This is a genomic window from Maritimibacter alkaliphilus HTCC2654 (genome assembly GCF_000152805.1).
Classification (GTDB): Bacteria; Pseudomonadota; Alphaproteobacteria; order Rhodobacterales; family Rhodobacteraceae; genus Maritimibacter; species Maritimibacter alkaliphilus.
Window position 1 is genome coordinate 1949834 of the sequence record NZ_CH902578.1, and the last position, 53520, is coordinate 2003353.

Below are 53520 nucleotides of genomic sequence, written 5' to 3' on the forward strand. Positions count from 1 at the left end.
GTTTTCCAATGAGATCAGAGGCCGATCATGGGCGGCCACCGCGACGGGCGAAGCCCGGCGCAACCTCTTATTCGCCGTAGGGCACCCAGACGGTCTTGACCTCCGTCGCTTGAGCGAGGAATTCACGCCCCTCACCCTCAGCCCCCATCCAGTCACGGTCGATGGCGTGGTTCACCCAAGTTCGCTTCAGGTTCCCGGCGCTCTCGTATTCGATGAGGCTCGACATGTCGGCGCCGGAGGCGCTCCAGACCGCATCGACGCCGAGGTGACCGGCGAGCGGTTTGGCGAGTTCGGCGTGCGATCCGGTGAGGATGTTGACCACGCCGCCCGGCAGATCCGAAGTCTCGAGCACCTGGTAGAAATCCGCTGCGGCAAGCGGGAAGGGTTCGGAGGCGACCGCCACGACCCGGTTGCCCATCGCGATGGCCGGGGCGATGAGGCTGACGAGGCCCAGGAGCGGGTGGTCGTCGGGGCAGAACTGGCCGATCACCCCGACCGGCTCGTTCATGGCGAGCGCGACGCCGCGCAGCGGCACGGGTTTGGCCGCGCCGTCGTACTTGTCGGCCCAGGCGGCATAGGTGAAAAGCCGATCGATGGACCGCTCGACCTCGGCCCTGCCGCTACGACCACCGGTCAGGGCATTGATCCGGCTGGCGAATTCATCGGCCCGGGCCGAGAGGTTTTCGCCGATGTAATAAAGGATCTGCGCGCGCGCGTGGCCCGTCGTCCTGGCCCAGCCCGCAGCACCCGTGGCCGCTTCGACCGCGTTTCGCACATCCTTGCGGTTGGCGAGGCTCACGTGGCCCAGCAGCGCGCCGGACTTGGACCAGACCGGTTTGGAATAGCCGCCATCGGGCCGCGCCTGTTTGCCACCGATATAGAGTTTCGCCGTGCGGTCGAGTTCGTCGACCTTGGCGCCCTTGGGGGCAGCCACGGCCGGGATCGGTTTCAGGGTCGCGGGTTTGCGCTTGGGCTTGGTATAGGCCAGTAGCCCTTCCCATCCGCCTTCGCGCCCGAAACCGCTTTCACGCACGCCGCCGAAGCCCGCCGCCGCGTCGAACATGTTGGTGCCGTTCACCCAGACCACGCCTGCGGCCAATTTGGGCGCGATGTCCAGCGCGAGGTTCACGTTCTCGGACCAGAGCGTCGCGGCGAGGCCGTAACGGGTGTTGTTCGCGATGGCGACCGCCTCTTCCGGGATGCGGAAGGTGGTGGCGACCAGAACGGGGCCGAAGATTTCCTCCTGCATCAGCGAGGCTGCGGGCGACATGCCGGTGATGAGGGTGGGCGGGTAATAGCAGCCCGTCGCGGGCATCTCGGCCGGGGCCTGGAAAACGTCGCCTTCTGCCGCGCCCGCTTCGACCAGTTTGGACACGCGGTCGTGCTGGACGGGATCGACCAGCGCGCCCACGTCGATGGATTTGTCGAGCGGATCGCCCACGCGCAGTTTCGCCATGCGCGCCTTGAGTTTGGTATAGAACCGCTCGGCCACGGGTTCGTGGACCAGGAGACGCGAGCCCGCGCAGCAGACTTGCCCCTGATTGAACCAGATCGCATCCACCAGACCCTCGACCGCGCTGTCGAGATCGGCGTCGTCGAAGACGATGTAGGGCGACTTGCCGCCGAGTTCGAGCGTGAGCGATTTGCCCGTTCCTGCCGTCGCCTTGCGGATGATCCGGCCCACGTCGGTCGAGCCGGTGAAGGCGATCTTGTCGATGCCTTCGTGGGCCGTGATCGCCTCGCCCACCGCGCCGTCGCCGGTGACGATGTTCACGACGCCCTTGGGCAAGCCCGCCTCGTCGCAGATCTGCGCGAAAAAGAGCGCGGTGAGGGAGGTGTATTCGGCGGGCTTCAGCACCACGGTATTGCCCATCGCGATGGCGGGCGCGATCTTCCACGCGAGCATCAGGAGCGGGAAGTTCCACGGGATGATCTGACCGGCGACGCCCAGCGCCTCGCGGTCGGGGAGTTCCGCGTCCTGCAGCTGTGCCATCCCTGCGTGGTAGTAGAAGTGGCGGGCGACGAGCGGGATGTCGATGTCGCGGCTTTCGCGGATCGGCTTGCCGTTGTCGAGGGTTTCGAGAACCGCGAAGAGGCGGGCGTGTTTCTGGACGAGGCGGGCCAGCGCGTAGAGTTTGCGCGCGCGTTGGTGGCCCGAGAGTTTCGCCCAGCCCGGCTGCGCCTTGCGCGCGGCGCGCACGGCGGCGTCGACGTCATCGGCCCCGGCCTGGGTGATCTTGGCCAGCACCTCGCCCGTGGCCGGGTTCTTGGTCTCGAACGTGTCGCCCGGCTTGGTCCATGCGCCGTCGATGAACAGGCCGAACGTCGCGCCGTGGTCGTGGATCCAGGCCATCGCCTCAGACGCGCTTTCGGGGGCGGTGCCGTAATCCATGCTGTCGAAGATTTCTTTGATGGTCACTTTCTGATCCTCTTTCCGGGGCTGTGCCCGTTGGATGCCGACTTCGCTCCGCCCGGAGCGATGTCAGGGCACCTCACCCCATCGCATGGCGGTAGCCCGCCGAATAATGCCCGGTCACGTGGTGTTCGAGCTGCCGTTCGATGTCGCCCAAGAGCGACGAAGCGCCGAAGCGGAACAGGTGGGGGTCGAGCCAGTCGTCGCCCAGTTCCTCTTTCACCAGCGCCAGGTAGGTGAGCGAATCCTTGGCTTTCGAGATGCCGCCCGCCGGTTTGTAGCCGACCTTGATGCCGGTCCGGTCGTAGTAGTCGCGGATCGCGCGCATCATCACGAGGCTGACGGGCAGGGTCGCGTTGACGCCCTCCTTGCCGGTGGAGGACTTGATGAAGTCGGCGCCCGCCATCATGCAGACGAGCGAGGCGCGCGCGACGTTGCGCAGGGTGCCGAGTTCGCCTGTCGCGAGGATCGCTTTGACATGGGCGTCGCCGCAGGCCTCACGGAATGTGCGCATCTCGTCGTAGAGACCCTGCCAGTCGCCGGTCAGAACCTTGCGGCGGGAGATGACGATGTCGATCTCCTGCGCGCCGGCCTTGACGCTCTCGCCGATCTCGGCGACGCGCAGGTGGAAGGGCGAGAGGCCCGCCGGAAAGCCGGTGGAGACGGCTGCGACCGGGATATTGGTGCCGTGGAGCGCGTCGACGGCGGCCTCGATCATGTCGTGGTAGACGCAGACCGCGCCGGTGGTGAGGCCGTCGACACCCAGCGCGTCGAGCAGGTCCTGACGCACCGGCTGGCGAGCTTTGGCGCAGAGGCGGCGGACGCGGTTTTCGGTGTCATCCCCGGCGAGCGTGGTCAGGTCGATGAGGGTGATCGCCTTGAGGAGCCACGCGGCTTGGTAGTCCTTCTTGACCGACCGGCGCGCGCCGATGGTGCCCGCGCGGCGCTCGACGGCGGAGGTGTTGACCTGCACTGCCCGCACCCAATCCATGTCGAGCGGGAGGCCCGGATTGCGTTGATCCACAACGTCGGGAAGCTGCGCCGCCCCGAGTTGGGCCTTCGCTGTGTGTGTTTCGGTCTGCACGTTGACCTCCGATGTGTTGCTGCGAGCCTCGCACCTGTCCGCGCACATGGCAATATTTTTCCTTTTGGTCAAATTAAGAGGTGGGGAGGGTGGACGTCGGGCGGCGTTTCGCTGGTTTGCGGGGGGGCGGTTTTGGGCGGGCCGGGAGGATAGAATACTAGGATCCTAGTATTCTGGTATTGGCAAGCCACTGGAATTGAACAGCTTTCTTGGTGAAAATTAAGACTTTCGTTAACGGGCCTTCAACACTCTCTCGTCATTCTGTGGGGACCGAACCCCTCCACCGAAGGAACCGCCCCATGACCGCTGACGACAAAATCGCCCTGATGTTCAACGCCCTCGCCCATCCCAGACGCGCGAAGATCTTTCGCCTGCTCGTGGACGACTCGCGCAATGGGCAGACCTATGCCGCGCTACGTGACGCAACGGGGTTGAGCAACGCCGTGCTCATCCACCATGTCCGGGTGATGGAGGCTTCGGGCCTCGTCCGGCGCAAGCGGCGCGGGCCCGAGGTCAGCTATCTGCTCGAAAGCACGGAATTCTGCCGCACGATCGCCCTCGCTCACACGATGGCGGTGGATGCGCGGATGCACCCGAAGGCGGCTTAGTGCGCCTCGGCCCAGTTCGCGCCCTGCCCGGCATCGACCACCAGCGGGATGTCGAGCTTCACGGCCGGATCGGCCGCGCCTTCCATCACGTCGCGGATGACCGACACGGCCTTGTCCACGCCGCCCTCTTCGACCTCGAAGATCAGTTCGTCGTGCACCTGTAGCAGCATCTTCACAGGCAGGCCGGAGATCGCGTCCGGCATGCGGATCATGGCGCGGCGGATGATGTCCGCCGCCGAGCCCTGGATCGGCGCGTTGATCGCGGCGCGGCGGGCGAAACCGGCGTGCGGGCCCTTGGCGTTGATCTCGGGCGTGTGGATCTTGCGGCCGAACAGGGTCGCGACATGGCCGTGTTCCTTGGCGAAGGCCACGGTGTCGTCCATGTATTCCTTGATGCCGGGATATTTCTCGAAATAGCGGTCGATGAACCCCTGCGCCTCGCCCCGCGCGATCCGCAGGTTGCGGGCCAGGCCAAAGCCGGAAATGCCGTAGATCACGCCGAAATTGATCGCCTTGGCCTGCCGTCGCACGTCCGGCGTCATCTCGTCCAGCGGCACGTCGAACATTTCCGATGCCGTCGCGGCGTGAATGTCTTCACCATCCCGGAACGCCTGTTTCATCGACTCGATCCCGGCGACATGCGCGAGAATGCGCAATTCGATCTGGCTGTAGTCGAGCGAGACCAGAACCTTTCCCTCCGGCGCGACGAAAGCTTCGCGGATGCGCCGCCCTTCTTCCGTGCGGATCGGTATGTTCTGAAGGTTCGGGTCGGTTGAGGCCAGCCGGCCCGTCGACGCGCCCGTTTGCAGGTAGGACGTATGCACCCGGCCCGTGTCCGGGTCGATGTGGGTCTGGAGCGCATCCGTGTAGGTCGATTTGAGCTTGGACAGCTGCCGCCAGTCGAGCACGCGGGCAGGCAGGTCGTGCTGGGCCGCGAGATCCTCGAGAACGTCGGCGCCGGTGGCATAGGCCCCGGTCTTGCCCTTCTTCCCGCCTTCCAGTCCCAGCTTGTCGAACAGGATTTCACCAAGCTGCTTGGGCGAGCCGACATTGAACGACTGGCCCGCAAGCTCGTGAATCTCGGCCTCAAGCCCCGCCATTTTCTGCGCGAAGGCGTTGGACATGCGCGACAGGGTATCGCGGTCGACCTGAACGCCGTGCATTTCCATCTGGGCGAGCACGGGCACCAGCGGGCGTTCGAGCGTCTCATACACCGTCGTCACCTTTTCGCGGTGCAGGCGCGGCTTGAACAATTGCCACAATCTGAGGGTCACATCGGCGTCTTCGGCTGCGTATTTCACCGCATCTTCGATCTTCACCTTGTCGAAGGTGATCGCGCTCTTGCCTGTCCCGAGCAGGGTCTTGATCGAGATCGGGGTGTGGCCGAGGTAGTGTTCGGACAGCGTGTCCATGCCGTGATTGTGGAGACCCGAGAACATCGCGTAGGACATCAGCATCGTGTCGTCGATGGGCGCGACGTTCAGCCCGTGGCGGCTGAAAATCTTGGTGTCGTATTTGGCGTTCTGGAAAATCTTGAGGATCGCGGGATCTTCCAGCACCGGCTTCAGTGCGGCGAGGACGTCGTCGAGGGACAACTGCCCCTCCGCCAGCTTGTCGTCGGCAAAGAGCCCCTCGCCATCGCCCACTTTATGACCCACCGGGATATAGCAGGCCTCCCCCGGCACGACGGCAAGGCAGATGCCCGCGAACTCCGCCTGCATTTCGTTCAGCGACGTGGTCTCGGTATCGACCGCCACATAGCCATGATCGCGGATCAGCGCAATCCAACGGTCGAGCGCCTCCATGTCCTTGACCCACTCGTATTTCTCCGGGTCGATTTCGGGCGCGTCCGGCGCATCGCCTTCGGGCGCGTCTTTCGCCTCCGGCTCGGGGATCGCCAGCGGCTCCACCCCCAGCTTGTCCGCGATCCGGCGGGTGAGCGTGCGGAATTCCATCTTGGCGAGGAACGGCATCAGCTTGTCGGGATCGGGGTCCTGCACCTCGAGGTCGTCGAGGGTGAAGTCGATGGGCGTTTCGCAGTCGAGTTGGACGAGCCGCTTCGACAGTTCGATCTGTTCGCGTTTCTGGGTCAGAGTCTCGCGCCGCTTCGGCTGCTTGATCTCTTCCGCCCGGTCGAGCAGCGTTTCCAGATCGCCGTATTCGTTGATAAGAAGCGCGGCGGTCTTGATCCCGATGCCCGGCGCCCCCGGCACGTTGTCGACGCTGTCACCTGCGAGCGCCTGCACGTCCACGACGCGCTCCGGGCCGACGCCGAATTTCTCGATCACGCCTTCGCGGTCGATGCGTTTGTTCTTCATTGGGTCGAGCATTTCGACACCGTCACCGACAAGCTGCATCAGGTCTTTGTCCGAGGACAGGATAGTGACTTGCCCCCCGGCCTCGCGCCCCATGCAGGCCAGCGTCGCGATGATATCGTCGGCCTCGTAGCCTTCCATCTCCTTGCAGGCGATGTTGAAAGCGATGGTCGCTTCGCGCGTGAGCGGGATCTGCGGGCGCAGATCTTCGGGCATCTCGTCCCGGTTCGCCTTGTACTGGTCGTACATATCGTTGCGGAACGTGTGGCTGCCCTTGTCGAACACAACCGCCACATGGGTCGGCGCGTCGGGGCCGGTGTTGTCCTCGACATACCGTTGGAGCATGTTGCAGAACCCGCTGACCGCCCCGATGGGCAGCCCGTCGGACTTGCGCGTCAGCGGCGGCAGCGCGTGGTAGGCGCGGAAGATATAGGCCGAGCCGTCGATGAGGTGCAGATGGCACCCTTTGCCGAATGTCATGCTCGTCTCCCGCTAGGTCGTCACTCGTAGACCGACACTTCGATCAGATTTTCGTCCGGGTCGCGCAGATAGACCGAGGTGATCGGCCCGGCCGCTCCGGTGCGCGCAACAGGACCCTCGACGATTGGCACATCCGAGGCCCGCATATGATCCACCACATCTGCCATGCTGCCCGCCGCAATGAAACACAGATCGGCGCTGCCGGGGGTGGGACGGTGCGCTTTCGGCTCGAATTCATGGCCCGCTTCGTGAAGGTTGATCTTCTGCCGGCCGAACTGCAATGCCCGGCGCCCCGATCCGAAGGTCACGACCGTCATGCCAAGAACGCGGGTGTAGAAGTCACAGGTCGCGTCGAGCGAGGTCACAGTCAGGACGAGGTGATCCAGCCGGTCGATTTTCATGCCGCCACCGCAGGATCACGCCTTGTCGGCGAAATCCTTGTAGACGTATTTCGCGTCGCAATACCCGCATTCCACATAGCCCGTGTCGTCGGGGATGGTCAGCCAGACACGCGGGTGGCCCGTGGCCGGCCCGCCGCCGTCACAGGCGACCTTTTTCTTGTCCACCACCTTGGTTTCCGGTGCGTCCATCGTCATTTCGCGCCTCGTTTGTCGCTTTGTCTCAGAATACCAGCCACGCGGCCGGTCACAAGTCAGCCCGGCAGCATCCGGCCAAGCACTTTGCCGGACAGAATGTGGGTGTGCAGATGCGGCACTTCCTGAATGCCCGCCTTGCCGCCGTTCACGATCAGGCGATAGCCCTCGCCGCCCGCGCCGGGCGCGATGGCGAGCTTGTCGATCACCGCCTGAATGGCGCGGGAATAATCCGCCAGTTCCGCATCCGAAGCCTCTGCCGCGAAATGGTCCCATGTCAGATAGGCGCCTTTCGGGATCACCAGCACGTGCACAGGGGCCTGCGGCTGGATGTCGTTGAAGGCGAGGCTGTGCTCGGTCTCCAGCACCGTGTCGTTCGGAATCTCACCGCGTAGGATTTTCGCAAAGATGTTCTGGGTATCGTAGTCGTAGGCCATATGTCCCGTCTCAGTCGCTGAAGAAGCCGTCGGTTTGCGCTAGTTCCAGGGCCCTTTCTTCCGGGATCGTCAGGAACTTGGCAAGGGCCTCGGCATTTTCCTCGGAGGTGCCGTTTTCGCGAAGGATGTGCATGTCGAGGAAACCCTCGTCGCGGATACGGTCGGATTCATAGAAGAAATCCTGCCGGATCGTGGGGATCAGGCGGTCGAGCGCCTCTTGCGGGGTGCGTTCGCCCGCCAGCCCGACGCGCATGGCGTGGCCGAGAATCCACTCGTCGGAATAGTCCGTTTCGATCTCCAACAGCCGGGTTTTCGAGCGATCCGTGTAGAAATCTTTCATCAATTCGATATCGCCCGGGTCCATCCCGATGGCGAGCCTGTCGGTCTTGTAGTAATCGAACAGCATCCGCATCAGGGCGCGGCGGTGGCGCGTGCGCTTTTCGATGGTCGCCTGAATGCCGCCAAGATCGGGCAGCACCGTCTCTTCCTCGTCGAAGAGATAGTCGATGGCCGGGATGTTGGTCTTGTCGCGCAGAAGCTGAAGCATCCGTTTGCCGATGTGCCACTTCTTCGAGACGATGATGAGCAATTCGCGGTCGCGCCCCAGCGTCGTCTCGCTTTCCCAGAACCGTTCCCCGAAGCGTTGCCCGATCCGGCCCCGGCCCGTGAGGAATTTGAACAGGCTGCGCCCCTCGTTCGAAATTTTGAAGTCGGTGGTGTCCGAGGCGTAAAGCGCACCCAGCCGGCGCTTCAATTCATGCGCGTCCGGGCTGATCTTGCGGGCGAATAGATAGTCCTGCGACAGGAGCATGTCGTAGTGATCGTTGTAGAAGGTCACCGGCATCCCGTAGTCGGTGAACATGAGGAAGGTCAGCGTGCGCGTCTCGATCTCTTCATGCGGGACGAGGTGGCGCACGAGGGTCTGAAAGAACGTCTCGTCCGGAATCCACGTTGTCGAAAAGAACCGCATCACGTCGCGGCGTTTGCGGGTGAAGTCCAGTATCCATTCGATCGTGCGGCGCCGGAGGCACCACCACTGCGACCCGATCATGATCTGGATGTCGGCCGGCACATCGCGTTTGAGGCCCAGCCGCTTTTGCAGGTTCATCGCGGCGTAGAACAGCCCCTTCTGGGTGCGTTCGTTGAAGTAGTGCCGCCAGATCAGACGGTCTTCCTTGATCCCCGTCTTGATCCAGTCGCTTTCGAAGAAATCGAAGCTTTCGATATAGTCCTTGTCGTCGTCATCGAGGAATTCGTGGGCATATTCCGCCGATTTGATCGCCATGCAGTCGCCGGAGACCATGTAGAAATGCGTGGCGCGCGGAAACGCCTCGACCGCCGCCTCGACCGCGTGCAGCGTGCCTTGGACCAGCGACCATTCCCCCCAGCCGCATTTCACCCGTTTTCTGGCGAAGGTCACCGAGCCGTTTTCGGCCAATGCGGCCTGTATCATCTCGTAATCCGAGCGCGGGCTGCGGGCGTCGAAATGGATCGAGATATAGTCGCCCGCCGCCGTCAGGCGCTGCGCCTGATCGATGATGGCCTTGGGGTCTTTGTGGCACAGAAGGATGAAGGCAATCTTGGCCATTCAGGCTCCAAGAGGGGCGGTTCGGGGCGGATTGTTGACAGGCTTAACGTAACGAAGCATTGAAATGACAGTGTTTGTTTGCTTTTTTCTGTCAAAACAATCCGACCTCGGGCGAGCGGGTCACAATAAGGCGGGCAGCAAGCATGGGTTTCCCCGGAACCTGGATGACCGAAACGGAAAGCATGGTGTATCGGGTCGTTCCGAAATGCGCCTGCTCGACCATCGGTCAGATCATGTATTACTCCGATCACGGCGCATTCTTCGACGGCGACATTCACGATGCGCAGGACGGCATCATCAAATGGGCGCAGGAAGAGAACCAGAAAAAGATCGAACGCAACGTGAAGACGCACAAGAGTTTCGCCTTCACCTGCGTTCGCAATCCCTACACCCGAATTCTGTCGTCGTTCTTCGACAAGATCTGCGGCATCCAACGCAACGGCAAACGTTATCGCGGCAACCTTGTCCCGCTTCTGATCCAGAAATACGGGATCGAAGTGGGCAGCCCCGAGGACAATTTCGACTTCGACCAGATCAAGTCGTTCCGACGGTTCCTGCTGTTCACCCGCGACACCATCAAGTTCCGCCGCCCGATGGACCCCGACATTCACTGGTCGGCCATGTCCGGCCATGTCTCGACCTTCATCCACAACGGCGGCACCTACGACCACATTTTCTGGACCGAGAACTTCAACGTCGGGATGAAGAAGGTGCTCGACAACGTGAAGACGCCGCAGAAGGTGAACCTCAAGACCATTCCCCGCTTCAACGAAAGCGCGGGCCACGGCCCCGAACGCGCGCACCCGGTCGAGGATTATTTCGACGACCTGTCGATGCATCTGATGTGGGAGATCTACCGCAAGGATTTCGAGTTGTTCAAATACGACTTCGACAATCCGGGGAACAAGCTGCCCATCGGGGACATCGACCTGCACGAAGTGCACAAGAAGCTGGGCAGCTAGGCCAGCTTGACCTCCGCCAGACCCACGACCTCGACATCCTTCAGCTTGGCGAGGTTCGCGTTCACCGTCGCGATCACGTCGCGAAAGTCGCGCTTGTGGAAATCGTGGGTCGTGTGCGCATCGCCGACCAGTGTCACGGCAAAACCGTAGTTCGGGGCGGCGTGGACGGTTTCGTCGATGCAGGCGTCCGATTGCATCCCGCAGACCACGATCCGGTCGACCCCGCGCCCGCCCAACTCGCCCGCGAGCGTCGTGCCGACAAAAGCGTTGCACACGTCCTTGCGCACCACCGCCTCTCCGGGTTTGGGCTTGAATACGGGGTGCAGCGACGGGTCCGGCGTGACGCCGGTGTCGAGCACCCAGACCACGGGCACGCCATCGCCCCGTGCCCGCTCGACCAGACGAAACACCGCCGACATGATTTCATCGGTGTTCGGCGTTTCGTCCTCGATCAGGCTGACCTGCATATCGATGACCACCAGTGCTGCGGTCATACCCCACCCCTAGATACGCCGTGAAACGGCTCTGACAGTTGAGCGTAACACTCCCATATTCCGGGGGCGCCAGACACTACGGGATACGTGACCCTTGCAGGTCGCGGGGCGATCCCCATGAACCCGATCATTTTCCGGGCGGGGCGCGCAATTCGAAGGCAGGACTGAAACGGGCGGGTTCGGCTCAGAACGCGTTGAACGTCATGATCGTGTGGGATCGCTCGATCCCCGGCACGTCGAGCAGTTGCTCGTTCACGTATCGGCCCACGTCCTGCCCGTCAGGCACGTAGAGCTTGAGCAGAAGGTCATAGTCTCCGCTGGTCGAGTAAAGCTCGGAGTGCAGTTCGCGCAGCACGATTTCCTCGGCCACGCGATAGGTCGACCCCGGCTTGCAGCGGATCTGGATGAAGATGGCGCTCATTCTCGTATCCTTCGGTCAGGCGGCCTTGCGGGCACCTTGGGTCAAAGCCGCCCGGTTGGCAACTCAGACGCCCAGGCACCAGCGCATGATCGCTTTCTGGGCGTGCAAGCGGTTCTCCGCCTCGTCGAACACCACCGACTGCGGGCCGTCCATGACGGCGTCGGTGACCTCTTCGTTCCGGTGGGCGGGCAGGCAGTGCATGAACAGCGCGTCGGGGTTGGCGCCCGCCATGAGCCGGTCGTCAACCTGATAGGCCCGCAGGAGGTTATGGCGGCGTTCGCGGGTCGAGGGCGCGTCGTGCATCGAAACCCATGTGTCGGTGACAACGAGGTCAGCCCCCTTGACGGCGGCGTGCGGGTCGCGCTCGATCTCGATCTTCACGCCCTTGGCGCGCGCTTCCTCGACGAATTCGCGGTCGGGGCCGAGCCGCTCGGGGCCGGTGTAGGTCAAATCGAAGCCAAGCTGCCCGGCGGCGTGGATGAAGGACGCGCAGACGTTGTTGCCGTCGCCGGTCCAGACCACCTTTTTCCCGGCGATCGGGCCGCGATGTTCCTCATACGTCAGGATGTCGGCCATGATCTGACAGGGGTGGGTGCGGTTCGTCAGGCCATTGATGACCGGGACGGTCGCGAATTCGGCCAGCTCTTGCAGCGCGGATTCCTCGAACGTGCGGATCATGATGAGGTCGACGTAACGCGACAGAACGCGGGCGGTGTCGGGGATCGACTCGCCGTGACCAAGCTGCATTTCCGACCCCGACAGGACCAGCGTTTCGCCGCCCATCTGGCGCACGCCCACGTCGAAGGACACGCGCGTCCGGGTCGAGGGCTTCTCAAAGATCAGCGCGACGACCTTTCCGGCCAGCGCCTGTTCGTCGTCCGGCACGCCCTTGGCCGCATCGCCGCGCCCGGCTTTGATCCGGTGGGCTTCGTCGAGCATGGTGCGCAGGTCCGCCGGGTCGGTGGCGTTGATGTCGAGAAAATGTCTCATGCCTTGGCCTCCAGCGCCATTGCAGCGGCGTCGAGCCGCGCCACGCCCTCGGCGATGTCTTCGTCGGTGATGTTGAGCGGCGGCAGGAGGCGCACCACGTTGTCGGCGGCGGGCACGGTGATGACATGGGCGTCATAGCCAGCGGCCACCAGATCGGCAGGCGCGACCTTGCACTTGAGGCCGAGCATCAGGCCCACGCCGCGCACGCTGTCGAAGATGTCGGGATGCGCGTCGGTCAGCCCTTCGAGCTTTTGACGCAGGAGCCCGGCCTTGCGGTTCACGTCATCCAAAAACCCGTTGCCGGTGACCACGTCGACCATCTTGATCCCCACGGCCATGGCCAGCGGGTTGCCGCCATAGGTGGAGCCATGCGTGCCGACCACCATGCCCGAGGCCGCGTCTTCCGTCGCCAGCACCGCGCCCAGCGGGAAGCCCCCGCCGATGCCCTTGGCGGACATGCAGATGTCGGGCGTGACGCCGGCCCATTCGTGGGCAAAGAACTTGCCGGTCCGACCGACGCCGCACTGCACCTCGTCAAAGATCAGAAGCGTCCCGGTCTCATCGCACAGGTCGCGCAGACCCTTGAGGCACTGATCGGGCACCGGGCGGATGCCGCCTTCGCCCTGCACCGGCTCGATCAGGATCGCGGCGGTCTTCTCGGTCACGGCGGCGCGCAGGGCATCGTGGTCACCAAAATCGAGATGGACGAAGCCGGGCATCAGCGGCCCGAAACCCTTGACCATCTTCTCGGCCCCCGAGGCCGCGATGGCGCCGGTGGAGCGGCCGTGGAAGCAGCCGGAGAAGGTAATGATCTCGACCCGGTCGGTGTCGCCGCGGTCATAATGATACTTGCGCGACATTTTGATGGCGAGTTCGGCGGCTTCGGTGCCGGAGTTGGTGAAGAACACCGTGTCCGCGAAAGAGGCCTCGACCAGCTTGTCGGCCAGCACCTTCTGCCCCGGAATCTCGTAAAGGTTCGAGACGTGCCAGAGCTTGTGGGCCTGCGCGGTCAACGCACCGATCAGGTCGGGGTTCGCGTGGCCCAGCGCGTTCACCGCGATGCCCGCGCCCAGATCGAGGTATCGGTCCCCCCCTTCCTCGATCAGCCAGCTGCCTTCGCCTTTGACGAAGTTCAGTTTCGCGCGCGCATAGGTCGGCAGAACGGACGGGATCATGGCGTCATCCTTCAAAAAGAGGCCTTTGGGTGCCGCAAGGGCGGGCCGGTGTCAACGATTTAAGAGGGTTTTGGGGGCGAACGGAAGCGGACGTCAGGCGCGGGTGCGGCGGCGTCGGCAATCAGCGGTATGGGTCCGTGCGTTCATGGGTGCGGCGATACTTCGGTCCGGGGCGAAAGTCCATCTCTTTCCTCGGCCACGAACCGGGCGTATGGGGCGATGACCCTTTACGATTTCGATGTGGCCCCGCATGACCCCGACCCCGCAACAACCGCTCGCCGCCGTGGGCTTCATGCTGCTCGCCGCCGCTCTGGTGGCGAGCACGACGCTTTTGGCCAAGGTCGCGGGCGAGGCCGGGCTGCATCCGCTTCAGGTCAGCCACGGGCGCTTCCTGTTCGCCTTTCTGGGGATCGCGGCGGCCAATCTGATCCTGCGCCCCGCCTACACGCGGCCCAAATGGGCGGTTCATGCCGGGCGCTCGTTCTCGGGCTGGGCCGGAATTTCGCTGACCTTCGCGGCGGTGCAGTTCATCCCGCTGGGCGACGCGACGGCGATCTCGTTCCTCAATCCGGTCTTCGCGATGTTCCTCGCCATCCCGATCCTTGGTGAGCGGATCGGGCCGTGGCGCTGGACGGCGGCGGCGATCACCCTCACCGGCGGCGCAATCCTCTTGCGCCCCGGCACCGGCACGATCGAGCCCGGTGCGCTGCTGGCGCTGGCGGCGGCGGGGTTCATGGCGTTCGAGATCACGCTCATCAAGTTTCTCAGCGACCGCGAGCGACCGCTTCAGATCCTGCTCATCAACAACGGCATGGGTCTGACCATCGCGACCATCGCCGCCTCGGCCCTGTGGGTGTGGCAGATGCCCGATGCGCGGGTCTGGGCGGTGCTAGCCGGGATCGGGTTCGTCATGGCGCTGGCCCAGACCTGTTTCATTCAGGCGATGCGCCGAGCCGATGCCAGCTTCGCCTCGCCGTTCTTCTACGCCACGCTCGTATTCGCCGCGCTTTACGACGGGATCGTTTTCGGCACATGGCCCGCCGCGACCAGCGCGCTTGGCGCGGGCGTCATCGTGGCGGGCGGCGCACTGCTGGCGTGGCGCGAGGGACGGTTGAAACGTGCGCCCGGTTGATCCATATAGCGGCCTTCACCTTGTAACCCCGGCCCCGGTGGCTAGAATACGCGCCTGACGCTAGATACGGCCCGATCAGGCCCACGAGGAAACGCGATGTCCTGGACAGACGAACGAGTCGAAACCCTGAAAAAGATGTGGTCCGAGGGCCAGTCGGCGAGCCAGATCGCCAAGGAACTGGGCGGCGTGACCCGCAATGCCGTGATCGGCAAGGTGCATCGGCTTGGTCTGTCCAACCGCGCGGGCGGCAGCCCGGCGACGACCGCCAAGGCCCCGGCCAAGGAAAAACCGGCAGCCAAGCCCGCCGCGAAAAAGCCCGCGACCGCGAAAGCGGCGGAGCCGAAGGCCGAGCCTGCCGCCGCCGAGGCCGCGCCTGCCGCCAAGCCGGTGACGCCTGCGCGCAAGCAGATCATCCCCGCCGGTCAGCCGCTGCCGCCGCAGCCCAGCGCGAACGAGATCAGCCCGGAGGCGCTGAAAAAGGTGTCCGAGATCGAGAAGTCGGCCAAGAAGCTGTCGCTTCTGGAACTGACCGAGCGGACCTGCAAATGGCCCGTTGGCGACCCCGCGACCGAGGATTTCTGGTTCTGCGGCCTGCCGGTCCAGCAGGGCAAGCCCTATTGCGAGGCGCATGTGGGCGTGGCGTTCCAGCCCATGTCCTCGCGTCGTGACCGGAAACGCTGATATGAAGGCGGGCGCGGCGGTTCCGATCCTGCGCTCGTTCTCCGAGGCCGAGGCGCGGGATTTCTACCTGCGTTACCTGGGTTTCGAGGTGGTGTTCGAGCACCGCTTCGCCCCCGATCTGCCGCTTTACATGAGCGTCAAGCGCGGCGACTGCGAGTTGCACCTGTCCGAACACCACGGCGACGCCGCACCCGGCAGCGCGGTTCGGATCGAGGTCGCCGACATCGAAGCGTTCCATGCCGAGATCACGGAACGCGGCCACAAGCGTCTGCGCCCCGGAATCCAGCACCAAAGCTGGGGGGCCAGCGAAGTCATGCTGAACGATCCGTTCGGAAATCGCATCATCTTCTGGCAGTCCAAGGACTAGGCCTGCGCCGATTGTTTCCAAATCCGGCGTTGCTTCGAATCCGATCCCGACCGTATCCTTTCATTAACCATCCATTTCAGGGAGCAGGTTCATGAAAGTCATTCTGGCATTACCCGTCGCCTTCGTATTGGGCGGCTGCGCACTGTTCGCGCCCAAGGATCACGCCATCACCTTGCACGAGACCGGCGGCAATCAGATCGCCGTGGCGAGCACCAAGGGCGGCATGATGGTCGTCGGTGGCGCCACCACATTCGACGGTAGCGATTACGAAACCTATACCGAACATCAGGTCGACACCGACACCGGCACCGTGATCGACACGCGCCATTACGTGATGATCGAGGGCGAGATGATGGATTGCCCGCAATCCGATTGTCAGGGCACCGTCGCGCGCCACTACGGCGTGCCGGGTCTGCCGTCGTCCGAGGATACCTACATCGTTCGCTAGGTCGAACAGACCGATCAATTGCGCGACATTTGCCGGGCGACGCGCCCGGCTGATGGCATTTGTTTCCACATCGGAAACAATCAAGCGCCGTCGTTTACCACGTCACACGATCCTCCGTTTACGAATTCGTAACCATCTGCCTTGCTCGACCACATGCGTCGTCTGGCCCTCATCCCCTGCTTCTTCCTGATCGGCTGCGACACCCCTCGCGCGATCATTCCGACGGGTCATGTCGTGGTGCAGGGCGGCTCCGCCTATCCGGTCGCCATCGCACAGGACGCCCGCACTGCGGGGGCGCAGGCAGCGGAGATCGTCGTGCGCGTCGACGGCGGGTATGTGGCCTGCGCCCCGTCATGCGGTGCGGCCATTCTGCGCTATGCGGCAAAGCCGGACCCCGACCTGCTCATCCGGTTCGCCGGTCCCTATACGCGCCAACCCTAGGCGGCCCCGACCCGGCCCCAAGTTTGCGCCGAATCTCTTCGCCGTTTAAGGTTCACCTGCACCGGGGGAGGATCGCGCATGATACGACTGGCCGCGCTCGCCGCATTCGCCGTGACACTGGTCGGCTGCACGGACAGCTGGACCTACGAAAAGACCGGCCGCGCCGTTATCCACGATGGTGTCCCCTACGACATCTACGCGTTGAAGGCCGAAGTGACCAACACCCATGGCGGCTTGCCCAAGGTCACCACGGCCGAGGTCGTCCGGGTCGGCGACAAGTTCCTGCAATGCGAACCGGACTGCGGAAAAGCGGTCTTTCGCGAATTGGTGAAGTGATCGGTTTCTTCGGCCCACGTTCGGGCACTGTTCATTTCAGGAGGCGATATTGAAGCCAATTTCCATTCTTGCCCTCGGCGCACTCATGACCCTCGCGGCCTGCGACCTCGGCGAAACGCGGACCTATCGGACCGGCAACACCGTCACCGTGAACGGCCAGAAATTCGACATCTGGGAAGTGCAGAGAGTGGAGCTTGTCCGGGTGTCCGGCAATGTCGTGGAAAGCTGGGTGCCGGCCGGTCAGGAAGTGAAGATCGGCAGCGAGTTCGTGCCGTGCGAAGGCGGGTGCGCCCAGACGGTGCAACGGTATCTGGCCAATGCCACGGCACGTGCCGGGCAGGTGGTCGAAAGTGCGGCGGCGACCTCGCCCCGGCTCGAGGACGTTTCGGAATAGGCGCCTTGCCAGCGGCCCGGCGCCGAGGCCGACGCGGCGCGGGATCGTGCCCCTTTCCACAAGCCACGGCAGCGCGTATATCCCGCTGATGTCCACGAACCCGCCCGATCTTCGCCCCGACCTCGCCCGTGCCGTGCTGCGCGAAGACTCGCGCCCCGGCCAGCCCAAAATCGGCATGGTCAGCCTTGGCTGCCCCAAGGCGCTGGTGGACAGCGAACGCATCCTGACCCGCCTGCGGGCCGAGGGCTATGCGATCAGCCCGGATTACGCGGGCGCGGATGCGGTCATCGTGAACACCTGCGGATTTCTCGACAGCGCCAAGGCCGAAAGCCTTGAGGCGATTGGCGAGGCGCTGAACCGGAACGGGCGGGTGCTGGTCACCGGCTGTCTCGGCGCCGACCCTGAGTATATCACCGGCGCGCACCCGAGCGTTCTGGCGGTCACCGGCCCGCACCAGTACGAGCAGGTTCTGGATGCGGTGCACAAGGCCGTCCCGCCTCAGCCCGACCCGTTCGTCGATCTGCTGCCCGCGACCGGGGTGACGCTGACCCCGCGCCACTACAGCTATCTGAAGATTTCCGAGGGCTGTAACCACGCCTGCAAGTTCTGCATCATCCCGGACATGCGCGGCAAACTCCAATCGCGCCCGGCCCATGCGATCGTGCGCGAGGCCGAGAAACTGGTCGAGGCGGGGGTCAAGGAACTCCTCGTCATATCGCAGGATACATCCGCCTACGGGCTCGACCTGAAATACGCCGAAGAGCGGGGACACCGCGCCCATATCACCGACCTCGCCCGCGATCTGGGGTCGCTCGGGGCTTGGGTGCGGCTTCACTATGTCTACCCCTACCCGCATGTGCGCGAGCTGATCCCGCTGATGGCCGAGGGGCTGATCCTGCCCTATCTCGACATTCCGTTCCAACATGCCGACACGGGCGTCCTGAAACGCATGGCACGGCCAGCGGCGGCGGCGCGCACGCTGGACGAGATCGCGGCGTGGCGCGAGATCTGCCCCGACATTTCGCTCCGCTCCACGTTCATCGTGGGCTATCCCGGCGAAACCGAGGACGAGTTTCAGGTGCTGCTCGACTGGATGGACGAGGCGCAACTCGACCGTGTCGGGTGTTTCCAGTACGAAAACGTCGATGGCGCGCGGTCGAACGCCCTGCCGGACCATGTGCCGGACGAGGTGAAGGAAGAGCGCTGGCATCGGTTCATGGAGAAAGCACAGGCGATTTCCGAGGCGAAGCTCGCCGCCAAGGTGGGCAAGACCATCGAGGTCATCGTGGACGAGGTCGAGGAAGACGCCGCCACCTGCCGCACCAAGGCCGACGCGCCGGAGATCGACGGCTGCCTGTTCATCGACGAAGGCCACGAAGACCTGAAACCGGGCCAGATCGTTTCGGTCGTCGTGGACGAGGCGGGCGAATACGATCTGTGGGGGCGGCTGGCCTGAGCCAGCTCCGCGCCCTGAAACAATACCCCGATTTCTGTCCGATTTAGTCCAGAACGCGCCTTAATCCCCGCTTAACCGTGTTTGCGAAGGGAAAGACGAGGATCATCCGATGGTGGATTTCGAGGAGTTCGAGCTGGCCTATGCGCCGGTGCCGAAAGCGGGCAGCACGGTGGTCAAGACCGCTCTGGCGACGCTTGGCAAGACCCTGCCCGAGGCCGACGATCCGGCCTGGGTCCACAATCACATGCCGACCCGCCGCTTCAATTCCGAGACCTTCGCCCGCTCGGCCGACTTCTGGCGGTTCACCGTCATCCGCGACCCGATCGAGCGCCTGCTTGCCGTCTATACGGACCTGATCCTCGGGCGTGACGTGCTCGCCTATGCCGCCGATGTGCGGCGGGGCCGGATCGACATGCCGACGCGGCCCGACCCGGACTTTTTCTTCCAGAACCTCGACCGCTATCGCGCGGCCTCCTTCGCGATCAAACATCACGCGATGAAACAGATGGTGTTCACCGGACCCGACCTTGGCGCCTATGACCACATCTACGATGCAGGCCGGCTTGGCGACGTGGTGTCCGATCTGTCCTGCATGACCGGGCGGCGCATCACGCTCCCGCCGCCCGCGCAGGTCGTGTCACACGAGCCGCTCAAGATGCGCGATCTCAAGCCCGAAACCCGTGCCATCATCCGGGCCGAGGCGGCGGCGGATTACGAGGCGTTCTCGGGGTTTCTCGTCGCCGCGTAGTCAGCGCGGGATGAGCTTGTCGAGCGCGGTGCCGTCCGCCCATGTCCCGTGCAACTCGCCGTCCGGCATGATGACGTAGACCAGCGGGGCCGAACTGCCCCAATCGATCGTCACGACATCGCCGCTCAACGGCCCCTGCCCGGTGTAGGTCTGCCCCCCGATGGTCCAGCGGATCGAAACGAACCCATCCTCCTGCACCAGTTCGGCCGCACCGGAATAGGCGCTGCCATCCGGGTTGCGCCCTTGGGCGGTGTAGCTGCCCGTGACGTCGGCGGCAGCGAGGCTGGCGATCAGCGCAAAGGGCGCGGCGAGAACAAGTCGAGGGATCATGGCATGGCTCCTTGGAAATACGCGTCCAAGGGTAGCAGTGCGCCGGGGTCTGGCAAGCCTCAGCACTCCGGCAGGTTGACCGCGATACCGCCCTGCGAGGTTTCCTTGTAGCGCACGTCCATGTCGCGGCCCGTCTCCATCATCACGCGGATGCAATTGTCGAGCGGCAGGATGTGTTCGCCGTCCGAGCGCAGGGCGAGGGAAGCCGCGGACACCGCTTTGATCGCGCCCATCGCATTGCGTTCGATGCACGGCACCTGAACAAGGCCCTTGGCCGGGTCGCAGGTCATGCCGAGGTGATGTTCCAGCGCGATTTCGGCTGCGTTTTCAATCTGTTCGTTCGTGCCCCCAAGGGCCGCACACAGACCGGCGGCGGCCATGGCAGAGGCCGATCCGACCTCGCCCTGACAGCCGACCTCGGCCCCTGAAATCGAAGCGTTGGCCTTGATAAGCCCCCCGATGGCGGCGGCGGTCAGCAGGAAGTCCCGCCGCTTTTCATCCGTCACCTCGTCCGCCATGTGATCGCGCCAGTAGCGCAGCACGGCCGGGAGCGTGCCGGCGGCACCGTTCGTGGGCGAGGTCACGACCCGGCCCCCGGCGGCGTTTTCCTCGTTCACCGCCATGGCGTAGGCCGAAATCCAGTCGTTCACCACATGCGGGGCGTTGCGGTTGGAGAATTTCGTCGCGGTCAGTTCGTCGTGCAGCTTCTTCGCCCGGCGCTTCACGTTCAGACCGCCCGGCAGAATGCCCTCGTTCGCGAAGCCCCGGTCGATGCAGTCCATCATAGCGTCCGCCAGCGCGTCGAGGCCCGCGTCGAGATCGGCGATCCCGTTCGCCTCTTCGTTGGCGCGCTTCATCTGGGCGATCGTCAGCCCCGCGCGCTTGCCCATGGTGAGCATCTGGGCGGCGGAGCCGAAGGGATAGGGATAGCCCAGCGCGCGTTTCCGGTCGGACAGCGAGGTGGAGTGTTCGGCGGTGAGTTCGGCCTCGGTCATGACGAAACCGCCGCCGACCGAGAAATAGGCGGTGGTCATGTAAGGGTTTCCCGCCCCGTCGAAGACCCGGAAGATCATGCCGTTGGCGTGGTGTTCGAGCGGCGGGCCGAAGTCGAATTCGACGTCGGATTCAGGGTCAAACCTGAGCGGCGGCAGGCCCTCGGGGGTGAGGCTTCGCGACTTGGCGAGTTGCGCAATCAGCGCGTCGCCCCGGTCCGGGTTCATCGTCTCGGGCCGCTCGCCGAGCAGGCCCAGGATCACCGCACGATCCGTATGGTGCCCCTTGCCCGTCCAGGCGAGCGAGCCGTGCAGGCTGACGCGAAGACCGGCCATGTCGCCCGCGCCCGGGATGCGTTCGTCGCTCCGCAGGGCGTCGAGAAAGCGGACAGCGGCCACCATCGGGCCCATCGTGTGAGAAGACGAGGGGCCGATGCCGCGTTTGAAGATGTCGAATACCGAGATGAACATGGGGCAAGCATAACGGGACGGGCGCGGCGTGACAGGAGGGGCGCGACATCCGCTCAGGATAAACCGACATTTTGGGTGTGCGGCGTGGGGGGCGCGGTGGAAAGGCGTGGGGTGCGGGCGGTCTGGTTCAGGATACTAGAATACTAGGATTCTAGTATCCTAGTGCGAATGAAAACTTTTACTTTCAATGATTTGAGTCACTCTCCGACCGCGAATTCGTTAACGCCGCGCATTCAGGCACGAAAAAAGGGCAGCCCGTTCAAGGCCGCCCCTTTTGCGTTTTCCCGACTTGATCGGCGTCAAGCGCTTTGCAGCGCCTCCACCTCCAACTCGCCCTCGAGCCGCGATTGCATCGCGCGGGCCGCCGCGTGGCTTGCCGCCGCCGTGGTGAAGTAGGGGATCTTGTCGTAAAGCGCGACCGAACGCATGGTGCGGCTGTCCTCGACCGCCTGCGCGCCCTCGGTGGTGTTCATCACAAGCTGGACGAGGCCATCCTTCATGATGTCGACGATGGTGCGCCCGCCTTCGTATTGCTTGCGCACGACCTCGGTTTCGATGCCCGCGTCGTTCAGGAACTTGGCGGTGCCGGAGGTGGCCATGATGGTGAAGCCCATGTCGCGCAGGATTTGGGCGGTCTCGACCATTTCTTCGGTCTTGTCGGCGTCTTTGATCGAAAAGAACACGGTGCCCTCGGTGGGCAGCATCGTGCCCGCGCCAAGCTGCGCCTTGAGGAAAGCGCGGGCAAAGCTCTTGTCCGACCCCATCACCTCGCCGGTCGAGCGCATTTCGGGGCCAAGCAGCGTGTCGACGCCGGGGAAGCGGGCGAAGGGCAGGACCGCTTCTTTCACCGCATATTTGTCGATCAGCGGGTCGATCAGGTCGAATTTGTCCAGTGTCTCGCCCGCCATCACGCGCGCCGCGATCGAGGCGATGGGCGAGTTCACGGCTTTCGCCACGAAAGGCACGGTCCGCGAGGCTCGGGGGTTCACTTCGATGAGGTAGATCTCCCCATCCTTTACTGCGAACTGGACGTTCATCAGACCGACGACGCCAAGCTCCAGCGCGAGCGCCTCGGACTGAGCCTTGAGCCCGTCGATGATCTCGTCGGACAGGGAATAGGGCGGCAGCGAACAGGCGCTATCGCCGGAGTGGACGCCCGCCTCTTCGATGTGTTGCATGATGCCGGCGACGTGCACGGTCTTGCCGTCACACAGCGCGTCGACGTCGATCTCGACCGCGCCGGACAGGTAGCTGTCGAGCAGCACCGGGCTGTCACCGGACACGACCACTGCGTCACGGATATATCGCTTGAGCCCGTCCATATCGCGCACGATTTCCATGGCGCGACCGCCCAGAACGTAGGACGGGCGGATCACCAGCGGGAAACCGATGCTTTCGGCGATCTCAAGGGCTTCCTCATCCGAATGGGCGATGCCGTTCTTCGGCTGCTTCAGGTCCAGCTTGTTCACGAGGTCTTGGAACCGCTCGCGGTCTTCGGCGCGGTCGATGGCGTCCGGCGAGGTGCCGAGGATCGGGATACCCGCCGCTGACAGGTCGTTCGCGAGTTTCAGCGGGGTCTGGCCGCCGAACTGGACGATGACACCGTGAAGTGTCCCGGCTTCCTGCTCGACGCGCAGGATTTCCATGACATGCTCGAAGGTGAGCGGCTCGAAGTACAGGCGGTCCGAGGTGTCGTAGTCGGTCGAAACCGTCTCGGGGTTACAGTTGACCATGATGGTCTCGTAACCCGCATCGGTCAGGCTGAAACAGGCGTGACAGCAGCAGTAATCGAACTCGATCCCCTGCCCGATCCGGTTCGGACCACCGCCGAGGATGACGACCTTCTTGCGGTCCGAGGGGCGCGCTTCGCATTCGACCTCGCCCATCATCGGGACTTCGTAGGTCGAATACATATAGGGCGTCTGCGCTTCGAATTCGGCGGCGCAGGTGTCGATCCGCTTGAACACGGCGTTGACGCCGAGGTTTTGGCGGGCGCGGCGCACCTGACCTTCGTCGCGGCCCGTGAGGATCGCGAGGCGGGCGTCGGAGAAGCCCATCATCTTGAGCGCGCGCAGCCCCTCTTCCGTCACCGGGAGGCCGTCGTGGCGCACACGATCCTCGGCCTCGACGATTTCGCGGATACGGGCAAGGAACCACGGGTCGAACTGGGTGACGCCGAAAATCTCGTCATCCGACAGGCCGTGGCGCATCGCTTGCGCGATGGTGCGCATCCGGTCGGGGGTCTTTTTCGATAGCGCCGCGATGACGGCGGCCTTGTCCGGCGCGCCCTCGATTTCGACCTCGTCGAAACCGGTGAGGCCCGACTCCATCGACGCGAGTGCCTTTTGCAGCGATTCGTGGATCGTACGGCCGATCGCCATCGCCTCGCCCACCGATTTCATCGCGGTGGTCAGCGCCGGCTCGGAGCCGGGGAATTTCTCGAAGGCGAATTTCGGGATTTTGGTGACGACATAATCGATGGTCGGCTCGAACGACGCGGGCGTGACCTTGGTGATGTCGTTGTCGAGCTCGTCCAGCGTATAGCCGACGGCCAGTTTCGCGGCGATCTTGGCGATGGGAAAGCCCGTGGCTTTCGACGCCAGCGCGGACGAGCGCGACACGCGCGGGTTCATCTCGATCACGACCATCCGGCCGTTTTCCGGGTTCACCGCCCATTGGACGTTGGAGCCGCCGGTTTCCACCCCGATCTCGCGCAGCACGTTGATCGAGTGCGTGCGCATGATCTGGTATTCCTTGTCGGTCAGCGTGAGCGCGGGCGCGACGGTGATGGAATCGCCGGTGTGGACGCCCATCGGGTCCACGTTTTCGATGGCGCAGACGATGATGGCGTTGTCGGCCTTGTCGCGCACGACCTCCATCTCGAACTCTTTCCAGCCGAGGAGCGACTCGTCGACGAGGATCTGGTTCACCGGCGAGGCATCCATCCCCGAGCGGCAGTAATAGATGTATTCCTCGCGGTTATAGGCGATGCCGCCCCCGGTGCCGCCCAAGGTAAAGGCCGGGCGGATGATCGCGGGCAGGCCGATTTCCTCGAGCGTTTCGAGCGCGATCTGAACGCCTTTTTCGAGGTCGGCCTTGCCGTCGGCTTTCTTGGGCGCGGTGACGATGGTGGCGCGCGGGTTCTCGATGCCCAGACGATCCATCGCCTCGCGGAAGAGCTTGCGATCTTCCGCCATTTCAATGGCTTCACGCTTGGCGCCGATCAGTTCAACGCCGTGTTCTTCGAGCACGCCCATGTCGGCAAGCGCCAGAGCGGTGTTCAGCCCGGTCTGCCCGCCCATCGTAGGCAGAAGCGCGTCGGGCTTTTCCTTGGCGATGATCTTGGCGACGATCTCGGGCGTGATCGGTTCGATGTAGGTGGCGTCGGCCAGACCCGGATCGGTCATGATCGTCGCCGGGTTCGAGTTCACGAGGATGACGCGGTAACCCTCTTCGCGCAGCGCCTTGCAGGCTTGCGCCCCGGAGTAATCGAATTCGCAGGCTTGCCCGATAATGATGGGGCCCGCGCCGATAATCATGATGGACTGGATGTCGGTTCTTTTCGGCATGACGTCACCTCGGCAAAGGGCCAGCGGCGCCCGGGTGGCCCGGTCCGCAAATTGTCGTGGGTTATAGACACGAGGCGTTCGGGGGCAAGGGGGGTTTCTTGAAAATCCCCTATGGGTTCGCTTCGCGCCGGGCCGCAAGCACCACGAAGCCCAGCATGACGAGCGTCGCGCCGGTGTTGAGCAGGACGGGGAGCAGGCCAATGCCGCGCGTATCGCCGAAATAGATGAACACCGGCAGGCTGAGGGGCAGTGCGATCAGGGCGATTCCGAGGATCGCGATGCGCCGCGGGAGGACTTCGATCAGGCCCGGTAACAGGATCAACGGCAAGATCAGGTAGTGGACCCAGCCCAGCGGATTGGCGAGCAACGTAATGAGGACGAGGCCCATGAGCCCGGTCCAGAGCCTGAGCCGAAGGGCGAGATTGCGGGTTCCCCACCAGAGCGCCGCCGTGGCCGCGATCAGAAAGCCACGGGTCAGCCAGGCGATCCACGCGGTTTCCGGCACCATGTGGGGCCGCACGGTCAGGTCGCCCTCGCCCGTCAGCATATAGCGGGCATAGTAGAACGCCTGTTCGAGCGACACGTTGAGCGGACTGATGAGAATCTGCGCCTCGATTGCGGCCAGTTTGGCGACGAGTTCGGGGTGCAGCACCCATCCGGCGGTGCCGATGGAGGCGAGGAACAGGACAGCCATGAAAACGGCGAAGCTGGCGAGCGCCGTCCACCGCTTCTCCATGATGAAGATGAGCGCCAGCAGCACGGGCGAGATTTTGGCCATCGCCGCCAGCGCGAGGAACCCACCAGCAAGGATGTCGCGTTTCTCGGCCAGCGCCACGAACGAGGCGAGGATGAAGGCCGAGACGATCACCTGCGGCTGACCGAACCAGAACGCCATGTACCCCGGCGCGGTCGCGATCATCAGCGCGAAGGACAGGAGCGCCCAGCCCACCGGGCCGATCTGGATCGGGCGCATCAGCCGCCAGGCGAGCCACACCATCCAAACCGTCGCGGCAGCGTTCAGCACCAGCGAAATGTCGAAAAAGACCTGAGCGCCGACCGAGGTGGCGGCAGGCGCAAGTGCGGCGGCCCAGAGCGGCGGGTAGAGATAGGGCGTGAACTGCGGGGCCGAGAACCCCTCCCCCTGCGCCCAGTTCATCCACTCGACCGGCGGGTCGGTCAGGAAGGGGCGCGGCCCCGCGTCATAAACCAAAGCGGGTAGGCCTTCGCCGAAGGACCGCGCGGCATAGTAGATCGCGGACAGGTCGATCTTCCACGACCCCCAGTTCAGCATGACGATGGCGACGGCCCAGACCCCGGCGATCAGCGCGGCAATCAGGGCGTCACGGGTCATGGATAAAGATACTCGCGATTGGTCGGAACGGCGTGCTGATTATGTGCCAGTTGGAACTGGAAGATGACAAGCCCAAGCTCAGAGAAACTCATCTCGGAAGCCGTCAGGTAATAACGCCACATGCGGACGAACCTGTCGTCGAACATCTCGCGCACAGTGTCCACGTGCTCCTCGAACAGCGCCTTCCACGCCTGCATGGTGCGGATGTAGTGGTCGCGCCAGACCTCGATATCCGTTGGCAGCAGGTCGGTTTTCTCGACGACCGACATGACTTCGGACATGGCCGGGATATAGCCGCCGGGGAAGATATACTTGTGAATGAAGGGCGAGGTTTGGCCAGGCGGCGTGGTGCGCCCGATGGTGTGGACCAGCGCGACGCCGTCCGGGGCCAGCACCTTGGAAATCTGATTCATGAAGACCGGGTATTGCGGCTGGCCCACGTGTTCCATCATGCCGACCACGACGACGCGGTCGAAGGTTCCGTCTAGATGGCGGTAATCCATCAGGCGGAAATCGGTCTTGTCCGCGACGCCTGCGGCCTCGGCGCGCCTTTCGGCTTCGGCCAGCTGCTCTTTCGACAGCGTCACGCCCGTGACCTGCGCGCCGAAGGTCTTGGCCAAGTGGATCGACAGCCCGCCCCAGCCGGACCCGATGTCCAGCACGCGCATCCCCGGCTCGATCAGCAGCTTTTTCCCGATGTGGTCCATCTTGGCGATCTGGGCCGCGTCGATGTCCATGTCCGGTTCGCGGAAATAGCCGCAGGTATATTGCAGGTTCTGATCGAGGAAGAGTTTGTAAAGTTCGGTCGGCAGGTCGTAATGCACTTCGACGTTGCGCTTGGCGACCGAAAGCGGGTTGTGCTGGGCGATCCGTCGCAGCCCGGTGCGCGCGCCCGCCGCCGCCGCCGAGAACCGGCCCGACCCGTTTTTGCGCACGTTGCGCGAAATGAGGCGCAGAAAGCCGGTGAGATCGTCGTCATCGACGGTCAGCCCACCTTCCATATACCCCTCGCCCAGCGCGAGTTCGGGGTTCTGCATCAGGCGCTTCATGAGCCCGGCATCGGTGATGCGCAGATGGACAGGTGTGCCGGTGGCATCGCCGTAGCGTTCGCGCACCCCGTCGGGCCATGAAATGGTCAGGTCACCGTCGGTGACGAGGCGCTGAACCATGCGCCTGAGCATACCTGCAAACATTGATTGTCCCGCTCGCGTCTGTCTGTCGGCGTGCACCTTAGACGCGAGTGGGCACAGGTAAAAGCGGTTAACGGGCGGTTATTCAGCCGCCTTCGCGTAAGCGTCCTTGTCCGACACCTCGCCCTCGTAAGGATACAGATAATCGCGTGTGATCGGCGCCGCAGTGAAGGTTTTCCCGATTTGCACCTGATAGACGAGGAGCGATCCATCGCGGAACGCCGCCTCCATCGCCAGCAGGTAGTAGCGCCACATCCGCACGAAGCGGTCGTCGTATAGCGCGCGGGCCTTGTCGGCTTTTTCCATGAAACGGTCGTGCCAGTGACCGAGCGTCTTGGAATAATGCGTGCGCAGCACCTCGATATCCTGAAGGACGAGGTAGTGTTTGTCGATCGGCGCGACCATTTCGGACAGCGCCGGAGAATAGCCGCCGGGGAAGATGTATTTCACCATCCACGGGTCGGAGTAATTCGGCGGCCCCACATGCCCGATGGTGTGGATCAGCGCGAGGCCGTCATCCTTGAGCAGATCCTTCACCTTGCCGAAATACTGGTCGTAATAGGGGACGCCCACATGCTCGAACATGCCGACCGACACGATCCGGTCGAACGACTCGGTCACGTCGCGGTAATCCTGAAGCCGGATGTCGATCCGGTCGGACAGCCCCGCATCTTGGGCGCGTTTCACCGCGATGGCGTGCTGTTCCTTCGACAGCGTCACACCGACCACATGCGCGCCGTAGTCGCGTGCGAGCGTCAGCGCCATGCCGCCCCAGCCGCAGCCGATGTCGAGCACTTTCATGCCCGGTTCGATCCGCAGCTTGTGCGCGATGTGATGCTTCTTCGCCTCCTGCGCCTCGTCCAGCGTCATGTCGGGCCGGGCGAAATAGGCGCAGCTATACTGGCGGTCGGCATCGAGGAAGAGATCGTAAAGCTCACCGGACAGATCATAGTGATGCGACACGTTCGAGCGCGACTTGAGCAGACTGTTGGACTGCGCGAGCTTGCGGAACATCTGCTTGGTGACATCCAGCGGCTTCTGGAACCACGGCCGCTCGGCCTTGTAGATCGCCGGGATCGCGACGGCGAAGAACCCGCGCAGATCGTCGATTTCGATCCGGCCGTCCATATAGCCTTCGCCAATGGCAAGCTCGGGGTTCAACACCAAGTCCTTGATGATGCCTTTGTCGCGGACCCGCACATGCGTTTCCGGCGAACCCGACCCGTACCGGTGCGACGTGCCGTCGGGCATCGTGACGTGAAGTGTGCCATGCCGGAAAAAATGTTTCAGCATGACGTCAAGCAAAGCAGTCCACATAGCAGGCTCCCTGATTGGCCGGCGCCTTTCCCGCCGGCTTCCCAAATCGCGTGTCTGCTCTTTCCCGCAACGGTTCCGTCGTCGGGAAAGATCCCACCCGAAACGCCGCCTCACACGTTAATGTTTGGCAAAAATGTCTGTTCTGTAAAGGTTCCTTTGCGCACAAAGGTTCCCACTCCGGTGCATTTCCCCCTGTCGGGCTTGACTTCACCCCCGCCGCAAGGTGTATCGGCCCGGACTGAAATCGACCCCGAGGGACCATCATGCACGCCTATCGCAGCCACACCTGTGCCGATCTGACCAAGGCCAACGTGGGCGATACCATCCGCCTGTCGGGCTGGGTGCATCGCGTGCGCGACCACGGCGGCGTCCTGTTCATCGACCTGCGCGACCATTACGGCGTGACGCAGATTCTGGCCGATGAGGACAGCCCGGTTTTTGCCGAGGTCGAGAAACTCCGCTCGGAATACTGTATCCGCATCGACGGCAAGGTTCTGGCGCGTGACGACAGCCTCGTGAACCCGAAGCTGCCGACCGGCGAGATCGAAGTGTTCATTCAGGACATGGAAGTGCTGGGCGCCGCGCAGGAACTGCCGCTCATGGTGTTCGGCGATCAGGAATATCCTGAAGAAACCCGCCTGCGTTATCGTTACCTCGACCTGCGCCGCGAGGAGATGCAGCGCAATATCACGCTGCGCTCGGACGTGATCGCGTCGATGCGCAAGCGGATGTGGGATCAGGGCTTCCGCGAATACCAGACGCCGATCATCACGGCCTCCTCGCCCGAAGGCGCGCGCGACTTCCTCGTGCCCTCGCGCCTGCACCCCGGCAAGTTCTATGCTCTGCCGCAGGCGCCGCAGCTGTTCAAACAGCTCATCATGGTGTCGGGCTTCGACAAGTATTTCCAGATCGCGCCGTGCTTCCGCGACGAAGACCCGCGCGCCGACCGCTCGCCCACCGACTTCTACCAGCTCGACCTCGAAATGAGTTTCGTCGAGCAGCAGGATATTTTCGACACGATCCAGCCGGTCATTCAGGGCGTGTTCGAAGAGTTCGGCGGTGGCCGCAAGGTCGACACGACGTGGGAGCAGATCAGCTACGCCGACTCGGCGCTGTGGTATGGCACCGACAAGCCGGACCTGCGCAACCCGATCAAGATGCAGGTCGTCAGCGAACATTTCGCAGGGTCGGGCTTCGCGATCTTCGCGAAACTGCTTGAACAGGACGGGACCGAAATTCGCGCGATCCCGGCGCCCGGTGGCGGCAGCCGCAAATTCTGCGACCGGATGAACGCGTTCGCGCAGAAAGAGGGCCTGCCGGGGATGGGCTATATCTTCTGGCGTGACGGCGACAACGGCATGGAAGCCGCAGGGCCACTCGCCAAGAACATCGGTCCGGAGCGTACCGAGGCGATCCGCCAGCAGCTTGGCCTTGGCGTCGGAGATGCGGCGTTCTTCCTCGGCGGCAAGCCCGAAAGCTTCGAACGCGTGGCAGGCAAGGCGCGCACCGTGATCGGTGAAGAGCTTGGCCTCACCGATATGGACCGTTTCGCCTTCGCGTGGATCGTCGACTTCCCGATGTACGAGAATGACGAGGAAACCGGCGACATCGATTTCTCGCACAACCCGTTCTCGATGCCGCAGAACCTCGACGATCTCGACGGCGATCCGCTGGCGGTGCTGGGCTATCAATACGACCTCGCCTGCAACGGCTATGAGCTGATTTCGGGTGCGATCCGCAACCACAAGCGCGAGGTCATGTTCCGCGTGTTCGAGAAAGCCGGTTACGGGCAGGACGAGGTGCTGAAACGCTTCGGCGGTCTCGCCACTGCGTTCCAATACGGCGCCCCGCCGCACGGGGGCTGTGCCGCCGGGATCGACCGGATCGTCATGCTGCTCGCCGACGAGGCGAACATCCGTGAGGTCATGATGTTCCCCATGAACCAGCGCGCCGAAGACCTGATGATGGACGCGCCGTCTGAGCCGACGAACGAGCAGCTTCGCGAATTGTCGCTGCGCGTCATCGAGCAGCCGAAAGACTGACATGGCGGCACCGGCGCTTTATCAGGCTTCGGTGCCGGTTTTCCTGCACTACCTCGAACAGGCGCGCGGGCTGGTGTCCGCTTGTCGCGGGCGACCGGAACTGCTGGAGGGAAAGCTCGCCCCGGATATGTTTTCGGCGGCCCAGCAATTCGCGACGGCGGCTGGCTTTTCGCTGCGCGGGACCTTTCCGCTGATCGGTGAGCCGGTGCCGGAGTTCCCGAGCGCGGCAATGGATCGTGAGGGCATTCTGACCCGGATCGATTTCGCGCATGAGCGGCTGGTGACGATGGACCCGGCGGCGTTCGAGGGGGCCGAAGCGCGGCGCATCAGGCACCTTGCAGGGTTCGCGGATCTCGACCAGCGCGGGGCGGATTACCTGAACCTGTTCGCGATACCCAATTTCATGTTCCACCTGTCGATCGGGTTCGCGGTGCTCAGGCAGGGCGGCATGGACATCGGCAAGGCGGATTTCGACGGGCTGCACGACTATCCGCCGGGGTTCCGGTTCTGAAACGAGAAACGCCCGCGGCAATGCGCGGGCGTCTCCGATTGAAGTGCACCTTTAGACCTCAATCCTCGAGGTGGTCCTCTTTTTTCTTCTGGACCAGCCCGAGTTCCTTTTCCTTGCGATCAAGGAAACGCTGGCCGTAGGCGTCGTTATCTTCTTCGCCGACGACCTTTTTCGCGCGGGTGAAGACCTCGTCTTCTTCCTCTTCCATGTGATGCTCGTAGTCGTGCTTGAGCGTCTTGAAGCGGGTCAGCCAGCCGGGCGACGACATGTCCATCTCGTTCAGCTCTTCCACGATTTCGTCCATCTCGTGATGTTCCGCGACCGAGTGGCGGGCGGCGTCCTGTCCCCAGGTCTCGGCCATGAGCTTGGAGTAGAATTCTTCTTCTTCGGCGGCGGAGTGGCTTTTGATGTCGCAATAGAACGCGTTCCACGCCTTGCGGCGTTCCGGGCTGTCGCCTTCGGTATTGGCGATTTTATCCAGCAGGTCGCGGTGCTTTTCATGGTCCGCGATGATGGCGTCGTAGATCGAGGGCATGGCTCGTCCTTTACGTGGCTGATCGTCGTTGGGCGGATAACGCGATCGCGCGCAGGCGGGTTCCCGATTGCGACGTTACGAAACGAAAAACGGCGCGACCTTTTTCAAGCCGCGCCGCCGTCCCTCGAATTTTCGTGCTGTCAGCCGGCCATCTGCTCCACGATCGCCGGGACGTCCGCTTCGGACGAAACCGTGTCGGGGCCATGCGACAGCGTCAGTGCAATCGACGTGACCATCAACGCCAGACCCGTGAACAGAACGGCCCAGTCCACAAGGGCGTTGCCTTCTTTCTGGTTGGTGAAGCGTTCGAACACGTTTTGCATCATTCTCTCCTGACCATGGCGGACGCGGTGCCTGTGAACCACCTTGTCCGTCTGTATCGTCAACCTGCCGCCCGATTGGGGCAGAAATGCGCAACCCCGGTGCCGCAATTGGCACGCTTTGGGGGATTTACAGGGGCAGTCATTCCACAATACCCCTTAGAAAATGGTTAATATTCCAAGGGTTTCATGGCTGACGAAAAGAACCTGGGGCGCGAGGTCACCGGTTGGACCGCACCGCCCCGCCCGGACGGGCTGACAATGAACGGGCGGTTCGTGTCGCTCGAACCTCTGGACGCGGCAAGACATGCCGCCGACCTGTTTCGGGCCTTCGACGGCCATGATGAGTTGTGGGACTACATGCCCGTCGGCCCCTTCGCCTCGTCGTCGTCCTTTCATCGGTGGATGCGCGACGCGACCGCGCAGAACGATCCGTATTTCTTCGCGATCCGCGACGTTCAGCGCGGCAAGTGGGTCGGGTTCTGCTCGCTCTTGCGAATATCGCCCGAGGCCGGGTCGATCGAGGTCGGGTTCATCACCTTCTCGCCGGAGCTTCAACGCACGCCCGCCGCGACCGAAACCATGTTCCTGCTGATGCAATGGGCGTTCGAGGCCGGTTATCGGCGCTATGAATGGAAGTGCAACGCGCTGAACCTCGCCTCGCGCCGTGCCGCCCAGCGGCTCGGGTTCAGCTACGAGGGCGTGTTCCGGCAGCACATGGTGGTGAAGGGGCGCAATCGCGACACGGCGTGGTTCGCGGTGATCGACAGCGAATGGCCCGCCTTGAAAGAGGCGTTCGGTGTCTGGTTGAACCCGGCCAATTTCGACCGTGACGGTCGGCAGAAGGAACGTCTGGCCGATCTGACCGCGCTTGTTCGGGTGGCCTCCGACCCGGCCCTCAGGCGCTGATCAGCCCTCGGCCACGCCAAGACGTCTGCGCAGCAGCGCCTCGACCTCGTCGATCCGGTCCTCCCGGATCGCTTCGACCGCTGCGGTCAGTTCCCCGTCATGGGCTGAGAGGGCCAGCCCGTGCAGGAAATGCGCGAGATAGTCGTAGTCTTCACGCGACCGCGCGGCCGCGAGCAGGTCACAGGCGTTCAGAATGTCCTCGTCCAGCACGGCATCGTCCGGGTGCACTTCGTCCGACGGCACCATGCGCAAGCCCATGGGGCGATCCGCCTCGGGCAGCGCGTTCAGAACGGCGATCTGGAACGCGCCGAGTCCTTTGACCGGCTTGGCCAGAAACCCATCGGCACCGGCAGCGCGGGCCGTGTCTTCGCCATCCGGTTCGCCGGACAGGCCGAGGATCACCGGCACGCGCGGCATCGCGGTGTCGAGTTCGCGGATCAAGTCTTCGCCCGACCCGTCGGGCAGGCCAAGGTCCACGATCACGACACTCGGGCGGTAGACCTTGAGGTGGCGACGCGCCGAGGTCAGGCAATCGGCCCGGCGCACCCGCGCCCCGGAATGAACGCAGAGCAGGCGCAATGCCTCGGACGCGAAACGGCTGTCCTCGACCACGAGCACGGTCATCCCCGACAACGGCTTGGCGGCCGTGGGTTTCGGCTGAACGGGAAACAGATCATCGAGCATGGCGCCCTCCTTACACCCGACAGTCACGCATTGATTCGGTGAACAGGCGGTTAACACGAAGGTCTGATGCGACGTTTTCGCCGGAGCCTTGCGCGCCCTGCGGCCCTTGGGCATAAGCGGAACCGACGCTTACGAGGGAGAGAGACATGATCGGACGCCTGAATCACGTGGCCATCGCCGTGCCGGATCTGGACGCCGCCGCGGCGCAGTATCGCGGCACGCTGGGCGCGACCGTGCGCGATCCGCAGGACGAGCCGGACCACGGCGTGACGGTCGTGTTCATCGAATTGCCGAACACCAAGATCGAATTGCTCTACCCGTTGGGCGAAGACAGCCCGATCAAGGGGTTTTTGGAAAAGAACCCGTCGGGCGGCATCCATCACATGTGCTACGAGGTCGACGATATCCTTGCCGCCCGCGACAAGCTGAAAGCCGACGGCGCGCGCGTGCTGGGCAGCGGCGAACCCAAGATCGGCGCCCACGGCAAGCCGGTGCTGTTCCTGCATCCCAAAGACTTCAACGGCTGCCTGATCGAGCTGGAGCAGGTCTGATGTCCATCACCGGCAGTGCCGTCCTTCTCGTCGTGATCTGGTTCATGACCCTGTTCATCGTCCTGCCGATCATCATGCGCACGCAGGCCGAGGACGGTGACGTGGTGCCCGGCACGCATGAGGGTGCGCCGTCGAACTTCCGCCTCGGTCGCACGATGCTGATGACCACGCTTTTCGCCGTTCCGATCTGGATCGGCGTCGTGGCGATCATCCTGTCGGGGATCGTGACCGTCGATATGCTCGACTGGAACAACTACCTTGGCGAGCGGGTGCCGAACTAGGCCCGCACCAGATAGGTGTGAATCGAAAACACCACCGCATCGGTTTCGGGCAGACGCACGAGGATCTGACGTTCGCGGCGGCGGAACCGGCGCGGCTCGCCGGGCGGTTCCGGCGTGAACTCCGGCTTGGGGTTGTGCAGGTCACCGACAAGGTAGGACAGGTTGTTCCAGCGCACGAGCGGCTGACCCACGCGCACGCAGTCGAACAGCCGCTGGACCCGTTTCGCCATTCCGTCATCATAGGCTTCGACCGGCGTATGAATGGCGGTGAGGGGTCGCCCGATCTTTTGCGCCAGCGTCCAGCGTGAGGGAAAGCAGATCACCCCGCCTGCGAGCCAGTGTTCGGACTCGCCCGCGACCATGATCGCGAAATCCTCCTGACAGAGCCGCCCCAGGGTGGCGAGCGGGTCGGACTTGTCGACGGTGACGGTCACGCCATCGGGACGGTCGTATGTGTCGCCGTTGATCCCGAGTTCGTGGCACACGACCTCCAGCACCTCGCGCGCTGGCGCCGCCCCTTCCGGGCGTAGCGCGATCACGTCATCGCGCCGGTGCAGGACCAAGTCATCCCGCAGGGCCATCTGCTCGGCGAAGCGTTCGTCGCGGCGCAGCCAGTCACCCGCGGCAAGGGGCCGGGTTCCGGGCAACGGGTGCGATACCGCGTCTGCGGGCATCGAGTCGTGAAGGATTTCGCTCATACCGGCAGTTTGGGCGCTTCGGGGCCGGATGCAACCGGCGCGAAACGCCGAATGTCAGCCAGCGGCGCGGCCCGTCACACGGTGATACAGGTGCGTGAAGGTCGCGGCCCCCATGACCGGGATCAAAAGGTTCAGGATCGGCACGGTGAGCGGGATCGCCATGAGGATACCGGCGAGCCAGACCTGACCGTTGAACTTGCGGCGAAGCTGGTTGGCCCCGGCCCTGCCCTCACGCCGCATGGCGGCGAGTTGGAAATACTCGCGACCCAGCAGATAGCCGTTCACCACCCAAAACAGAACCGGCGCGAGCGGGCCGATGAAGAACGACAGCCCGAAGGCGAGGATGCCGAGCAAAATGGTGACGAGGATCAGGCTCGCCGCATCGCGCAACCCGTCGAGGATGGTCACGTCATGGGCGGGCGGAAGGTTCGGATAGTGTCTCTGTTCGACCGCATCCGCCACCTCGTCGAGGAAGATGCCCATGAACGCGATGGACACGGGCGTCATCAGGAAAGGCGACAGGATCACCATGAGGCCCACGATGGCCCAGCTTGCCACCGAGTCGAGCCAAGCGACCTCGCCCACGAAGGGAAGTGTGACGACTTCGGGCAGGAAAAGCCCCGCCACCCAGACGAGCGCGACGGTGATGACCGCGAGGAGCGCGATGGTCAGGCCGATGCCCAGAAGCAGGACTTTACGGAAGCGGCGGTCGCCAAGCTGGCCCAGCGCCTTGAAGAAATCGTCGAGAATCATGCGTCCACCCAAGCCACGATGTTGGACAGGTCCGGGCGCGGGCGATCCGGCGGCGCGCTGGTCTCCGTGCCGATATGGATGAAGCCCGCGATGCTTTCATGCGCGGCGAGGCCGAGACCCGATTGAACAAACTCGGCGTCGTGGCTGGGCCAGCCGGAAAGCCAGTTGGCGCCCCAACCGGCGGCCAAAGCGGCGTTCAGCAGCGACAGGCAGACGGCGCCCGCGGAATAGCGTTGCTCGACCTCGGGCACCTTGGGGCTTTCGACCGGGGAATAGACGACGGCGACGGCCAGATCGGCATCGGCGAACTGGCGATAGGATTTCTCGATCTTATCGGGCTCGATGCCCAGCGCGGCCCCGCGCGGGCCGACCGCATCGGCAAGACGGGTCAGCGCGGGCTTGCCCAGCACGATGAAACGCCAAGGCTCCAGCTTGCCGTGATCGGGCGTCCGAGCGGCGGCGGTCAGAATCGGAATGAGCTCTTCGCGATCCGGCACGGGGCCGGTCAGCGTCTTGGCCGGGCGGGAGCGGCGCGTCAGCAGAAAATCGAGCGCCGCCGGGTTCTTGTCTGGCATGAAGGTCTCCTGTCCGTCCCGGTGCATGTCGGCACTTTTCACGTCCACGTCAACAGCACGGGCGAAAATGGGCTGTTGTCCCGCGTCCTCGGATCGGGGATGAGACGGCATGAAGAAGGGTGAACTGGCTTATCTGGCGGTGCCGGGGTCCGAACTGACCGTGCGCGTGACGCCGAAAGCGTCGCGCAACGCCGTGTCGGTGGATGAGGACGGGCACCTGAAGGTCAGCGTGACCACGGTGCCGGAGGACGGCAAGGCGACGGCGGCGGTGGTGAAGCTGCTGGCCCATGCGCTCGGCGTCGCCAAGTCGGATCTGACGCTGGTGCGCGGCGCCACGTCACGCGACAAGGTGTTTCGGATCGACTGAACGTCGGGCGCACACCTAGCGTTGAACGTCCTCGGTCCGGGCCAGCCGATAGACGCCTTCGGGCAGGTCGAGCGCGGCCGCGAGATCCTGCAACTGCGCCATGGACAGCGTGACGACCTGCACCCTGTCCGTCGTCGGTTCGAGTTGTTCGATCGTGACGCAATCCTCGAAGGCGTTGATCGTGACGTCTTCTTTCAGATGCGAGACGCCCTCTTCCCCCTCGTCCACGAGGGTGATGACGGTCGCGTCGAAGTCGTGTTCGATTGTAAACATGGCTTCAGCCTACGCCCCTTGCCGGGATTTGCCAGCCCGATTTGTCATGGATCAAGGTTAGTGAGTGGCGAATCCGCATGATCGGCGGTGGAGGACATTGTTATGAGAGATTATCTGGACCGCCCCCGCACACCCAGCGCCATGGCCCGCATGGCCGAAACTCTGAGCCTCGACCTTGGGGTCGAATACGACGCGCATATCGTGACTCGCCGCCAGCTTGACCGTGCGGTCGAGCGGTGCAAGTCCTGCAACGATCCGGACGGCTGCGCGATGTGGCTGGACGACCATTCCGGCGGCGCCCGCGAAGCCCCGAACCTGTGCCCGAACAAGCCGCTCTTCGACCATATGCGCGGGGGCTGGTAAGCGCGCTTGAACGCCGGGGGCCTGCGGGCTAATCCGATCTCATGGCGAAGCTTTACTTCCACTACTCCACGATGAACGCGGGGAAATCGACGCTGCTCTTGCAGGCGTCGCACAATTACCGCGAACGGGGAATGGACACCTACCTCATCACCGCGCGTTTCGACAATCGGGCGGGCGAGGGCCAGATCGGGTCGCGCATCGGGATCGGCTCCGACGCGGACACGTTCGAGACGGGCGAGGATCTGTTCGCCAAGATCGAGGCACGACTGGCGCAGGGCCACATCGCTTGCGTGTTCATCGACGAAGCGCAGTTCCTGTCGGAAGATCAGGTCTGGCAACTGGCCCGCGTGGTCGACGATCTGCGCGTGCCCATCATGTGCTACGGCCTGCGCGTCGATTTTCAGGGCAATCTCTTTCCCGGCTCCGCCGCCCTTCTCGCCCTCGCCGACGAGATGCGCGAAGTGCGCACGATCTGTCACTGCGGGAAGAAGGCGACGATGGTCATCCGGCAGGATGGCGAGGGCAACGTGCTGACCGCGGGCGCACAGGTGCAGATCGGCGGCAACGAAAGCTACGTCAGCCTGTGTCGCAAGCACTGGCGCGAGGCGGTGGGCGACCGTGAACCCTCTCGCCCTCGTTAGGCGCCTCGTCGGTCTCGGCGCAATGGGCGTCGTCGGGCTGATCGGCGCGAAATCCTGGCTCGACAAGGAACGCGCCGAGTTGCGGCTGGAGTATTACCGGGAATTGTCCGAATACCATGCGGCGGCCACGCTGGGCGGCTGCACGCGGCGCGATGCGGTCATCGACATCGCGATGGCGCAGGGCTGGCAGGTGCGCGAGGCGAAAGGCGCCTGCGGGGCCGTGGATGGCCTGCGCCTGATCCCTGACGCGCCGACCCCGTGGCGGCGGGGCGCGCCGGGGTTTCTGGTCGGGTTCGACGGACACGGTTGTCAGATCGCGGTGGATTGCGGCGAGTAAAGGATGTCGCCGGGCTGTGCCCGGCGACCCGGTTGGGGGCTCTGCCCCCAAACCCCCGAGGTTTCCTGAAACAGAGAAGAAGAACGGTCGCGTAATCAACCCGACCTTGTGTCCTACGTGCCTTCGGTCCAGAAGGATTCATGAACTTCCCGACGACCCTGATCCCCGCCACACTCGTCAAGCGATACAAACGGTTCCTCGCCGATTGCCTGCTCGCGGACGGGACCGAGGTGACCGCCCATTGCGCCAATCCCGGCTCGATGATGGGGCTGGCGGAACCGGGGAGCCGGATCTGGCTGGAACCCAACGACGATCCGAAGAAGAAGCTGAAATACGGCTGGCGGCTGGTCGAGCACGACACGGGGCATTTCACCGGGGTCGATACGTCGCTCCCCAATCGGATGCTGAAGGCCGCGCTGATGGCGGGCGATGTGCCGGAACTGGTCGCGCCGATGGTGCGGGCCGAGGTGAAATACGGGCAGAACAGCCGGGTCGATTTCCTGCTGACCGGCGCGGGGCCCGATACTTATGTCGAGGTCAAATCCGTCACCCTGTTGCGGGAACCGGGGATTGCCGAGTTTCCCGACAGCGTGACGGCGCGTGGCGCCAAACACATGGCGGATCTGGCCGAGATGGCGCGATCCGGGCACCGGGCGGTGATCTTTTACCTCGTCCAGCGCACCGATGCGCGCGAGGTGACGATCGCGGGGGACATCGACCCGACCTATGCCGACGCCGTGCGGTCCGCGCTGGAGGCCGGGGTCGAGCCGCTCGCCTATGGCTGTCGGATCACGCCCGGCGGTGTCACGCTTGGAAAACGGCTCCCGTTCACGCCACCTTGGGCCTAGCGCCGATCAACCCTCCGGCGCGGCGATGGCGAAGTCGGTGCCGTAGTCCGCGGTCGTCACCCTGACGTAGTCCTTCGGCTCCGGCGCCCAGCTTTCCATGAGGTTGTGTTCTTCGTTGATGGCCATTCGCCCGGTTTCCGGGTCGATATAGAGCACCTGATCGCTTTCCCACCACGACTGACCGCCCGCCGTTTCGGTGCGCACGCGATAGGCATAGCGCAGGAGCGTTCGTCCCTCGACCTCGACCTCACCGTCGCATCTCGCCTCGGTGATGCTGGCGGCGGAGGATGCGTTCATGTCGCGGGCGAATTCCATCGCGTCATAAGGATTGTCCGACCCGGTATCGGTCCACGGCCCGTCCCACGACGAGCCGTCGTAGAAATCCTGCCCCCAGAGCAGCATGAACCGGCCATCCGGGAAGGCGGAAATCACCTGATCGGGGGCCTGCCACCGCGCGGTGACGACGATCTGTTCGGTGCCGTCCGGCATCCGGTTGAACGTCACTTCCTGATGCTGGATGTCGAAGGCCGGGTCGAACACCCCGCCGTCTTCGAGATACATCGCCTTTACCTCGTCCAGACAGGCATCGGCCAAAAGCGGCGTTGCGGCCAGCAAGACGGGCGAAAGCAGGAAAATGCGCATGGGATTCCTCTGAAATGCCGTGGATACGAATACAGCGAGCCTAAGTGGCGGCCCGGCGTCGCGCAAGGCGCCGCATCCGTTGTGTCCCGCGCCGTTTCTGCCTATTTAGAGGCCAAACCACGCATGGAGCATCCTTTGGATACCAAGACCCGCATCACCCGAGAGGGCATCCGCCTGTACGAACCCGAGGATTTCGCGGGGATGCACAAGGCGGGAAAACTGGCGGCGGAGATCCTCGACCGGGTCATTCCGCTGGTGGAGCCGGGGGTGACGACGGGCGAGCTGGACGCGGCGATCGAGGCGATGGTGAACGAAGCCGGCGCGACCTCGGCCACGATCGGTTACAAGGGCTATGAACACGCCTCCTGCATTTCGATCAACCATGTGGTCTGCCACGGTATTCCGTCGGACAAGAAGCTCAAGGATGGCGACATCCTGAACATCGACGTCACCGTGATCGTGGACGGCTGGTTCGGGGACACGTCGCGCATGTTCGTCGCGGGCAAGATGCCGCGCAAGGCCGAGCGGCTGGTGGACGTGACGCATGAGGCGCTGATGCTGGGCATCGAAGCGGCCAAGCCGGGCAACACCTTCGGCGACATCGGCTTCGCCATTCAGAGTTTCGTCGAAAAGAACCGCATGTCGGTGGTGCGCGATTTCTGCGGCCACGGGCTGGGACAGGTGTTCCATGCACCGCCCAACGTGCTGCATTACGGTCGCCCCGGCACTGGGCCGATCCTTCAGGAAGGCATGTTCTTCACCATCGAGCCGATGGTGAATCTGGGTCGTCCCGAAACCAAGGTGCTCGCCGACGACTGGACCGCGGTGACGCGCGACAAGAGCCTGTCGGCGCAGTTCGAGCATTCCATCGGGATCACCGCGGACGGGTGCGAGATCTTCACGCTCTCGCCCGCAGGGAAATTCCACCCGACCTACGCCTGAGCCTCACCCGGCCAGAAGACGAGCCGCTGGTAAAGGTGCCATGTCGCATGGCCCAGGATCGGCAGCACGACGACGAGACCCAGAAACATCGGAATCGACCCCAGCGCCAGAAGCACGGCGACGATCAGACCCCAGACCAGCACGGGCACCGGGTTTTCGCGGGCCGCACGGATCGACGTGGCGATGGCCACAGGCATTCCCACCGGGCGATCGGCCAGCATGGGCGCGGCGACGAAGGTCGTGACCAGCGTGACGAGCGCGAAGACAAAGCCCACCGCCATACCGATCACAATCATCTGCCAGCCACCGGAGGTGGTGAACACGTCCGTCGCGAAGGCGGTCAGGCTCGCCGGAACCGCCGCCCCCATCGTCGCCTCGTGGATCATGTCCGCGAAGAACACCCAGACGGTGAACAGCAGCACGAGGTAAAGCGCCAGTGTCAGCATCGGCCCGACCACATGGCTGCGCGCGGCATAAAAGGCGTCACCCCATGTCACGGCCAACCCCATCTCGCGCCGCTTCGACATCTCGTAAAGCCCGACACAGGCCACGGGGCCGAGGATCGCGAACCCGGCGGCCATGGGGAACAGAAGCGGGGCGAGCGCGGCGTTGAAGGCGAACCCGGCGATCAGCAGACCGACAATGGGATAGGCGATGACGAGGAACATGACGTCGGTGCGAAACGCCGCGAAGTCGGCCACCCCACGCCTCAGCGCGATGCGCAGGTCGGCGAGCGTGATCTTGCGGACCACGGGCATGGTCAGATCGTGACTGCCGATGGTCTCGATCCCGTGTTCGACGCTGCGCGCCCCCTGCCCGAGCGCCCCGATCCCGAAGGACAGTGGATTTCCGATGGTCTTTGGCATGGCTTCCTCCTCAAGTCCGTGCACGAGCGGACCGAAGGCGGCGCGATGGTATGACCGTCCCGCGTCGGGCTCCGGTCCATGCTGCCATGATAGCACGCGGCGGTCGCGGCTGCTCTCACGTTTAGGGGAAACAGGTTAAGGGCGGGTCAGGTCGATCTGACGATAGGGGGCGAGGCCCGGAATATCCTCGGTCACAGGCTCCGCGACCACGCCGCCGAACCGCGCCTCGTGCACCTTCACCCGCCGCCCGTCGATGCGGGCGATCACGCTGCCGCACACGGTCCAATCCTCTTCGCCCGCGCGTCGGAACATGAACCCGCCCGACAGGCTTTCGTTCGCGAATTCAAGCGGTTGCCCCTGTCCGTCCACCGCGCGCGCCCGGCATACGTTACAGAAATGCCAAGGGTATCGTGCGAAGGCCCTGAGCCGCGTGCCGCAGCCGGGACAGAAATGATCGGGCATCGTCATGGCATCATCCAACGCTGCAAATCCGCGCCTGTCCAGCGCTTGCCCTTGGGTCACCCTTGATCGGTTGGGACGCTTGCCCCGAAGCTGGCGGGTAAGGAAGGACCGATGGCCGACAACGGAGGACGCGGCCTATGGAACCTGTGAAGTCATACCTCGGCTGGAATCTCGATTTCACCGAACCCAAGGGCGAGCCCGCGCTGTGCGCGCCGGACTCGATATCCTGGACCGTCTACAAGAACCCCATTTCGCTCGCCATCGGCGGGGTGGCGGCCGTTCTGCTCGAATTCGCGGACGCCCGGATCAGGTCCGGCGTCTGGGATCATTCCGTCTACCCCACCGACCCGCTGGGCCGCTCGCGCCGCACCGGGCTGGCCGCGATGGTCGGGATCTACGGCCCCGAAAGCGCCGCGCGTCGCGTCATCAAGGGCGTGAACAACATGCACGCGCGGGTGTCGGGCAAGACGCCCGCAGGTGAGGCCTATGCGGCCACGGATGTCGAGCTTCTAGATTGGGTAAGTGCCACGGCGGCCTACGGCTTCATGATGGCCTATGACCGTTACGTGACGCCCCTGAGCTATGGCGAGAAGTGCCAGTTCTACGTGGAAAGCGTGCCGGTCGTAACACTCTATGGCGTCAAGTCGCCGATCCGCAGGCCCGAGGATTTCGCGGCGATGTGCCAGTCGCTCCTCCCTCGGTTCGAGCCGCACCAGATCAACCGCGACTTTCTGGAGATCATCAAGTCGGGCAAGGCCGCACGCGGTGTGCCAAAGGGGCTTTACGTGGCCATCGCCAACGCGGCGGTCGGGCTGTTGCCGGGCGAGGTTCGGCAGCGGCTAGAGTTGGGGGCCGAGTTCGATCTGACGCTCCCCCAACGGTTGTCGCTGCGGCTGGCGGCCAAACTGGCCAACACCGTGCCCGCCAGGAACAGCCCCGCCGTGGGCGCCGCGCGGCGTGTGGGCCTGCCGGATAATTTCGCGTGGAAAAGCCCGGCGGCGAAGGCGCGTATCCTCGCGGATCGCGGTCAGGCCCCGGTGTCGGCTGAGTAGGTCAAAGGCCCAGACGCCGCCCCACATCCGCCATGCTCGTCGCGATCTCGACCCCGAGTGCGGCGAGCGAGTCCGGCACGTGGCCCGGCGCGAAACCGATCACGCGCATTCCTGCGGCCAGCCCGCCCCGGCACCCCGTGGCGCTATCGTCGATCACGACGCAGCCCTCGGGCGCGACGCCCAGAGCCTCGGCGGCCATGAGGTAAAGATCGGGCGCGGGTTTGGGCGCACCGATCTCCTGCCCCGAATACAGATGATCCTTCAGCCGCGCCCAGACGCCGGGATGCTGGCCCAGCGTCGTGCGCATCTTGCGCGTGGTCCCGTTCGAACCGACCGCATAGGGGATGCCCGCCGCATCCAGCCGGTCGAGCAGATCACCGACGCCGGGAAACAGCGCCGTGCCCTCGGCCAGCCGGACATAGAGTTTCTCGTAGAACCCATCGACCCAATCGGGCGGAAACCCCGCACCCATCCGCCGCGCCTCATCCGCCAGCGCCGCGATGGTGGAGCCGACGAACAGCCGCTCCATCTCATCCCGGTCGAGCGGTAGGCCGTGGGCGGCGAATTCCGCTTCCAGCAGGTCGAATCCCGCTGGCTCACTGTCGACGAGAACCCCATCGCAGTCGAAGAGGACGGCAGCCGGGCGTGTCATTCCGCCACCGTGCAGATGCTGATGGTCGTGTCGCCGTACCGGCGGCTGTCGATGAGTTGCACGCCGGCGGGCGGCGTGACCGGCCCGCTTTCCTCCCACACCACGCAGGCCCCCGGCGCGATCCAGCCGCCCTCCATCGCGGCGGAAAGCGCCTTGTCCCCCAGCCCCTTGCCATAGGGCGGGTCGAGGAACACCAACGTCGCGGGCGTCTCGGTCGCGGGGGCGAGCCGCGTGGCGTTGCGTGCGACCAGCCTCGCCTGCCCCTCGGCCCGGCATTTGGCGATGTTCTCGCGGATCAGCTTCTGCGCCACGCGCCCGTCATCGACGAAGGTGACCTGCGCGGCGCCACGCGACAGCGCCTCCAACCCCAGCGCGCCGGTGCCCGCGAACAGGTCGAGCACCACCGCATCCGTCACCGGATCGCCGAAGCGCCCGCCGGTCAGCATCGAAAACAGGCTCTCTCGCACACGGTCGGTCGTGGGGCGCAGATGCGCGGCGGCATCGCCCTTGCCGACACTGGCCAGCGCCAGCCCGCGATGCTGCCCCGCGATGATCCTCACGCCTTGAGAAGCGCCTTGAGGTCGGTCTCGGGGTTGCCCACGGCCTCCGGGTCAGGGCTCTTGCCGCCTTCGATCAGGCGCTTGCCGACCATATAGGCGCGCGGGTCGTTCATCGCATCGACCGCGACCAGCGTCTCGCCCGCGTAATACCAGTAACTGACCGAGGTCTTGCCGTCCTCGGTCCCGTCATCGCGGGTGACGACCCGGTCATACCCGGTGTTCAGCCCGGCGATCTGAAGCTTGGTGTCGTACTGGTCCGACCAGAACCACGGCTTCGCGATGTAATCCTTGCCCGCGCCCAGCATGTTCTGGGCCACCACTTCCGCCTGATCGATGGCGTTGCCAACGCTTTCGAGCCGGATACGCTCGCCCTTGTAGGGAAACGAGGCGCAATCGCCCGCGGCAAAGATCGACGTGTCCGACGTGCGCCCCTGCGCATCGGTCTTGATCCCGTTGTCAATGGCAAGCCCGGCGGCATCGGCCAGGGCCACGTCCGGCTTGATCCCCACGCCGACAACCACAAAATCCACATCGATGGTCGAGCCGTCGGTGAGTTCGGCGCCAGAGACATGCCCCTCGCCCGTCAGCTTCGACAAGCCGACCTCTTCGAGAATGGTCGCGCCGTGCGCCTTGTGCAGCGCACGGAAATATTCCGACGTCTCGGGGGCCGCCACACGTTGCAGAATGCGTTGCGCCATTTCGACGATGGTCACCTGCATCCCTTTCTTGGCGGCGACCGCAGCAGCCTCGAGCCCGATGTAGCCGCCGCCGATCACCAGCACGCGACGCCCCTCGGCGAATTCATGCGCCATGGCATCCACATCCGCGAGCGTGCGCACGGTATAGACACCGCCCAGATCGCCACCGATGGCCGCCGGCAGCCGGTTGGGCAGCGATCCGGTGGTCAACGCAAGCTGGCCGTAGCCCAGCGTTTCGCCATTCTCAAAGGTCACCGTCTTGGCGACGGGATCGATCCGCTCGACCCGCGTGCCGGTCTTCAGGTCGATGTCGTGCTCGGGGTAGAAGCTTTCGGGCCGGAGGTAGAGCCGCGACAGCTCCATCTCGCCCAGAAGATATGCCTTGGACAGGGGCGGGCGCTGGTAGGGCGGCACAGGCTCTTCCCCGATCAGGGTGATGCTGCCCTCGAATTTCAGGTGCCGCAGCTTGGCCACCAGTGCTGCCCCGGCCTGCCCGGCCCCGATTACGACGATATCCGACATTTTTACTTGCCTCTCCCACTTTGGTCCGGACCATATCGCCAGCCGTAATCAAATGGCAACGCGAACAGGAGGACGTTATGACGATTGCAGTGGGTGACACGCTACCCGAGGCCACTTTGATGAAACTCGGGGAAAAGGGACCGGAACCGGTCGAGCTTTCCGCCCTGACCTCGGGACGCAAGGTGGTGATCTTCGGCCTGCCCGGCGCCTTTACCGGCACATGCACCACGGCGCATGTGCCCAGCTTCATCCGCAACATGGACGCGCTCAAGAACAAGGGCGTGGACGAGGTTGTCTGCGTCTCCGTCAACGATCCCTTCGTGATGGGGGCCTGGGGTGCATCGACCGGCGCCAACGACGCCGGCATCACCATGCTGGGCGACGCGGAGTGCAAATTGACCGAAGCGATGGGCCTCAGGTTCGACGCCCCGCCCGTGGGTCTCATCGCCCGGTCCAAACGCTACGCGCTGATGGCGGACAACGGGGTGGTGAAGGTCTTTCAGGCCGAGGAAAACCCCGGCGTCTGCGATATGTCGGGCGGCGAAGCGATGGTCGAAGCCATCTGACCTTTTTCCGGTCTCAAATATCTCGGGAGAGCGCGAGAGGGCTGGCCCTCTCGCACACCGCGCTGTCCTACCGCAAGGTGGGACAGCGCAAATCATGCGCGGCGCTTGCGCCGCACCATTTCCTCAGATCGCCGCGATCACGCCCAGAAGCATGTCGCGCACCTGACCTGCGACACCCTTGAGGTCCGCGTTGTCGATGCCGGACATCGAAGCGACGGGATCGACCGCCGACACTTCGACGCCGCCGTCCACCTCGCGCAGGATCACGTTGCAGGGCAGCATCGCGCCCACTTTCGGCTCCATCCCGATCGCCTCCCAGGCCATGTTCGGGTTGCAGGCGCCGAGGATGCGGTAGCCGTCCATATCCTTGTCGATCTTCTTCTTCATCGTCGCTTTCACGTCGATTTCGGTCAGCACGCCGAAGCCCGCGTCACCCAGCGCCTTGCGGGTGCGGGCATCGACGGTTTCGAAATCGGCATCGGTGATGGTGCGGTCGAGGGTATAGGCCATTCGGTCCTCCATATTCGTTATTTCGAATGTGGGGGCCGGACCGCGCCGCGTCAACCGCGCTTGAACGGTCCCATCGAGGTCAGGATCTCGATATCCTCGTCCACCGCGCGCGCTTCCTGTTCGCAGAACTCCGCGACCGCGCGCCGGAACCCGGGGTCACCGATCCAGTGCAGCGAATGGGTCGTCACGGGGCGATAGCCGCGGGCGAGCTTGTGGTCGCCCTGCGCGCCCGCTTCGACCCGGCCCAGCCCGTGTGCGATGGCATAGTCGATGGCTTGATAATAACAGAGTTCGAAGTGCAGACTCGGATGGTGCTCGGTGCAGCCCCAGTAGCGGCCATAAAGCACGTCGCGCCCGATGAAATTCAATGCGCCCGCGACGGGGTGCCCGCCCCGCATGGCGAACACCAGCAACACGTCGTCGCGCATGGTCGCCTGCACGTCGTCGAAGAAGGCCCGCGTCAGGTAGGGCGAGCCCCATTTGCGCATCCCGGTGTCCTGATAGAACACCCAGAACGCGTCCCAGTGCTCGGGTTTCAGAGCGTCGCCGGTCAGCGCCACGATCTCGCCCCCGAACTCCTGCGCCGTGCGCCGGTCCTTTCGGATCGCCTTGCGCTTGCGCGATGACAGCGTTTCGAGGAACGCGTCGAAGTCGGTGAAATCGTCGTTGAACCAATGATACTGGCTGTGCGTCCTGTGGATCAGCCCCATCGCTTTGCCCGCGATGGCCTCGGCCTCGGTGCAGAAGGTGACGTTGAGCGAGGATATCTCGTTGTCCGCCGCGACCTGCACCCCGCCCTGAACCAGCGCCGCCGTGGCTTCGGCCTCGGCCCCCGGCTTGACCAGAAAGCGCCGCCCCGTCGCGGGCGTGAACGGCACCGCGACCTGAAGCTTCGGGTAATAGCGGCCCCCCGCCCGCTCATAGGCATGAGCCCAGCTGTGATCGAACACGTATTCGCCCTGGCTGTGCGACTTGGCATACATCGGCGCGGCACCGATCATTCCCGCCTCGTCATGGGCGGTCAGGTAGAGCGGTTGCCAGCCGGTGCCGGGTCCGACAGACCCGGACCGCTCCAGCGCGGCGAGGAAGCGGTGGGTCGTGAACGGGTCGTCGGGCCGCAGGCTGCCTTCGGGACAGGCGCAGGCATCCCAGTCGGCCGGGTCGATCGCGTCGATACTGTCATGCGTGCGGATTTCGATGGCGCGTTGATCCATGGGCCGATGTGACGCGGCGGTGCGGTAAGGGTCAAGCGGGGAGCGCGGCGGCGTAGCCCTCGAAGGTCACGTTATCGGCGACCTCACGCGCTTTTGTCTCGGCCTCGGGCGAGCGGATCGTCCAGCACAGCACGGGCGTGCCCTTCGCCTTCAGATCGGCCACCACACCCGAGGTCAGATCGCGGGCATCATGGCTGATGAACGATGCCCCGACGTGGTCGTAATCCGGGATACGGGCAAGAAGCGTGCGCACCGTGGCGTTCAGAAGCGGCCAATCGTCGGCGTCATAGGCACAGGTGGTCAGGCCGCGCGGGGTCTCCGGCGCCAGCCGGGCCATTTCGCTGACGGAATGGGGATTGAACGACATCACGGCGACCGGCCCCGTGTATCCTGCGAGCGCACCGGCCACCGCGGCCTCCAGAGGGCCGATGTTGGCCCCCATCGCGCCGTCCTGATCCTTGATCTCGATGAGAAGCGGCACCTGACCGGCCACGATGCCCAGCACCTCCGCAAGGGTCGGAATGCCGTCGTCCGCGCCGAGCAACGGGATCGCGCCCAGCGCACGCGCCGTCTGTTGCGCCACGGGGCCTTTTTGCGCCGTCAGCCGACCGAGGTCGTAGTCGTGAAACACCATCGCGACGCCATCGCTGCTGAGTTGCACATCGCATTCGATGCCGTAGCCCGCCGCGACCGCGGCACGGATCGCGGCGCGGGAGTTTTCGGGGCGGCCCGCCGACACGTCATGATAAGCGCGGTGGGCCAGTGGCGCGCGCAGGAAGACGTCGGGAAGCGCGGTCATTTGATGCGGAAGATGCCTTCGATCTCGACCGCGCAGCCGAACGGGAGTGAGGCCGCCGACACCGCCGAACGGGTGTGACGACCGGCGTCGCCCAGAGCTTCGACTAGGAAGTCGGAGGCGCCGTTCACGACCTTGGGCTGGTCGCCGAAATCCGGCGTCGAATTGACGAACCCGGTCAGTTTGACGACCTGCACCAGACGATCCAGATCGCCGCCGCAGGCCGCCTTGACCTGCGCGAGCAGGCTGATTGCACACAGGCGCGCCGCCGCCGCGCCGTCTTCGGTCGCCATGTCCGCGCCCAGCTTGCCGGTGACGAGCGTGCCGTCCTGCATCGAAACCTGGCCCGAGACATAGACGATGTCGCCCACGACGTGCCACGGAACGTAATTCGCCGCGGGCGCCGGGGCGTCGGGCAGGGTGACGCCGAGATCGGACAGTCGGGATTCGTAAGTGCTCATGCGGGCCTCCTTGGTTGGCGGCACGCTAGCGCGGGGTGGGACCGGGTGGAAGGGTCAGCTTTCGCGGAACGCCTTGTTGAAGTAATCCGCCAGCGGTTTGACGAGATAGGCGAGCGGGCTGCGGTCCGCCGTGCGCAGGTAGCTTTCCACAGGCATACCGGGCACCAGCACGGTGCCCTCCGGCAGCTTCTCGACCTCGCCATCCTCCAGCGCGATGCGCACCCGGTAGAAGCTGCGCCCGGTGTTCTCGTCGGTCAGCGCGTCGGCCGAGATCGTCATCACCCGCCCGATCAGTTCCGGCGTGTTGCGGCGGTCAAACGCGGCCAGTCGCAGGGTCACCTCCTGCCCGACGTGGATTTCGTCGATGTGGATCGGGTCGACCTGCGCCCCGATAACGAGCGCCTGATCCTGCGGCACGATGTACAGCAGCGGCTGGGCCGAGCGGATCACCTCGCGTTCGGCGAAGACCTGCATCGCATGGATGGCTCCCGAAAGCGGTGCGCGAATGTCGAGGCGACCGAGTTGGGCAATCAGGGCGCGGCGTCGTTCGGCCAGTTCCAGCTCCTGATAACCGAGGTCGCGCAGGTTCTCGATCGCCTGTTCGCGCCGGGCCTGACCCAGTTTCAGAATCTCGATCTCGATCTCGGTGATGCGCCCTTCGTTCTGGGCGATGGCGGCGGTAAGTTCGCCGCTCTGCCCTTCGAGCGCGGCCTTGTCGCGTTCCAGCGCAAGCACGACCGAAGACTGGACGAGGTTCCGTTCGAGCAGCGAGCGTTTGTTGACCAGTTCTTCGGAAATCAGCCGGAGTTGCGTTTCGAGAGCCGCCTGCTGCGCGGCGATCCCTTCGTTCTGGCTGGAAATCTGCGACATGCGCTTGCGCAACTGCTCGGTCTCGGAGGCGAGGCTTTCGCGGCGCTGGTCGAAAAGCCTTTGCTGACCGTCCATGAATTCCTGCGCGTCGGGATGCACCCGCGCCTCTTCGACGATCAGGTCGTCGAATGTGATCTCGTCGGTCCCGTCGCGTTCGGCCTCGAGCCGCCCTCGGCGCGCGACAAGTTCGAACAACTGGTTCTGGACGATGGTGAGTTCGGACTGAAGCTCTTCGGGGTCGAGCCGGACCAGAATGTCGCCCGCCTCGACGATATCGCCCTCCTTGACCTCGATGGACTGGATCACGCCGCCGTCGGGGTGTTGGACGACCTGACGGTTCTGTTCGCTCTCGATCCCGCCGGGCGCGATGATCGCGCCGGAAATATCGGTGGTCACGGACCATGTCCCGAAGCCGCCCACGAGGATCAGAAGTGCGAGCAGTCCGACGACCATGTGTGTGCGGGCCGACCATGCGCGGGCCACGTCGTCCCCCCAGCCGGGCTGGGCGGACTGTGCAGGTTCGACCTTGGCGAGTTTGGTCGGTTTCGGGTCGGTCAGGTTGCGTGCCATCAGGCGACTCCTCCGCCTTTGCGCTGCGCCGCGCTGTCCTCGATCTGGGCGGCATTCTGCACCGTGCGCCGCAGCACTTCGTCACGCGGCCCGAAGGCGCGCGGCATACCGTCGTCGAGGACCAGAAGTTTCTCGCACTCCTGAATGGCCGATGGGCGGTGCGCCATGATGAGCACGGCACCGCCTTCGCTCTTGACCGCGCGCACGGCCTGATTGAGCGCCTCGCTCCCCTCGTTGTCGAGGTTGGCGTTGGGCTCGTCCAGCACCAGCACGACCGGATCGCCGTAAAGCGCGCGCGCCAGACCGATCCGCTGCAATTGTCCACCGGACAGCAGACCGCCCGCCCCTTTCACCGGCGTGTCGTAGCCATCGGGCAGACGCAGGATCAGGTTGTGGGCCGCCGCCTTTTTCGCCGCCTCGACGACCTTGGCATCGTCCGGCGTCAACGACAGGCCCGCGATATTCTCGGCGATCGTTCCGTCGAACAGGCGGACACGTTGCGGCAGGTAACCGATGTGCTGCCCCAAGGTCGCCGTGTCGAACTGGTCGAGCGATGCGCCATCCAGGCGCAGGCGCCCGCCCGCCGGGTTCCAGACCCCGGTGATCGCGCGTGCCAGCGTCGACTTGCCTGCCCCGGACGGTCCGATGACGCCCAGCGCCTCGCCCGGCTGGACGTCGAAATTCACCATGCGGAGCGAGGCCTGCGTCGTACCCGGCGGCACGACCGTCAGGTTTTCGGCGGTCAGCACCGCTCGGGGGCGCGGCAAGGCGGTTCGCGGACCCGGGCGCGCCACTTCGGACAACAGCGCCGACAGGGTGCGCCAGGCGCGGCGCCCGGCCTGAACGATCTGCCATTGGCCGATCAGAAGGTCGACGGGGGCCAGAGCGCGACCTAGCAGGATCGAGGCCGCGATCATGACGCCCGGCGTCACATGCCCTTCGAGCACCAGATAGGCGCCAAGGCCCAGCATGGCCGACTGCAAGAGCAGGCGCAGGGTCTTGGAGAGCGAGGTATAGGCGCCCGAACGGTCGGCGGACAGGATCGCATCGGCGAGGGCCGCGTGGCGCTGGCGATACCAACGGCTGAACGCGGCGTCGGACATGCCCAGCGCGCGCACCATCTCGGCCTCGCCGCGCAGTTGTTCGGCCACATTGTCCGACTGCATGGTCGCGGCATTCGCCTGCCGCGCGGGGGCGGAGGTCGATATCTGGTTCAGGATCGCGATGGTGACCAGCACCCCACCCCCGACGAGCGCGAGAATGCCCAGATACGGGTGGAACAGAAGGATACCCGCCAAAAAGACCGGGGTGAACGGCAGGTCGAACAGCGCGCCGAACACCGGCGACGACAGGAGCCGCCGGATCGCTTCGAGTTCTTTCAACCCGTTCTCGCTATTGCCCGACTTGCGGTTCGTGCGCGAGTCGTAGTCCAGAACCGCCGTGAACACCCGGTGATCGAGCTTGGCCTGAAACTTGGCCCCGATCCGGGCCAACACCCGGCCCCTGACGAAATCGAGAATGCCCATCATCGCGAACAGGAACGCCATCAGGATCGTCAACGCGATCAGCGTTTCTTCGGACCGGCTGCCCAGAACGCGGTCATAGACCTGAAGCATGTAAAGCGGGCCGGTCAGCATCAGCACGTTCATGAAGACCGAGAAGATGCCGACGGCCCAGAACAGGCCCCTGTTCTCACGAAGGACCGCGCGGAGTTCAGTGCGTCCGGAAACTGTCGTATCGAGGCTCATGTGCCCTCATCACCTTGCAACCCGAGAATAGGCGGGCGCTCCCCAATAACTGGTTAACGCGCACGGTCATTCCCGTCATCGGCAAATTGGACGGATTGGCTCAATTGATCCCGAGTATGTTCTGGATGACACCGATCAGGCTGTCTTCGCGCGGACGGTTGTTGTTGTTGCCGCCGTTGAAGATGTTTCCGGGGTTGAACGTCTCGGCGGGTGTGTCCTGAACGACGACCGGGGCCACCTCGGGCCGGATCATCGGAAGCGGACGGGGCGGCAGGTCGGCATGGACCCGTTCCATCACCTCTTTCCAGATTTCGGCCGGAAGCCCGCCGCCGGTCACGCCCTTGAGCGGCGTGTTGTCGTCATAGCCCATCCAGACACCGGCCACGTAATCCGCCGTGAACCCCACGAACCACGCATCGCGGGCCGATTGGGTGGTGCCGGTCTTGCCCGCAGCCTCGCGGTCGGACAGCTTGGCGCGCTGGCCGGACCCGGCTTCGATCACCTGATTCATCATGTAGACGAGTTGTTCGTTCGCAGCGGTCTGGATCACGCGTTTGCCGATCCCGCCCTCCTGCTCCATCAGCGGCTGGGATTCACCAAGAAGCGACAGTTCCGTCAGGCCGTAGGGCACAACCGCAGAACCGCCGTTCAGGATGCCCGCGAAAGCGCCGGTCATCTGGAGAAGCGTCGTCTCGGACACCCCCAGCGCCAGCGCGGGGCCGGCGGCCAGATCGCTCTCGATGCCGAAATAGCTCGCGACCGTCCGCACGTTTTCGCGCCCCACGTCCTCGGACAGTTTCACCGCCGGGATGTTGAGCGAGTTCTGAAGCGCCGTCGTCAGGGTGACGGGGCCGTAGTATTTCCGGGTGTAGTTCTGCGGCGACCACGGGCCGGAGCCGGGGACGTTGATGGTGATCG

61 protein-coding genes (1 of these 61 running past the window's edge) are annotated in these 53520 nt (G+C 64.3%); 24 read left to right on the forward strand and 37 right to left on the reverse strand.

Annotated elements, in window-relative coordinates; genetic code table 11:
* Positions 1–67: 67 nt before the first annotated feature.
* Together RB2654_RS10520 and deoC are read right to left on the reverse strand one after the other, a co-directional pair.
* Positions 68–2419, reverse strand: coding sequence for an aldehyde dehydrogenase family protein (locus RB2654_RS10520; protein WP_008331266.1), 2352 nt, complete (start codon positions 2417–2419; stop codon positions 68–70).
* Positions 2420–2492: 73 nt separating this feature from the next.
* Positions 2493–3545: a deoxyribose-phosphate aldolase gene (gene deoC / locus RB2654_RS10525; RefSeq protein ID WP_008331267.1), complete on the reverse strand. Its 1053-nt coding sequence runs from the start codon at positions 3543–3545 to the stop codon at positions 2493–2495.
* Positions 3546–3796: 251 nt separating this feature from the next.
* On the opposite strand from deoC, the gene RB2654_RS22410 reads away from it, so the two are divergent.
* Positions 3797–4105, forward strand: coding sequence for an ArsR/SmtB family transcription factor (locus RB2654_RS22410; RefSeq protein ID WP_008331268.1), 309 nt, complete (start codon positions 3797–3799; stop codon positions 4103–4105).
* On the opposite strand, the gene polA is transcribed toward RB2654_RS22410, so the two are convergent.
* From polA to RB2654_RS10555, 5 genes are read right to left on the reverse strand one after another with little or no spacing between them, the layout of a single operon-like run.
* Positions 4102–6900, reverse strand: coding sequence for a DNA polymerase I (polA, locus tag RB2654_RS10535; RefSeq protein ID WP_008331270.1), 2799 nt, complete (start codon positions 6898–6900; stop codon positions 4102–4104). The genes RB2654_RS22410 and polA overlap by 4 nt on opposite strands.
* 20 nt (positions 6901–6920) lie before the next feature.
* The gene (locus tag RB2654_RS10540; protein WP_008331271.1) at positions 6921–7301 is read right to left on the reverse strand and encodes a VOC family protein; all 381 of its coding nucleotides are present in this window, start codon (positions 7299–7301) and stop codon (positions 6921–6923) included.
* 15 nt (positions 7302–7316) lie between these two features.
* Positions 7317–7496 (reverse strand): zinc-finger domain-containing protein, encoded by a 180-nt coding sequence (locus tag RB2654_RS10545; protein WP_008331272.1) that lies wholly within the window; start codon positions 7494–7496, stop codon positions 7317–7319.
* Positions 7497–7552: 56 nt separating this feature from the next.
* Entirely contained in the window at positions 7553–7930 is a 378-nt protein-coding gene (locus RB2654_RS10550) for an HIT domain-containing protein (protein ID WP_008331273.1), read from the reverse strand.
* Positions 7931–7940: 10 nt separating this feature from the next.
* Positions 7941–9518 carry a DUF5928 domain-containing protein gene (locus tag RB2654_RS10555; RefSeq protein ID WP_008331274.1) on the reverse strand — a complete coding sequence of 526 codons (1578 nt, stop codon included), beginning with the start codon at positions 9516–9518 and terminating at the stop codon, positions 7941–7943.
* A 143-nt stretch (positions 9519–9661) separates the two neighbouring features.
* Between RB2654_RS10555 and RB2654_RS10560 the strand changes: the two genes are divergently transcribed.
* Positions 9662–10480, forward strand: coding sequence for a sulfotransferase family protein (locus RB2654_RS10560; RefSeq protein WP_040884708.1), 819 nt, complete (start codon positions 9662–9664; stop codon positions 10478–10480).
* Here RB2654_RS10560 and RB2654_RS10565 read toward each other — a convergent pair.
* The 4 genes from RB2654_RS10565 to RB2654_RS10580 form a co-directional block, all read right to left on the reverse strand.
* Positions 10477–10974: an isochorismatase family protein gene (locus RB2654_RS10565; protein WP_008331283.1), complete on the reverse strand. Its 498-nt coding sequence runs from the start codon at positions 10972–10974 to the stop codon at positions 10477–10479. The two genes, RB2654_RS10560 and RB2654_RS10565, sit on opposite strands and share 4 nt — an antisense overlap.
* Positions 10975–11158: 184 nt before the next feature.
* The gene (locus RB2654_RS10570) at positions 11159–11395 is read right to left on the reverse strand and encodes an Lrp/AsnC ligand binding domain-containing protein (RefSeq protein WP_008331284.1); all 237 of its coding nucleotides are present in this window, start codon (positions 11393–11395) and stop codon (positions 11159–11161) included.
* A gap of 63 nt (positions 11396–11458) precedes the next feature.
* Positions 11459–12385: an ornithine carbamoyltransferase gene (gene argF / locus RB2654_RS10575; protein WP_008331285.1), complete on the reverse strand. Its 927-nt coding sequence runs from the start codon at positions 12383–12385 to the stop codon at positions 11459–11461.
* On the reverse strand, positions 12382–13560 hold the full coding sequence (locus RB2654_RS10580; protein ID WP_008331286.1) for an aspartate aminotransferase family protein: 1179 nt from the start codon (positions 13558–13560) through the stop codon (positions 12382–12384). Before RB2654_RS10580 ends, argF begins: the two co-directional genes overlap by 4 nt.
* Positions 13561–13810: 250 nt before the next feature.
* On the opposite strand from RB2654_RS10580, the gene RB2654_RS10585 reads away from it, so the two are divergent.
* The 9 genes from RB2654_RS10585 (at position 13811) to RB2654_RS10625 (ending at position 19563) form a co-directional block, all read left to right on the forward strand.
* Positions 13811–14692: a DMT family transporter gene (locus tag RB2654_RS10585; protein WP_008331287.1), complete on the forward strand. Its 882-nt coding sequence runs from the start codon at positions 13811–13813 to the stop codon at positions 14690–14692.
* Positions 14693–14788: 96 nt separating this feature from the next.
* On the forward strand, positions 14789–15373 hold the full coding sequence (locus RB2654_RS10590; RefSeq protein WP_008331288.1) for a GcrA family cell cycle regulator: 585 nt from the start codon (positions 14789–14791) through the stop codon (positions 15371–15373).
* A complete protein-coding gene (locus tag RB2654_RS10595; protein WP_246146508.1) occupies positions 15357–15740 on the forward strand; it encodes a glyoxalase superfamily protein in 384 nt (127 codons plus the stop codon). Before RB2654_RS10590 ends, RB2654_RS10595 begins: the two co-directional genes overlap by 17 nt.
* A gap of 91 nt (positions 15741–15831) precedes the next feature.
* Positions 15832–16188, forward strand: coding sequence for a hypothetical protein (locus RB2654_RS10600; RefSeq protein ID WP_008331291.1), 357 nt, complete (start codon positions 15832–15834; stop codon positions 16186–16188).
* Between the two features lie 153 nt (positions 16189–16341).
* Positions 16342–16629, forward strand: coding sequence for a hypothetical protein (locus tag RB2654_RS10605; protein ID WP_008331292.1), 288 nt, complete (start codon positions 16342–16344; stop codon positions 16627–16629).
* A gap of 78 nt (positions 16630–16707) precedes the next feature.
* Complete coding sequence (locus tag RB2654_RS10610) at positions 16708–16965, forward strand: hypothetical protein (protein WP_008331293.1); 258 nt, start codon at positions 16708–16710, stop codon at positions 16963–16965.
* A gap of 49 nt (positions 16966–17014) precedes the next feature.
* Positions 17015–17359, forward strand: a complete 345-nt coding sequence (locus RB2654_RS10615; protein WP_040884712.1) for a hypothetical protein — start codon at positions 17015–17017, stop codon at positions 17357–17359.
* Between the two features lie 88 nt (positions 17360–17447).
* A complete protein-coding gene (gene rimO, locus RB2654_RS10620; RefSeq protein WP_008331295.1) occupies positions 17448–18815 on the forward strand; it encodes a 30S ribosomal protein S12 methylthiotransferase RimO in 1368 nt (455 codons plus the stop codon).
* Positions 18816–18924: 109 nt separating this feature from the next.
* A complete protein-coding gene (locus tag RB2654_RS10625; RefSeq protein ID WP_008331296.1) occupies positions 18925–19563 on the forward strand; it encodes a sulfotransferase family 2 domain-containing protein in 639 nt (212 codons plus the stop codon).
* On the opposite strand, the gene lfb1 is transcribed toward RB2654_RS10625, so the two are convergent.
* The 6 genes from lfb1 to RB2654_RS10655 form a co-directional block, all read right to left on the reverse strand.
* Positions 19564–19893 (reverse strand): LIC10280 family protein, encoded by a 330-nt coding sequence (gene lfb1 / locus RB2654_RS10630; protein ID WP_008331297.1) that lies wholly within the window; start codon positions 19891–19893, stop codon positions 19564–19566.
* A gap of 59 nt (positions 19894–19952) precedes the next feature.
* Positions 19953–21356, reverse strand: a complete 1404-nt coding sequence (locus RB2654_RS10635) for an L-serine ammonia-lyase (RefSeq protein WP_008331298.1) — start codon at positions 21354–21356, stop codon at positions 19953–19955.
* A 299-nt stretch (positions 21357–21655) separates the two neighbouring features.
* Positions 21656–24925, reverse strand: coding sequence for a carbamoyl-phosphate synthase large subunit (gene carB, locus RB2654_RS10640; protein ID WP_008331300.1), 3270 nt, complete (start codon positions 24923–24925; stop codon positions 21656–21658).
* A gap of 109 nt (positions 24926–25034) precedes the next feature.
* Positions 25035–26276: a glycosyltransferase family 87 protein gene (locus RB2654_RS10645; RefSeq protein ID WP_008331302.1), complete on the reverse strand. Its 1242-nt coding sequence runs from the start codon at positions 26274–26276 to the stop codon at positions 25035–25037.
* Positions 26273–27469: an SAM-dependent methyltransferase gene (locus tag RB2654_RS10650; RefSeq protein WP_040884717.1), complete on the reverse strand. Its 1197-nt coding sequence runs from the start codon at positions 27467–27469 to the stop codon at positions 26273–26275. Before RB2654_RS10650 ends, RB2654_RS10645 begins: the two co-directional genes overlap by 4 nt.
* A gap of 78 nt (positions 27470–27547) precedes the next feature.
* Positions 27548–28783 (reverse strand): SAM-dependent methyltransferase, encoded by a 1236-nt coding sequence (locus RB2654_RS10655; protein WP_008331306.1) that lies wholly within the window; start codon positions 28781–28783, stop codon positions 27548–27550.
* 263 nt (positions 28784–29046) lie between these two features.
* Here RB2654_RS10655 and aspS point away from each other — a divergent pair, with 263 nt between their 5' ends.
* Positions 29047–30825, forward strand: coding sequence for an aspartate--tRNA ligase (gene aspS, locus RB2654_RS10660; protein WP_008331308.1), 1779 nt, complete (start codon positions 29047–29049; stop codon positions 30823–30825).
* Position 30826: 1 nt separating this feature from the next.
* Positions 30827–31336 (forward strand): DUF1993 family protein, encoded by a 510-nt coding sequence (locus RB2654_RS10665; RefSeq protein ID WP_008331310.1) that lies wholly within the window; start codon positions 30827–30829, stop codon positions 31334–31336.
* Positions 31337–31394: 58 nt separating this feature from the next.
* Here the strand turns inward: RB2654_RS10665 and RB2654_RS10670 are convergent, their stop codons facing one another.
* Both RB2654_RS10670 and RB2654_RS10675 read right to left on the reverse strand, forming a co-directional pair.
* Complete coding sequence (locus RB2654_RS10670) at positions 31395–31871, reverse strand: hemerythrin domain-containing protein (RefSeq protein ID WP_008331311.1); 477 nt, start codon at positions 31869–31871, stop codon at positions 31395–31397.
* A 140-nt stretch (positions 31872–32011) separates the two neighbouring features.
* Positions 32012–32194 (reverse strand): hypothetical protein, encoded by a 183-nt coding sequence (locus RB2654_RS10675; protein ID WP_148912455.1) that lies wholly within the window; start codon positions 32192–32194, stop codon positions 32012–32014.
* A gap of 186 nt (positions 32195–32380) precedes the next feature.
* Here RB2654_RS10675 and RB2654_RS10680 point away from each other — a divergent pair, with 186 nt between their 5' ends.
* Positions 32381–33100, forward strand: coding sequence for a GNAT family N-acetyltransferase (locus RB2654_RS10680; RefSeq protein WP_008331315.1), 720 nt, complete (start codon positions 32381–32383; stop codon positions 33098–33100).
* Here RB2654_RS10680 and RB2654_RS10685 read toward each other — a convergent pair whose 3' ends face one another.
* Complete coding sequence (locus tag RB2654_RS10685) at positions 33101–33784, reverse strand: response regulator (RefSeq protein ID WP_008331316.1); 684 nt, start codon at positions 33782–33784, stop codon at positions 33101–33103. It lies immediately after the preceding gene.
* A 146-nt stretch (positions 33785–33930) separates the two neighbouring features.
* Between RB2654_RS10685 and mce the strand changes: the two genes are divergently transcribed.
* Together mce and RB2654_RS10695 are read left to right on the forward strand one after the other, a co-directional pair.
* Complete coding sequence (gene mce / locus RB2654_RS10690) at positions 33931–34335, forward strand: methylmalonyl-CoA epimerase (protein WP_008331319.1); 405 nt, start codon at positions 33931–33933, stop codon at positions 34333–34335.
* Complete coding sequence (locus RB2654_RS10695) at positions 34335–34616, forward strand: DUF1467 family protein (RefSeq protein ID WP_008331320.1); 282 nt, start codon at positions 34335–34337, stop codon at positions 34614–34616. Before mce ends, RB2654_RS10695 begins: the two co-directional genes overlap by 1 nt.
* Here RB2654_RS10695 and RB2654_RS10700 read toward each other — a convergent pair.
* Genes RB2654_RS10700 through RB2654_RS10710 form a run of 3 tightly spaced genes read right to left on the reverse strand, consistent with a single transcriptional unit; the run spans position 34613 to position 36642 of the window.
* On the reverse strand, positions 34613–35314 hold the full coding sequence (locus RB2654_RS10700) for a heme-dependent oxidative N-demethylase family protein (RefSeq protein ID WP_008331322.1): 702 nt from the start codon (positions 35312–35314) through the stop codon (positions 34613–34615). The two genes, RB2654_RS10695 and RB2654_RS10700, sit on opposite strands and share 4 nt — an antisense overlap.
* Before the next feature lie 54 nt (positions 35315–35368).
* On the reverse strand, positions 35369–36067 hold the full coding sequence (locus tag RB2654_RS10705; protein ID WP_008331324.1) for an EI24 domain-containing protein: 699 nt from the start codon (positions 36065–36067) through the stop codon (positions 35369–35371).
* Positions 36064–36642: a nitroreductase family protein gene (locus RB2654_RS10710; protein WP_040884720.1), complete on the reverse strand. Its 579-nt coding sequence runs from the start codon at positions 36640–36642 to the stop codon at positions 36064–36066. Before RB2654_RS10710 ends, RB2654_RS10705 begins: the two co-directional genes overlap by 4 nt.
* Positions 36643–36751: 109 nt before the next feature.
* Between RB2654_RS10710 and RB2654_RS10715 the strand changes: the two genes are divergently transcribed.
* Complete coding sequence (locus tag RB2654_RS10715) at positions 36752–37009, forward strand: DUF167 domain-containing protein (RefSeq protein WP_008331328.1); 258 nt, start codon at positions 36752–36754, stop codon at positions 37007–37009.
* 15 nt (positions 37010–37024) lie between these two features.
* Here RB2654_RS10715 and RB2654_RS10720 read toward each other — a convergent pair whose 3' ends face one another.
* The gene (locus RB2654_RS10720; RefSeq protein WP_008331330.1) at positions 37025–37282 is read right to left on the reverse strand and encodes a DUF8831 family protein; all 258 of its coding nucleotides are present in this window, start codon (positions 37280–37282) and stop codon (positions 37025–37027) included.
* 102 nt (positions 37283–37384) lie between these two features.
* On the opposite strand from RB2654_RS10720, the gene RB2654_RS10725 reads away from it, so the two are divergent.
* The 4 genes from RB2654_RS10725 to sfsA all read left to right on the forward strand — a co-directional run bounded on the left by RB2654_RS10725 (position 37385) and on the right by sfsA (position 39471).
* Positions 37385–37645 carry a DUF6455 family protein gene (locus tag RB2654_RS10725; protein ID WP_040884722.1) on the forward strand — a complete coding sequence of 87 codons (261 nt, stop codon included), beginning with the start codon at positions 37385–37387 and terminating at the stop codon, positions 37643–37645.
* A 41-nt stretch (positions 37646–37686) separates the two neighbouring features.
* Entirely contained in the window at positions 37687–38286 is a 600-nt protein-coding gene (locus RB2654_RS10730) for a thymidine kinase (protein WP_008331333.1), read from the forward strand.
* Positions 38264–38623 carry a hypothetical protein gene (locus tag RB2654_RS10735; protein WP_148912454.1) on the forward strand — a complete coding sequence of 120 codons (360 nt, stop codon included), beginning with the start codon at positions 38264–38266 and terminating at the stop codon, positions 38621–38623. The genes RB2654_RS10730 and RB2654_RS10735 overlap by 23 nt, the downstream gene beginning before the upstream one ends.
* A 140-nt stretch (positions 38624–38763) precedes the next feature.
* Positions 38764–39471, forward strand: a complete 708-nt coding sequence (gene sfsA / locus RB2654_RS10740; RefSeq protein WP_008331336.1) for a DNA/RNA nuclease SfsA — start codon at positions 38764–38766, stop codon at positions 39469–39471.
* A 6-nt stretch (positions 39472–39477) separates the two neighbouring features.
* On the opposite strand, the gene RB2654_RS10745 is transcribed toward sfsA, so the two are convergent.
* On the reverse strand, positions 39478–40113 hold the full coding sequence (locus RB2654_RS10745; RefSeq protein WP_008331337.1) for a hypothetical protein: 636 nt from the start codon (positions 40111–40113) through the stop codon (positions 39478–39480).
* Positions 40114–40236: 123 nt separating this feature from the next.
* On the opposite strand from RB2654_RS10745, the gene map reads away from it, so the two are divergent.
* A complete protein-coding gene (gene map, locus RB2654_RS10750; RefSeq protein WP_008331338.1) occupies positions 40237–41055 on the forward strand; it encodes a type I methionyl aminopeptidase in 819 nt (272 codons plus the stop codon).
* Here map and RB2654_RS10755 read toward each other — a convergent pair.
* Positions 41046–41921: a DUF2189 domain-containing protein gene (locus RB2654_RS10755; protein WP_008331339.1), complete on the reverse strand. Its 876-nt coding sequence runs from the start codon at positions 41919–41921 to the stop codon at positions 41046–41048. The two genes, map and RB2654_RS10755, sit on opposite strands and share 10 nt — an antisense overlap.
* 135 nt (positions 41922–42056) lie before the next feature.
* A complete protein-coding gene (locus RB2654_RS10760; RefSeq protein ID WP_040884724.1) occupies positions 42057–42389 on the reverse strand; it encodes a hypothetical protein in 333 nt (110 codons plus the stop codon).
* A 131-nt stretch (positions 42390–42520) separates the two neighbouring features.
* Between RB2654_RS10760 and RB2654_RS10765 the strand changes: the two genes are divergently transcribed.
* Positions 42521–43435, forward strand: coding sequence for an oxygenase MpaB family protein (locus tag RB2654_RS10765; protein WP_008331342.1), 915 nt, complete (start codon positions 42521–42523; stop codon positions 43433–43435).
* Between the two features lies 1 nt (position 43436).
* On the opposite strand, the gene RB2654_RS10770 is transcribed toward RB2654_RS10765, so the two are convergent.
* Genes RB2654_RS10770 through RB2654_RS10780 form a run of 3 tightly spaced genes read right to left on the reverse strand, consistent with a single transcriptional unit; the run spans position 43437 to position 45867 of the window.
* On the reverse strand, positions 43437–44087 hold the full coding sequence (locus RB2654_RS10770; RefSeq protein ID WP_008331343.1) for an HAD family hydrolase: 651 nt from the start codon (positions 44085–44087) through the stop codon (positions 43437–43439).
* The gene (gene rsmD / locus RB2654_RS10775; protein ID WP_008331344.1) at positions 44084–44647 is read right to left on the reverse strand and encodes a 16S rRNA (guanine(966)-N(2))-methyltransferase RsmD; all 564 of its coding nucleotides are present in this window, start codon (positions 44645–44647) and stop codon (positions 44084–44086) included. The genes RB2654_RS10770 and rsmD overlap by 4 nt, the downstream gene beginning before the upstream one ends.
* Positions 44644–45867 (reverse strand): NAD(P)/FAD-dependent oxidoreductase, encoded by a 1224-nt coding sequence (locus tag RB2654_RS10780; protein ID WP_008331345.1) that lies wholly within the window; start codon positions 45865–45867, stop codon positions 44644–44646. Before RB2654_RS10780 ends, rsmD begins: the two co-directional genes overlap by 4 nt.
* 77 nt (positions 45868–45944) lie before the next feature.
* Here RB2654_RS10780 and RB2654_RS10785 point away from each other — a divergent pair, with 77 nt between their 5' ends.
* Positions 45945–46433, forward strand: a complete 489-nt coding sequence (locus RB2654_RS10785; RefSeq protein WP_040884726.1) for a peroxiredoxin — start codon at positions 45945–45947, stop codon at positions 46431–46433.
* A gap of 123 nt (positions 46434–46556) precedes the next feature.
* On the opposite strand, the gene RB2654_RS10790 is transcribed toward RB2654_RS10785, so the two are convergent.
* From RB2654_RS10790 to RB2654_RS10820, 7 genes are all read right to left on the reverse strand, one after another.
* Entirely contained in the window at positions 46557–46943 is a 387-nt protein-coding gene (locus tag RB2654_RS10790; RefSeq protein ID WP_008331347.1) for a DUF302 domain-containing protein, read from the reverse strand.
* A gap of 50 nt (positions 46944–46993) precedes the next feature.
* The gene (locus RB2654_RS10795) at positions 46994–48157 is read right to left on the reverse strand and encodes a GNAT family N-acetyltransferase (protein WP_008331349.1); all 1164 of its coding nucleotides are present in this window, start codon (positions 48155–48157) and stop codon (positions 46994–46996) included.
* 31 nt (positions 48158–48188) lie between these two features.
* Positions 48189–48956, reverse strand: a complete 768-nt coding sequence (locus RB2654_RS10800; RefSeq protein WP_008331351.1) for a glycerophosphodiester phosphodiesterase family protein — start codon at positions 48954–48956, stop codon at positions 48189–48191.
* Positions 48953–49414 (reverse strand): RidA family protein, encoded by a 462-nt coding sequence (locus RB2654_RS10805; RefSeq protein ID WP_008331353.1) that lies wholly within the window; start codon positions 49412–49414, stop codon positions 48953–48955. Before RB2654_RS10805 ends, RB2654_RS10800 begins: the two co-directional genes overlap by 4 nt.
* Before the next feature lie 54 nt (positions 49415–49468).
* Positions 49469–50854 (reverse strand): HlyD family type I secretion periplasmic adaptor subunit, encoded by a 1386-nt coding sequence (locus RB2654_RS10810; protein WP_008331355.1) that lies wholly within the window; start codon positions 50852–50854, stop codon positions 49469–49471.
* Entirely contained in the window at positions 50854–52602 is a 1749-nt protein-coding gene (locus tag RB2654_RS10815) for a type I secretion system permease/ATPase (RefSeq protein WP_008331357.1), read from the reverse strand. The genes RB2654_RS10810 and RB2654_RS10815 overlap by 1 nt, the downstream gene beginning before the upstream one ends.
* A 100-nt stretch (positions 52603–52702) precedes the next feature.
* Positions 52703–53520: the end of a transglycosylase domain-containing protein gene (locus tag RB2654_RS10820; RefSeq protein WP_008331359.1), read on the reverse strand. It continues 1384 nt past the right edge of the window; only the last 818 of its 2202 coding nucleotides appear in the window; its start codon lies beyond the right edge, outside the window; its stop codon occupies positions 52703–52705.

What these genes read in the sequence shown, in the direction of transcription:
- deoC (WP_008331267.1), bottom strand. Translation starts at nt 3,545, where the DNA reads ATGTGCGCGGACAGGTGCGAGGCTCGCAGCAACACATCGGAGGTCAAC.
- RB2654_RS22410 (WP_008331268.1), top strand. Translation starts at nt 3,797, where the DNA reads ATGACCGCTGACGACAAAATCGCCCTGATGTTCAACGCCCTCGCCCAT.
- polA (WP_008331270.1), bottom strand. Translation starts at nt 6,900, where the DNA reads ATGACATTCGGCAAAGGGTGCCATCTGCACCTCATCGACGGCTCGGCC.
- RB2654_RS10540 (WP_008331271.1), bottom strand. Translation starts at nt 7,301, where the DNA reads ATGAAAATCGACCGGCTGGATCACCTCGTCCTGACTGTGACCTCGCTC.
- RB2654_RS10545 (WP_008331272.1), bottom strand. Translation starts at nt 7,496, where the DNA reads ATGACGATGGACGCACCGGAAACCAAGGTGGTGGACAAGAAAAAGGTC.
- RB2654_RS10550 (WP_008331273.1), bottom strand. Translation starts at nt 7,930, where the DNA reads ATGGCCTACGACTACGATACCCAGAACATCTTTGCGAAAATCCTACGC.
- RB2654_RS10555 (WP_008331274.1), bottom strand. Translation starts at nt 9,518, where the DNA reads ATGGCCAAGATTGCCTTCATCCTTCTGTGCCACAAAGACCCCAAGGCC.
- RB2654_RS10560 (WP_040884708.1), top strand. Translation starts at nt 9,662, where the DNA reads ATGGGTTTCCCCGGAACCTGGATGACCGAAACGGAAAGCATGGTGTAT.
- RB2654_RS10565 (WP_008331283.1), bottom strand. Translation starts at nt 10,974, where the DNA reads ATGACCGCAGCACTGGTGGTCATCGATATGCAGGTCAGCCTGATCGAG.
- RB2654_RS10570 (WP_008331284.1), bottom strand. Translation starts at nt 11,395, where the DNA reads ATGAGCGCCATCTTCATCCAGATCCGCTGCAAGCCGGGGTCGACCTAT.
- argF (WP_008331285.1), bottom strand. Translation starts at nt 12,385, where the DNA reads ATGAGACATTTTCTCGACATCAACGCCACCGACCCGGCGGACCTGCGC.
- RB2654_RS10580 (WP_008331286.1), bottom strand. Translation starts at nt 13,560, where the DNA reads ATGATCCCGTCCGTTCTGCCGACCTATGCGCGCGCGAAACTGAACTTC.
- RB2654_RS10585 (WP_008331287.1), top strand. Translation starts at nt 13,811, where the DNA reads ATGACCCCGACCCCGCAACAACCGCTCGCCGCCGTGGGCTTCATGCTG.
- RB2654_RS10590 (WP_008331288.1), top strand. Translation starts at nt 14,789, where the DNA reads ATGTCCTGGACAGACGAACGAGTCGAAACCCTGAAAAAGATGTGGTCC.
- RB2654_RS10600 (WP_008331291.1), top strand. Translation starts at nt 15,832, where the DNA reads ATGAAAGTCATTCTGGCATTACCCGTCGCCTTCGTATTGGGCGGCTGC.
- RB2654_RS10605 (WP_008331292.1), top strand. Translation starts at nt 16,342, where the DNA reads ATGCGTCGTCTGGCCCTCATCCCCTGCTTCTTCCTGATCGGCTGCGAC.
- RB2654_RS10610 (WP_008331293.1), top strand. Translation starts at nt 16,708, where the DNA reads ATGATACGACTGGCCGCGCTCGCCGCATTCGCCGTGACACTGGTCGGC.
- rimO (WP_008331295.1), top strand. Translation starts at nt 17,448, where the DNA reads ATGTCCACGAACCCGCCCGATCTTCGCCCCGACCTCGCCCGTGCCGTG.
- RB2654_RS10625 (WP_008331296.1), top strand. Translation starts at nt 18,925, where the DNA reads ATGGTGGATTTCGAGGAGTTCGAGCTGGCCTATGCGCCGGTGCCGAAA.
- lfb1 (WP_008331297.1), bottom strand. Translation starts at nt 19,893, where the DNA reads ATGATCCCTCGACTTGTTCTCGCCGCGCCCTTTGCGCTGATCGCCAGC.
- RB2654_RS10635 (WP_008331298.1), bottom strand. Translation starts at nt 21,356, where the DNA reads ATGTTCATCTCGGTATTCGACATCTTCAAACGCGGCATCGGCCCCTCG.
- carB (WP_008331300.1), bottom strand. Translation starts at nt 24,925, where the DNA reads ATGCCGAAAAGAACCGACATCCAGTCCATCATGATTATCGGCGCGGGC.
- RB2654_RS10645 (WP_008331302.1), bottom strand. Translation starts at nt 26,276, where the DNA reads ATGACCCGTGACGCCCTGATTGCCGCGCTGATCGCCGGGGTCTGGGCC.
- RB2654_RS10650 (WP_040884717.1), bottom strand. Translation starts at nt 27,469, where the DNA reads ATGTTTGCAGGTATGCTCAGGCGCATGGTTCAGCGCCTCGTCACCGAC.
- RB2654_RS10655 (WP_008331306.1), bottom strand. Translation starts at nt 28,783, where the DNA reads ATGTGGACTGCTTTGCTTGACGTCATGCTGAAACATTTTTTCCGGCAT.
- aspS (WP_008331308.1), top strand. Translation starts at nt 29,047, where the DNA reads ATGCACGCCTATCGCAGCCACACCTGTGCCGATCTGACCAAGGCCAAC.
- RB2654_RS10665 (WP_008331310.1), top strand. Translation starts at nt 30,827, where the DNA reads ATGGCGGCACCGGCGCTTTATCAGGCTTCGGTGCCGGTTTTCCTGCAC.
- RB2654_RS10670 (WP_008331311.1), bottom strand. Translation starts at nt 31,871, where the DNA reads ATGCCCTCGATCTACGACGCCATCATCGCGGACCATGAAAAGCACCGC.
- RB2654_RS10675 (WP_148912455.1), bottom strand. Translation starts at nt 32,194, where the DNA reads ATGCAAAACGTGTTCGAACGCTTCACCAACCAGAAAGAAGGCAACGCC.
- RB2654_RS10680 (WP_008331315.1), top strand. Translation starts at nt 32,381, where the DNA reads ATGGCTGACGAAAAGAACCTGGGGCGCGAGGTCACCGGTTGGACCGCA.
- RB2654_RS10685 (WP_008331316.1), bottom strand. Translation starts at nt 33,784, where the DNA reads ATGCTCGATGATCTGTTTCCCGTTCAGCCGAAACCCACGGCCGCCAAG.
- mce (WP_008331319.1), top strand. Translation starts at nt 33,931, where the DNA reads ATGATCGGACGCCTGAATCACGTGGCCATCGCCGTGCCGGATCTGGAC.
- RB2654_RS10695 (WP_008331320.1), top strand. Translation starts at nt 34,335, where the DNA reads ATGTCCATCACCGGCAGTGCCGTCCTTCTCGTCGTGATCTGGTTCATG.
- RB2654_RS10700 (WP_008331322.1), bottom strand. Translation starts at nt 35,314, where the DNA reads ATGAGCGAAATCCTTCACGACTCGATGCCCGCAGACGCGGTATCGCAC.
- RB2654_RS10705 (WP_008331324.1), bottom strand. Translation starts at nt 36,067, where the DNA reads ATGATTCTCGACGATTTCTTCAAGGCGCTGGGCCAGCTTGGCGACCGC.
- RB2654_RS10710 (WP_040884720.1), bottom strand. Translation starts at nt 36,642, where the DNA reads ATGCCAGACAAGAACCCGGCGGCGCTCGATTTTCTGCTGACGCGCCGC.
- RB2654_RS10715 (WP_008331328.1), top strand. Translation starts at nt 36,752, where the DNA reads ATGAAGAAGGGTGAACTGGCTTATCTGGCGGTGCCGGGGTCCGAACTG.
- RB2654_RS10720 (WP_008331330.1), bottom strand. Translation starts at nt 37,282, where the DNA reads ATGTTTACAATCGAACACGACTTCGACGCGACCGTCATCACCCTCGTG.
- RB2654_RS10725 (WP_040884722.1), top strand. Translation starts at nt 37,385, where the DNA reads ATGAGAGATTATCTGGACCGCCCCCGCACACCCAGCGCCATGGCCCGC.
- RB2654_RS10730 (WP_008331333.1), top strand. Translation starts at nt 37,687, where the DNA reads ATGGCGAAGCTTTACTTCCACTACTCCACGATGAACGCGGGGAAATCG.
- sfsA (WP_008331336.1), top strand. Translation starts at nt 38,764, where the DNA reads ATGAACTTCCCGACGACCCTGATCCCCGCCACACTCGTCAAGCGATAC.
- RB2654_RS10745 (WP_008331337.1), bottom strand. Translation starts at nt 40,113, where the DNA reads ATGCGCATTTTCCTGCTTTCGCCCGTCTTGCTGGCCGCAACGCCGCTT.
- map (WP_008331338.1), top strand. Translation starts at nt 40,237, where the DNA reads ATGGAGCATCCTTTGGATACCAAGACCCGCATCACCCGAGAGGGCATC.
- RB2654_RS10755 (WP_008331339.1), bottom strand. Translation starts at nt 41,921, where the DNA reads ATGCCAAAGACCATCGGAAATCCACTGTCCTTCGGGATCGGGGCGCTC.
- RB2654_RS10760 (WP_040884724.1), bottom strand. Translation starts at nt 42,389, where the DNA reads ATGACGATGCCCGATCATTTCTGTCCCGGCTGCGGCACGCGGCTCAGG.
- RB2654_RS10765 (WP_008331342.1), top strand. Translation starts at nt 42,521, where the DNA reads ATGGAACCTGTGAAGTCATACCTCGGCTGGAATCTCGATTTCACCGAA.
- RB2654_RS10770 (WP_008331343.1), bottom strand. Translation starts at nt 44,087, where the DNA reads ATGACACGCCCGGCTGCCGTCCTCTTCGACTGCGATGGGGTTCTCGTC.
- RB2654_RS10780 (WP_008331345.1), bottom strand. Translation starts at nt 45,867, where the DNA reads ATGTCGGATATCGTCGTAATCGGGGCCGGGCAGGCCGGGGCAGCACTG.
- RB2654_RS10785 (WP_040884726.1), top strand. Translation starts at nt 45,945, where the DNA reads ATGACGATTGCAGTGGGTGACACGCTACCCGAGGCCACTTTGATGAAA.
- RB2654_RS10790 (WP_008331347.1), bottom strand. Translation starts at nt 46,943, where the DNA reads ATGGCCTATACCCTCGACCGCACCATCACCGATGCCGATTTCGAAACC.
- RB2654_RS10795 (WP_008331349.1), bottom strand. Translation starts at nt 48,157, where the DNA reads ATGGATCAACGCGCCATCGAAATCCGCACGCATGACAGTATCGACGCG.
- RB2654_RS10800 (WP_008331351.1), bottom strand. Translation starts at nt 48,956, where the DNA reads ATGACCGCGCTTCCCGACGTCTTCCTGCGCGCGCCACTGGCCCACCGC.
- RB2654_RS10805 (WP_008331353.1), bottom strand. Translation starts at nt 49,414, where the DNA reads ATGAGCACTTACGAATCCCGACTGTCCGATCTCGGCGTCACCCTGCCC.
- RB2654_RS10810 (WP_008331355.1), bottom strand. Translation starts at nt 50,854, where the DNA reads ATGGCACGCAACCTGACCGACCCGAAACCGACCAAACTCGCCAAGGTC.
- RB2654_RS10815 (WP_008331357.1), bottom strand. Translation starts at nt 52,602, where the DNA reads ATGAGCCTCGATACGACAGTTTCCGGACGCACTGAACTCCGCGCGGTC.